The 56626-nt window shown below is 66.3% G+C and carries 51 protein-coding genes and 1 pseudogene (2 of these 52 cut by a window edge); 37 read left to right on the top strand and 15 right to left on the bottom strand.

Going from position 1 to position 56626, the window contains the following annotated elements; genetic code table 11:
- Window positions 1–295: the beginning of a threonine--tRNA ligase gene (thrS, locus tag K7G82_RS19770; protein WP_222991652.1), read on the bottom strand. Its footprint begins 1706 nt before the window's first position; the window shows 295 of its 2001 coding nt (coding positions 1–295); its start codon is at window positions 293–295; its stop codon lies beyond the left edge, outside the window.
- A gap of 361 nt (window positions 296–656) precedes the next feature.
- Here thrS and K7G82_RS19765 point away from each other — a divergent pair.
- The 11 genes and pseudogenes from K7G82_RS19765 (at window position 657) to K7G82_RS19715 (ending at window position 9323) form a co-directional block, all read left to right on the top strand.
- Window positions 657–1718 (top strand): annotated as a pseudogene (locus K7G82_RS19765) (YjgN family protein).
- Between the two features lie 163 nt (window positions 1719–1881).
- The gene (locus K7G82_RS19760) at window positions 1882–2136 is read left to right on the top strand and encodes a DUF6356 family protein (RefSeq protein WP_222991651.1); all 255 of its coding nucleotides are present in this window, start codon (window positions 1882–1884) and stop codon (window positions 2134–2136) included.
- A gap of 78 nt (window positions 2137–2214) precedes the next feature.
- Window positions 2215–3441 carry a YjgN family protein gene (locus tag K7G82_RS19755; RefSeq protein ID WP_222991650.1) on the top strand — a complete coding sequence of 409 codons (1227 nt, stop codon included), beginning with the start codon at window positions 2215–2217 and terminating at the stop codon, window positions 3439–3441.
- Window positions 3425–4516 carry a M48 family metallopeptidase gene (locus K7G82_RS19750; RefSeq protein WP_246623710.1) on the top strand — a complete coding sequence of 364 codons (1092 nt, stop codon included), beginning with the start codon at window positions 3425–3427 and terminating at the stop codon, window positions 4514–4516. Before K7G82_RS19755 ends, K7G82_RS19750 begins: the two co-directional genes overlap by 17 nt.
- Window positions 4517–4571: 55 nt before the next feature.
- Window positions 4572–5309, top strand: coding sequence for an alpha/beta fold hydrolase (locus K7G82_RS19745; protein ID WP_222991649.1), 738 nt, complete (start codon window positions 4572–4574; stop codon window positions 5307–5309).
- Window positions 5306–6076, top strand: coding sequence for a tetratricopeptide repeat protein (locus K7G82_RS19740; RefSeq protein WP_222991648.1), 771 nt, complete (start codon window positions 5306–5308; stop codon window positions 6074–6076). Before K7G82_RS19745 ends, K7G82_RS19740 begins: the two co-directional genes overlap by 4 nt.
- 90 nt (window positions 6077–6166) lie before the next feature.
- Window positions 6167–6580, top strand: a complete 414-nt coding sequence (locus K7G82_RS19735; protein WP_343228614.1) for a VOC family protein — start codon at window positions 6167–6169, stop codon at window positions 6578–6580.
- Window positions 6574–7635 (top strand): NAD(P)H-dependent flavin oxidoreductase, encoded by a 1062-nt coding sequence (locus tag K7G82_RS19730; RefSeq protein WP_222991647.1) that lies wholly within the window; start codon window positions 6574–6576, stop codon window positions 7633–7635. The genes K7G82_RS19735 and K7G82_RS19730 overlap by 7 nt, the downstream gene beginning before the upstream one ends.
- Window positions 7629–8357 carry a hydroxyacylglutathione hydrolase gene (gene gloB / locus K7G82_RS19725; protein WP_222991646.1) on the top strand — a complete coding sequence of 243 codons (729 nt, stop codon included), beginning with the start codon at window positions 7629–7631 and terminating at the stop codon, window positions 8355–8357. The genes K7G82_RS19730 and gloB overlap by 7 nt, the downstream gene beginning before the upstream one ends.
- Window positions 8358–8403: 46 nt before the next feature.
- Window positions 8404–8823 (top strand): hypothetical protein, encoded by a 420-nt coding sequence (locus K7G82_RS19720; protein WP_222991645.1) that lies wholly within the window; start codon window positions 8404–8406, stop codon window positions 8821–8823.
- Window positions 8824–8924: 101 nt separating this feature from the next.
- Window positions 8925–9323, top strand: coding sequence for a hypothetical protein (locus K7G82_RS19715; RefSeq protein WP_222991644.1), 399 nt, complete (start codon window positions 8925–8927; stop codon window positions 9321–9323).
- A gap of 119 nt (window positions 9324–9442) precedes the next feature.
- On the opposite strand, the gene K7G82_RS19710 is transcribed toward K7G82_RS19715, so the two are convergent.
- Together K7G82_RS19710 and K7G82_RS19705 are read right to left on the bottom strand one after the other, a co-directional pair.
- A complete protein-coding gene (locus tag K7G82_RS19710) occupies window positions 9443–11236 on the bottom strand; it encodes an AMP-dependent synthetase/ligase (protein ID WP_222991643.1) in 1794 nt (597 codons plus the stop codon).
- Between the two features lie 79 nt (window positions 11237–11315).
- Window positions 11316–12350: a quinone-dependent dihydroorotate dehydrogenase gene (locus tag K7G82_RS19705; RefSeq protein ID WP_222991642.1), complete on the bottom strand. Its 1035-nt coding sequence runs from the start codon at window positions 12348–12350 to the stop codon at window positions 11316–11318.
- A 365-nt stretch (window positions 12351–12715) separates the two neighbouring features.
- On the opposite strand from K7G82_RS19705, the gene K7G82_RS19700 reads away from it, so the two are divergent.
- The 13 genes from K7G82_RS19700 (at window position 12716) to K7G82_RS19640 (ending at window position 23221) form a co-directional block, all read left to right on the top strand.
- Window positions 12716–13591 (top strand): helix-turn-helix transcriptional regulator, encoded by an 876-nt coding sequence (locus K7G82_RS19700; protein WP_222991641.1) that lies wholly within the window; start codon window positions 12716–12718, stop codon window positions 13589–13591.
- 93 nt (window positions 13592–13684) lie between these two features.
- Window positions 13685–14092 carry an RrF2 family transcriptional regulator gene (locus tag K7G82_RS19695; RefSeq protein ID WP_222991640.1) on the top strand — a complete coding sequence of 136 codons (408 nt, stop codon included), beginning with the start codon at window positions 13685–13687 and terminating at the stop codon, window positions 14090–14092.
- The gene (gene sufB / locus K7G82_RS19690) at window positions 14092–15561 is read left to right on the top strand and encodes a Fe-S cluster assembly protein SufB (protein ID WP_222991639.1); all 1470 of its coding nucleotides are present in this window, start codon (window positions 14092–14094) and stop codon (window positions 15559–15561) included. Before K7G82_RS19695 ends, sufB begins: the two co-directional genes overlap by 1 nt.
- Window positions 15558–15860, top strand: a complete 303-nt coding sequence (locus K7G82_RS19685) for a hypothetical protein (RefSeq protein WP_222991638.1) — start codon at window positions 15558–15560, stop codon at window positions 15858–15860. Before sufB ends, K7G82_RS19685 begins: the two co-directional genes overlap by 4 nt.
- A 1-nt stretch (window position 15861) precedes the next feature.
- Window positions 15862–16605 carry a Fe-S cluster assembly ATPase SufC gene (sufC, locus tag K7G82_RS19680; protein WP_222991637.1) on the top strand — a complete coding sequence of 248 codons (744 nt, stop codon included), beginning with the start codon at window positions 15862–15864 and terminating at the stop codon, window positions 16603–16605.
- On the top strand, window positions 16602–17708 hold the full coding sequence (locus tag K7G82_RS19675; RefSeq protein ID WP_222991636.1) for a SufB/SufD family protein: 1107 nt from the start codon (window positions 16602–16604) through the stop codon (window positions 17706–17708). The genes sufC and K7G82_RS19675 overlap by 4 nt, the downstream gene beginning before the upstream one ends.
- A gap of 59 nt (window positions 17709–17767) precedes the next feature.
- On the top strand, window positions 17768–18967 hold the full coding sequence (locus K7G82_RS19670) for a cysteine desulfurase (RefSeq protein ID WP_222991635.1): 1200 nt from the start codon (window positions 17768–17770) through the stop codon (window positions 18965–18967).
- Entirely contained in the window at window positions 18964–19437 is a 474-nt protein-coding gene (locus K7G82_RS19665) for an SUF system Fe-S cluster assembly protein (RefSeq protein ID WP_222991634.1), read from the top strand. The genes K7G82_RS19670 and K7G82_RS19665 overlap by 4 nt, the downstream gene beginning before the upstream one ends.
- A 132-nt stretch (window positions 19438–19569) precedes the next feature.
- Complete coding sequence (locus K7G82_RS19660; RefSeq protein ID WP_222991633.1) at window positions 19570–19923, top strand: HesB/IscA family protein; 354 nt, start codon at window positions 19570–19572, stop codon at window positions 19921–19923.
- 283 nt (window positions 19924–20206) lie between these two features.
- Window positions 20207–20878: a pyrimidine 5'-nucleotidase gene (locus K7G82_RS19655; RefSeq protein WP_222991632.1), complete on the top strand. Its 672-nt coding sequence runs from the start codon at window positions 20207–20209 to the stop codon at window positions 20876–20878.
- The gene (gene dapD, locus K7G82_RS19650) at window positions 20879–21715 is read left to right on the top strand and encodes a 2,3,4,5-tetrahydropyridine-2,6-dicarboxylate N-succinyltransferase (RefSeq protein ID WP_222991631.1); all 837 of its coding nucleotides are present in this window, start codon (window positions 20879–20881) and stop codon (window positions 21713–21715) included. It begins immediately after the preceding gene.
- 34 nt (window positions 21716–21749) lie between these two features.
- Window positions 21750–22217: a MarR family winged helix-turn-helix transcriptional regulator gene (locus tag K7G82_RS19645; protein WP_222991630.1), complete on the top strand. Its 468-nt coding sequence runs from the start codon at window positions 21750–21752 to the stop codon at window positions 22215–22217.
- Window positions 22214–23221: a LacI family DNA-binding transcriptional regulator gene (locus K7G82_RS19640; protein ID WP_222991629.1), complete on the top strand. Its 1008-nt coding sequence runs from the start codon at window positions 22214–22216 to the stop codon at window positions 23219–23221. The genes K7G82_RS19645 and K7G82_RS19640 overlap by 4 nt, the downstream gene beginning before the upstream one ends.
- Window positions 23222–23274: 53 nt before the next feature.
- Here K7G82_RS19640 and K7G82_RS19635 read toward each other — a convergent pair whose 3' ends face one another.
- A complete protein-coding gene (locus tag K7G82_RS19635; RefSeq protein ID WP_425517299.1) occupies window positions 23275–24315 on the bottom strand; it encodes a YeiH family protein in 1041 nt (346 codons plus the stop codon).
- A gap of 117 nt (window positions 24316–24432) precedes the next feature.
- On the opposite strand from K7G82_RS19635, the gene K7G82_RS19630 reads away from it, so the two are divergent.
- Genes K7G82_RS19630 through K7G82_RS19620 form a run of 3 tightly spaced genes read left to right on the top strand, consistent with a single transcriptional unit; the run spans window position 24433 to window position 27720 of the window.
- Entirely contained in the window at window positions 24433–25689 is a 1257-nt protein-coding gene (locus tag K7G82_RS19630; protein ID WP_246623709.1) for an MFS transporter, read from the top strand.
- A 58-nt stretch (window positions 25690–25747) separates the two neighbouring features.
- A complete protein-coding gene (locus K7G82_RS19625; protein WP_246623749.1) occupies window positions 25748–26659 on the top strand; it encodes an aldo/keto reductase in 912 nt (303 codons plus the stop codon).
- On the top strand, window positions 26656–27720 hold the full coding sequence (locus K7G82_RS19620; protein ID WP_222991628.1) for an LLM class flavin-dependent oxidoreductase: 1065 nt from the start codon (window positions 26656–26658) through the stop codon (window positions 27718–27720). Before K7G82_RS19625 ends, K7G82_RS19620 begins: the two co-directional genes overlap by 4 nt.
- A 160-nt stretch (window positions 27721–27880) precedes the next feature.
- Here the strand turns inward: K7G82_RS19620 and K7G82_RS19615 are convergent, their stop codons facing one another.
- Window positions 27881–29044, bottom strand: coding sequence for an iron-containing alcohol dehydrogenase (locus tag K7G82_RS19615; RefSeq protein WP_222991627.1), 1164 nt, complete (start codon window positions 29042–29044; stop codon window positions 27881–27883).
- Window positions 29041–30375, bottom strand: coding sequence for a spinster family MFS transporter (locus K7G82_RS19610; protein WP_222991626.1), 1335 nt, complete (start codon window positions 30373–30375; stop codon window positions 29041–29043). Before K7G82_RS19610 ends, K7G82_RS19615 begins: the two co-directional genes overlap by 4 nt.
- Before the next feature lie 73 nt (window positions 30376–30448).
- On the opposite strand from K7G82_RS19610, the gene K7G82_RS19605 reads away from it, so the two are divergent.
- Window positions 30449–31288, top strand: a complete 840-nt coding sequence (locus K7G82_RS19605) for a sugar phosphate isomerase/epimerase family protein (protein ID WP_222991625.1) — start codon at window positions 30449–30451, stop codon at window positions 31286–31288.
- Between the two features lie 110 nt (window positions 31289–31398).
- On the opposite strand, the gene K7G82_RS19600 is transcribed toward K7G82_RS19605, so the two are convergent.
- The 3 genes from K7G82_RS19600 to K7G82_RS19590 are packed head-to-tail and all read right to left on the bottom strand — an operon-like array spanning window position 31399 to window position 35835.
- The gene (locus K7G82_RS19600; protein WP_222991624.1) at window positions 31399–32835 is read right to left on the bottom strand and encodes an FGGY family carbohydrate kinase; all 1437 of its coding nucleotides are present in this window, start codon (window positions 32833–32835) and stop codon (window positions 31399–31401) included.
- Complete coding sequence (locus K7G82_RS19595; protein WP_222991623.1) at window positions 32828–34231, bottom strand: FAD-binding oxidoreductase; 1404 nt, start codon at window positions 34229–34231, stop codon at window positions 32828–32830. The genes K7G82_RS19600 and K7G82_RS19595 overlap by 8 nt, the downstream gene beginning before the upstream one ends.
- Window positions 34232–34242: 11 nt before the next feature.
- A complete protein-coding gene (locus tag K7G82_RS19590) occupies window positions 34243–35835 on the bottom strand; it encodes a glycerol-3-phosphate dehydrogenase/oxidase (protein WP_222991622.1) in 1593 nt (530 codons plus the stop codon).
- Window positions 35836–35903: 68 nt separating this feature from the next.
- On the opposite strand from K7G82_RS19590, the gene K7G82_RS19585 reads away from it, so the two are divergent.
- Complete coding sequence (locus K7G82_RS19585) at window positions 35904–36818, top strand: LysR family transcriptional regulator (RefSeq protein WP_222991621.1); 915 nt, start codon at window positions 35904–35906, stop codon at window positions 36816–36818.
- Between the two features lie 43 nt (window positions 36819–36861).
- Here K7G82_RS19585 and K7G82_RS19580 read toward each other — a convergent pair whose 3' ends face one another.
- From K7G82_RS19580 to K7G82_RS19565, 4 genes are all read right to left on the bottom strand, one after another.
- On the bottom strand, window positions 36862–38868 hold the full coding sequence (locus K7G82_RS19580) for an alpha-glucosidase (protein ID WP_222991620.1): 2007 nt from the start codon (window positions 38866–38868) through the stop codon (window positions 36862–36864).
- A complete protein-coding gene (locus tag K7G82_RS19575) occupies window positions 38858–40504 on the bottom strand; it encodes a long-chain-fatty-acid--CoA ligase (protein WP_222991619.1) in 1647 nt (548 codons plus the stop codon). The genes K7G82_RS19580 and K7G82_RS19575 overlap by 11 nt, the downstream gene beginning before the upstream one ends.
- A gap of 62 nt (window positions 40505–40566) precedes the next feature.
- Window positions 40567–42885, bottom strand: coding sequence for a TonB-dependent receptor (locus K7G82_RS19570; protein ID WP_222991618.1), 2319 nt, complete (start codon window positions 42883–42885; stop codon window positions 40567–40569).
- Between the two features lie 185 nt (window positions 42886–43070).
- Window positions 43071–43988, bottom strand: coding sequence for a LysR substrate-binding domain-containing protein (locus tag K7G82_RS19565; RefSeq protein ID WP_222991617.1), 918 nt, complete (start codon window positions 43986–43988; stop codon window positions 43071–43073).
- Between the two features lie 118 nt (window positions 43989–44106).
- Between K7G82_RS19565 and K7G82_RS19560 the strand changes: the two genes are divergently transcribed.
- The gene (locus K7G82_RS19560; protein ID WP_222991616.1) at window positions 44107–44871 is read left to right on the top strand and encodes a phytanoyl-CoA dioxygenase family protein; all 765 of its coding nucleotides are present in this window, start codon (window positions 44107–44109) and stop codon (window positions 44869–44871) included.
- A gap of 73 nt (window positions 44872–44944) precedes the next feature.
- Window positions 44945–45571 carry an NADPH-dependent FMN reductase gene (locus K7G82_RS19555; protein ID WP_222991615.1) on the top strand — a complete coding sequence of 209 codons (627 nt, stop codon included), beginning with the start codon at window positions 44945–44947 and terminating at the stop codon, window positions 45569–45571.
- A 57-nt stretch (window positions 45572–45628) separates the two neighbouring features.
- Here the strand turns inward: K7G82_RS19555 and K7G82_RS19550 are convergent, their stop codons facing one another.
- Entirely contained in the window at window positions 45629–46027 is a 399-nt protein-coding gene (locus K7G82_RS19550) for a hypothetical protein (protein WP_222991614.1), read from the bottom strand.
- Between K7G82_RS19550 and K7G82_RS19545 the strand changes: the two genes are divergently transcribed.
- From K7G82_RS19545 to K7G82_RS19530, 4 genes are all read left to right on the top strand, one after another.
- On the top strand, window positions 45989–46513 hold the full coding sequence (locus tag K7G82_RS19545) for a hypothetical protein (protein ID WP_222991613.1): 525 nt from the start codon (window positions 45989–45991) through the stop codon (window positions 46511–46513). The genes K7G82_RS19550 and K7G82_RS19545 overlap by 39 nt on opposite strands.
- Window positions 46431–48080 carry a Y-family DNA polymerase gene (locus tag K7G82_RS19540; protein WP_222991612.1) on the top strand — a complete coding sequence of 550 codons (1650 nt, stop codon included), beginning with the start codon at window positions 46431–46433 and terminating at the stop codon, window positions 48078–48080. The genes K7G82_RS19545 and K7G82_RS19540 overlap by 83 nt, the downstream gene beginning before the upstream one ends.
- Window positions 48080–51517 (top strand): error-prone DNA polymerase, encoded by a 3438-nt coding sequence (locus K7G82_RS19535; protein WP_222991611.1) that lies wholly within the window; start codon window positions 48080–48082, stop codon window positions 51515–51517. Before K7G82_RS19540 ends, K7G82_RS19535 begins: the two co-directional genes overlap by 1 nt.
- Before the next feature lie 78 nt (window positions 51518–51595).
- Entirely contained in the window at window positions 51596–52981 is a 1386-nt protein-coding gene (locus K7G82_RS19530; protein WP_246623708.1) for a M20/M25/M40 family metallo-hydrolase, read from the top strand.
- Window positions 52982–53128: 147 nt separating this feature from the next.
- Here K7G82_RS19530 and betI read toward each other — a convergent pair whose 3' ends face one another.
- Entirely contained in the window at window positions 53129–53737 is a 609-nt protein-coding gene (gene betI, locus K7G82_RS19525) for a transcriptional regulator BetI (protein WP_222991609.1), read from the bottom strand.
- An 84-nt stretch (window positions 53738–53821) separates the two neighbouring features.
- Here betI and K7G82_RS19520 point away from each other — a divergent pair, with 84 nt between their 5' ends.
- Window positions 53822–55012 carry an aromatic ring-hydroxylating oxygenase subunit alpha gene (locus K7G82_RS19520; RefSeq protein WP_222991608.1) on the top strand — a complete coding sequence of 397 codons (1191 nt, stop codon included), beginning with the start codon at window positions 53822–53824 and terminating at the stop codon, window positions 55010–55012.
- Window positions 55013–55090: 78 nt separating this feature from the next.
- Window positions 55091–56626, top strand: the 5' portion of a protein-coding gene (locus K7G82_RS19515) for a phytoene desaturase family protein (protein ID WP_222991607.1). The gene runs 72 nt beyond the window's last position; the window shows 1536 of its 1608 coding nt (coding positions 1–1536); it begins with the start codon at window positions 55091–55093; its stop codon lies beyond the right edge, outside the window.

The raw sequence follows: 56626 nt of genomic DNA, 5'->3' as shown, positions 1-56626 counted from the left end.
CGAAGGTGATCTGCGTGCCGGGGAAAAGCTGCTGCACCGCTTCGGCCAGCACATGCGCGAAATCGTGGCGCGCCAGTTCGAGCGCGTCGGCTTCGTCGCGCGCCGTCACCAGTGCGAGCTGGGCGTCGCCGTCCAGCGGCCGCATGATGTCGCGCAATTCGCCGTCGACGCGCGCGGCGATCGCCGCCTTGGCCAATCCCGGCCCGATCGCCGCGGCGATGTCCGCGGGGGTAGTCCCCGGCGCAACCTCTCGGACGGATCCGTCGGGCAGCGTGATCTGGAACATCTCGGACATGGGAATGGGTTTGCCTTTGCTTCTTTGCGCGGAATTGCGCGCGCGGCTTATGCCTCTGGCGACGCGCGATGCCAAGGGCGGCTTGGAGAAAGCGGCGCGAGGCTGGCAGATGGGTGGTCTCGCTCGCCGAATGAAGGGGTTTTCCAGAGGCGCGCGTCATCGCTGCGATGATCTTCTTCCGGCCATCCTCCAGGTCGAGGCAGCCGCACGGTCAGGCGATTTTACGAAATGACGGGCGTCGAGCGCGGGACCAATATCGAAATGATCTCGTCGAACGGACAATCTGATCCATTTACGAGCTAATCCGTTGACGCTCGATCGAGTTTAGGGCCTGTTGCCGCCAGAGTTGGCGGGGGTCACAATGCAAAATTCAGGCGCTCATGACAGCGCATTCACGTTCGACGGCACGTGGCGAGAATTTGCGCCAATTGCATTCACCAATTTGTTGCTGACGATCGTCACGCTGGGCGTCTACCGTTTCTGGGCAACGACACGCGAGCGCCGCTATCTGTAGGAGAGCACGCGCTTTATCGACGATCGGCTGGAATGGTCGGGAACGGGATTTGAACTCTTTATCGGCTTCATCATGGTGGTGGGGCTTATATTATTGCCGTTCCTCTTCCTGCAGTTCGGCCTTCAGGCCCTGGTGATGCAGGGATATGCGGCGCTGGCCGGTTTCGCCGTGCTCGGCATCTATCTTTTCTTCCTGTTTCTCTATGGTCTCGCGCGTTTCCGTGCATTGCGTTACCGGCTCAGTCGAACCTTGTGGCGCGGGATTCGCGGCGGGAGCGACGATCAGGGCTTCGGCTATGGCATTTCCGCGGTGTGGAAGACCATCGCCGGCGGACTGGCGCTGACCTTGCTCATCCCTTGGTCGATGACGAGCCTGTGGAATGAACGCTGGAACAAGATGAGCTTCGGCTCGCTCGATTTTGCGGCGAGTGCCGAATATGGCCCGCTCTTCGGGCGCTATCTGCTATGCCTGGGCGGCATGTTCATCATCATGCTCGTCGGATCGGGGCTGGCCCAAACACTCACCCTTTCGAGCGATCCGGAGGATCTGGGCTTCTTCTTCGTTCTTTTCGCGCTGTTGGCGATCTATATTGCGATACCCTTGGCCGCGCTCGTCTTTTATGCCGGCTTTTTCCGCGAAGCGGTCGGCGCGCTGTCGCTGGGCGACCTGCAGTTCGAATTCACCGCGCGCACCAACGATTGGCTAAAGCTGTTCCTCGGCAATGTCGCATTGGTGGTTTTCACCTTGGGAATCGGCGCGATCTTCGTGCGCTATCGCAACTGGAGCTTCTTTATCCGCCATATGGAAGCCTGGGGTGTCGTCGATGCCGAGGCGCTTGTTCAATCTCATACGAAAATGGCCGGTCATGGCGAGGGGCTGCTCGACGCTTTCGATGTCGGCGCGATCTGAGCGCGATCGATCAGGTTCGAAGGGGATCGGATCCGGCATCGCGATGGCGTGATCGCGCGCGACTTGCGCATTTGGCGATGCGTGGCGTCACGGGCGGCTTGGAGAAAGCGGCGCGAGGCTGGTAGATGGGTGGGTCTCGCTCGCCAAATGAAGGGGTTTTCCCGTGTTCAACAAACTGTTCCGTGCCCATCCGGCCGACCTCGGCGAAAGCTATGGTGAGCATTTCCGCGCCGCTTTCGGCTTCGGTGTCGCGATGATCGTCGGTGGAATCGCCTGCATCATCCATGCGATTGTGCCCGGCATCTTTCAGACCACAGGCAGTGGCGCGGTCCGGCGGCTTTACGAATTGATGGTCGCCAAGCGCGCTGCCAAGCGCGAGGCCAATATCGAAATGACCTCCATCGAATGGGTCATCTGATCCGTTTGCGAGCCAATCCGTTGACGCGGCACGGAATTTGATGCCTCCTGCCGGCAGGGCATCACTGGGGGAGCCGCAATGGACGATCACGCCGTAACGCATGATCAAGGTGCTGGCGAAAGCGCATTCGCCTTCGACGGATCATGGCGCGAATTCGCGCCGATCGCGATCACGAATCTTCTGCTGACGATCGTCACGCTCGGCATCTACCGTTTCTGGGCGACGACGCGGGAGCGCCGTTATCTGTGGAGCCGCACGCGCTTCATCGACGATCGTTTCGAGTGGACGGGCACCGGACTGGAACTGTTCATCGGCTTCGTCCTCGTGCTGCTGCTGGTCTTCGTGCCGCTGTTCGTGCTCCAGTTCGTCGCGCAGGGCATGATCCTGCGCGGGCATGTCGTGGCCGTCGGCATCCTGTTCTTCCTGCTCTACATGTTCTTCTTCTATCTGTTCGGCATCGCCCGTTTCCGCGCACTGCGTTATCGGCTCAGCCGAAGCTGGTGGCGCGGCATACGTGGCGGCAGCGACGATCAGGGCTGGCGCTATGGCTGGTCGTTCCTCTGGAAAACCGTGGTCAGCTACCTCGCGCTCGCGCTGATGATTCCCTGGTCGATGGCCAGCCTGTGGAACGAACGCTGGAACGCGATGAGCTTCGGTGCGCAGCCGTTCGAGTCGGACGCACGCTGGGGCAACCTCTTCCTGCGCTATCTCCTCTGCTGGGCCCTGCCCTGGGTGATGGCGGTCGGGCTGATGTTCGCGATGATCCCGGTCGTCATGATCGCGGCGGGCAGCGGTGAACCGCCCGGGCCGGGCATCATGATCGCGATCTTCGCGCTCGTCCTCGCCTTCTACGTGCTGATACCGCTGGCCGCGCTGGTCTATTACGCGGCCTTCATGCGCGAAGCGGTCGGCGCGCTGCGTCTCGGCACGATCGAATTCGCGTTCACGGCACGCACCAAGCACTGGCTGCTGCTGTTCCTCGGCAACTTCGGCCTGTGGCTGCTGGCGCTCGCCGTCGCGATCATCCCGCTCATGGCATTGGGCCTGCTCGCGAATTTCACGAATCTGCAGCCGGGCGAAACGCCTTTCTCGGAAAACAGTCTGGGCTTCGTCGTCACGCTCGTCGTGCTGGTGATTCCCTTCGCGCTGGTCGGCCCCTTCATCCGCTATCGCACCTGGCGGTTCGGCGTGACGTGGCTCGAAGCCTATGGCGAGATCGACGCGGACGTGCTCACCCAGTCGACCACCCGCACGCCCACCCAAGGCGAAGGGCTGCTCGATGCTTTCGATGTGGGCGCGATCTGAGGTGAGTGACGGCGTTCCAGTCTGGCATTATGACGGAGTCACCGCGCGCCGGCGCCATCCGCTGCTGGTGACGGACGCGGCGGGATTCCGGTTGATCGAGGATGAGGTGGAGTCCGGCCCGTTCGGCTGGGATGCGCTTGTCGCGCAGGCCGGCGCTGCGAATGAACGCGTCTATGGTCTCAAGTCTCAACCCGGCTGGCGGATCGGTTTCACCGGGGGCGTGCCGGCGGAGATCGATGTGCTGCTGCCGCACCCTGAACGCTACGGCCGGCTGATCGATCGATTCGGGCTTGTTCGCGCGTCCGCGGTGCTGGCGGTCATTGCCGGTTTCGTCGTCTTTATCGGCGTCACCGCGCCGGGCTGGATAGCGCCCTATGTGCCGTCGAGCTGGGAGAAGCGGCTGGGTGACGCCATGGTCGGCGATTTCGGCGGGCGTTTCTGCAAGGGGGCCGGTGGCCAGCAGGCGCTCGACGCTCTTGCCCGCCAGCTCGATCATGGCGGCGATCCGATCGAGGTGCGTGTCGCCAATATCAAGATGGTCAATGCAGTGGCCTTGCCCGGCGGCAAGGTCGTTATCTTCCGCGAACTTCTGTCCGATGCCAAATCGCCCGACGAGGTGGCCGGTGTGCTGGGGCATGAGATCGGCCATGTCCGCAATCGCGATGTGATGGCCGCGCTGTTGCGGCAAATGGGGCTCAGCGTTCTGCTCGGCGGATTCAGCGGCGATGTCGGCGGCACGTTCAATGCGCTGTTGTCCGCCACCTATTCGCGCGAGGCGGAGGCGAATGCCGACAATTATGCGATCTCCGCCCTGTCGCGCGCGGGCATTTCGCCCGCCGCGACCGCCGGCTTCTTCGCCAGGCTCGCGCGCGACGAGGCCAAGCTCGGCCCGGCGCGCGCGGCGCTCGGTTATATGTCCAGCCATCCGCTGTCGGAGTCGCGTGAACGCAAGTTCAAGGCGGGCGTGGCCGCGTCCGCGCGCTACCGGCCCGCGCTCGATGCCGCGCAATGGCGGGCGCTCTCCGATATCTGCAAGAACGATCCCGAGGCCGAGGAAGGCTGGTTTCCGGGCTGAGCGGCCAGCCGGAAAGCGGGTGCCGCTTTTGCGGGTGATGGGGTAGGAACATCCCATGGCAACCGATTTCCTCGCCCGGCCCGACGGGCTTCGCCTCGCTTACGCGCATCGTCCCGGCAGCGGACCCACCATCGTTTTCCTGCCCGGCTATATGTCGGACATGGAAGGATCGAAGGCGCTCGCGCTCGATGCCTGGGCCGCAGAAACGGGGCGCGCGATGCTGCGGCTCGACTATGCCGGGTGCGGCGCGAGCGAGGGGGCGTTCGAGGACGGAACGCTGCTCTCGTGGCGCGACGATGTGCTGCATTTGATCGACGGCGTGACCGAGGGGCCATTGCTGCTCGTCGGATCGTCGATGGGCGGCTGGCTGATGCTGCTCGTCGCGCTTGCGCGGCCGGATCGCGTCACCGGCCTGGTCGGCATCGCCGCCGCGCCGGACTTCACGCAATGGGGGTTCACCGATGCGCAGAAGATCGAGATCGTCGAACGCGGCCGGATCGAGGAGCCGAGCGATTATGCCGATTCGCCCTATGCGACGACGCGCGGCTTCTTCGAGGCGGGGCAGGCGAGCCTGTTGCTGGATGCGCCGATCGCGATCGATTGTCCGGTGCGGCTGCTCCACGGCCAGGCCGATCCCGATGTGCCGTGGAGCGTTTCGCTCCGTCTTGCCGAACGGCTTCGTTCAGCCGATGTGCAGGTGGCGCTGGTCAAGGACGGCGACCATCGCCTGTCGCGTCCACAGGATATCGCCCTGCTTCGCGCGACTGTCGCCAGCCTGCCGGAGACCGGATGACCCCGATCCTTCTGATGCTTGCCGCCCAGACGGCCGCCCCTGCCGGTGGGGAGGCGCGGTTCGACGCCTGTGTCGCGCTGATCGCCGAGGATCCGAACAAGGCGATCGCCGATGCGGATCAGTGGCGGATCGGCGGCGGCGGTGTGCCGGCGCGCCACTGCCTCGCGCTCGCTTATGCCGCGCAGCAGCGTTTCGCGCCGGCGGCGGTCGCGTTCGAACAGGCGGCGCGCGATGCGGAGATGGCGCGCGACGCGCGTGCCGCCAATCTCTGGGTGCAATCGGGCAATGCGCGGCTGGCGGCGAAACAGGCCGAACAGGCACGCGCCGCCTTCGACGCCGCGTTGGCGCATGGTACGCTCGAGGGGGAGCAACTGGGCGAGGCGCATCTCGATCGCGCCAGGGCGCGTGTCGCGCTCGGCGACAATCCGGGCGCGCGGACGGATCTCGATGCGGCGCTGAAACTGGTGGCCGCAGATCCGCTGGCCTGGCTGCTCTCGGCGACGCTCGCGCGGCGGAGCAGCGATCTTGCGCGCGCGCAGACCGATATCGCTGAGGCCGCGAAGCTGTCGCCCGACGATCCGTCGGTCGCGCTGGAGGCGGGCAATATCGCGATCCTCTCCGGCGCGCCCGAGGCCGCGAAGGCGGCGTGGCAGGGGGCGGTACGCAATCGGCCGGACAGCGATGCCGGCAAGGCGGCGGCGGCGGCGCTCGCCGCGCTGGAAGCTGATATGGCGAAGGCGACACCGCAACCGGCGAAGCCGCAATAGGACTGGACGCGAGGCTGCAATGCGTCGCGGGATCGCCTATATCGTCCTGGCCCGGCCCTGACCGGGCGGCAATCGAGGCAGGCCTTTCCCGTGAAATATCTCCACACCATGATCCGCGTCACCGATCCGGACGAGACCATCCGCTTTTTCGAACTGCTGGGCCTCAGGGAAGTCGGGCGGATGGACAGCGAACAGGGCCGTTTCACGCTGATCTTCATGGCCGCGCCGGGCGATGAGGACGCGCAGGTCGAGCTGACCCATAACTGGGATCCGGAACCCTATGCGGGCGGGCGGAATTTCGGCCATCTCGCCTATCGCGTCGACGATATCTACGAGACCTGCCAGCGGTTGATGGATGCGGGCATCACGATCAACCGTCCCCCGCGCGACGGCCATATGGCGTTCGTGCGCACACCCGATGGCATCTCGATCGAACTGCTTCAGGACGGCCGTCTCGAACCTGCCGAGCCCTGGGCGTCCATGCCCAATACCGGCCAATGGTGAAACCGGTCGCGGACCTGCTGCGCGCCCATCCGGTCATTCAGGCGCCGATGGCGGGGGCGGGCGGCGTCGTGCTGGCGGCCGCCGCGATTCGCGGCGGCGGGATCGGTTCGCTGCCCTGCGCGCTGCTGGGCGCGCCGCAGGCGATCGAACAGGCCGCCGCCGTTCGGGCCGAGGCGCGGGGTCCGCTCAATCTCAATTTCTTCTGCCATGATCTGACGGCGCCGGGCGATGATTCGGCATGGCGCGCGCTGCTCGCGCCCTATTATGCCGAATATGGCGTCGGCCCGCCCGAGGTTCCGCCGCCGCTGCGCCGGCCCTTCGACGCGGCGATGTGCGACGCCGTCGAGGCGATCGCGCCCGAGATCGTCAGTTTCCATTTCGGCTTGCCGTCACGGGCCTTGCTCGATCGCGTCGCCGCGACGGGCGCACGCATCCTGGCGTCCGCGACCAGCGTGGCCGAAGCGCGCTGGCTGGCGGCGCATGGCATCGACGCCGTCATCGCTCAGGGGTTCGAGGCCGGCGGACACACCGCGCGCTTCCTGCCCGTGGCGCCCGGCACCGAAATGGGTCTGTTCGCGTTGCTGCCGCAGATCGTCGATGCCATCGACCTGCCGGTGATCGCGGCGGGCGGCATCGCCGATGCGCGCGGCGTCACCGCGGCTTTCGCGTTGGGCGCGAGCGCGGTGCAACTGGGCACCGCTTATCTTCACTGCCCCGAAAGCCTGGCGTCCGCCGCGCATCGGGCATTGTTGCGGAGCGAGGCGGCGGAGACCACGCGTTTCACCAATCTGATCTCGGGCGGGCTGGCGCGCGGCCTGCCCAACCGGTTGGTCGAGGAACTGGGCCCCGTCAATCCGGCGGCGCCACCCTTTCCCCATGCATCGGCCGCGCTCGCCGCGCTGCGCACCGCCGCCGAAGCGCAGGGGCGGACCGATTTCTCGACGATCTGGAGCGGACAGTCGGCGCGGCTCGGCGGCCCCGAATCCGCCGAAGCGCTGACCCGCCGCCTGACCGAGGCGGCGCACGCGCATATCAAGGGAGAGGGATCATGCTAGAGATCGTCCGCATTCCGGTCCTCAGCGACAATTATGTCTGGCTCGTCCATGAACCCGTCTCGGGTGAAACCATGGTCGTCGATCCCGCCGTCGCGCAGCCGGTGCTCGACGAGGCCGAACGGCGCGGCTGGCGCATCACCCAGATCTGGAACACGCACTGGCATCCCGATCACACCGGCGGCAATGCGGAGATCAAGGCGGCGACCGGCTGTGTCGTGACCGGCCCGGCCGCCGAAGCCGAACGCATTCCCACGCTCGACCGGCTGGTGAGTGAAGGCGATCGGGTGGCGCTGGGCGATGTCATCGCCGACGTGCTGGACGTGCCGGCGCACACCGCCGGGCATATCGCCTATCACATCGCCGACGAGGCGCTGGCGTTCGTCGGCGATACATTGTTCGCCATGGGGTGCGGGCGGCTGTTCGAGGGGACGGCGGAGCAGATGTTCGGCAATATGCGGCGGCTGGCCGCGTTGCCCGATGAAACCCGCATCTATTGCGCGCACGAATATACGCAGTCGAACGGCCGTTATGCGCTGGTCGCCGAGCCTGACAATGCGGCGCTGCGCGATCGCATGGCTGCGGTCGATGCCGCGCGCGCGGTCGGGGAGGCGACGGTGCCGACCACCATCGCGCTGGAGCGCGCGACGAATCCGTTCATGCGCGCCGCCGATGTCGCCGAACTCGCGCGTCGCCGCGCGGAAAAAGATGCGTTTCGCGGGTGATTGTCGTATAGGTTGAAGGAGATAGAAACGCATGATGGAGATTTCGATGCGTGTTCTGATCCCCTTCGCCGCTCTTGCCGCGCTGTCCGGCTGTACCGGTACGCCTTCGCCATCGGAGGAGGCGGCCGCCGCTCGCCGCGCCGCGAGGGCTGAAACCGAGCTGGCGGACGCGCTGAAGGGCAAGACCGCCGGCAAGCCGGTGAGCTGCGTGAATCTGCGCGACATCCGCTCGACCAAGACGATCGGCGATCGCACGCTGATCTACGAGGTCAGCGCGCGCCTCGCCTATCGCAACGATCCGGCGGGCGGTTGCCCGGCGAGTGCCGCCGGCCGCACGCTCATCACGCGCACGCCCAGCACGCAATTGTGCCGTGGCGACATCGTGCGTGTCGTCGACCTGACTGCCGGGTTCGATGTCGGCACCTGCCTGCTCGGCGATTTCACGCCTTATACCAGGTCTCGATGAGCGTGACTCATCGAGACCTGGTATCAGCCTGCGCGGCGCTTGAGCGAACCGATCGAGGATGCGTGAGCATCTTCGAGATCGCATAATAGGAAATGACTGGAATGCGTTTGCCTCTGCTGATCGCCGGCGTCGCGGCCTTGCTCGGCGCCGCCCCGGCGCCCGATGACGAGCGCAGCCCGCGCGCGCAGGCGAAGCTCGACAAGGCCCTGGCCGGGCGCGTCGCCGGCGCCACCGTCGATTGCGTGGACGTCGCGCGGTTGAGCGGGCCGAGCATCATCGACAGCCGCACGATCCTCTATCGCGACATGAGCCGGCGGGTCTGGCGCAACGACCTGCCCGAACAATGCGGCATATTACGGCCGGAGCGGATCGTCGTGCTCCAGCTCCAGGGCAGTCAGCTTTGCCGTGGCGACGCGATCGACATTCTCGATCGCGGGCTCAACGTGCCGATGGGAAGCTGCCGCCTGGGCGGCTTCACGCCTTACGAAAAGGGGCAATAGGGGCTCATCATGAGCCCGTCCGGACTGAACTCGTCGAAGTCCTGCTCTCCTTCAGCGCCAGCCGGCAAGAACATGGCTTCGACAGGCTCGGCCCGGACGGATCTTTACTGGCCAGCGCATCACCCCTTGTAGAGCGCGTCCATCCTCGGCCCATAGACTTCGCGCAGCACATGGCGGCGGATCTTGAGCGACGGCGTCATCTGCTTGTTCTCGATCGAGAAGGCCTCATCGGCGAAGACGAAGCGTCGCACCTTCTCGGTTGTCGAAAGGTCGCGGTTGACGCGGTCGACCGCGGCGGAAACGGCGGCGCGGAAGGGTTCATGCTCGCGCAGCAGCGCGATGTCCCCCGGCAGGCCGTGGGTCTTGGCGAATTCGCGCGCCCATTCGGCGTCGGGCACGATCAGCCCGACCAGATAGGGGCGGCGATCGCCCGCCACCATCGCCTGGGCGATTTCCGGCTGCAGCGTCAATATGCCCTCCACCTTCTGCGGAGAGACATTGTCGCCCTTGTCGAGGACGATCAGGTCCTTCTTGCGATCGGTGATGACGATCCGGCCCTTCTCGTCGATATGGCCGATATCCCCGGTATGGAGCCAGCCATCGACGAGCGCGCGTTCGGTCTCGGCCTCGTTGCGCCAATAGCCTTTCATCACCAGTTCGCCGCGTACCAGGATTTCGCCATCCTCGGCGATGGCGACCTCGGTATCGGGCAGCGGCGGGCCGACCGTGTCCATCTTGATACCGGCCTTGGGCCGGTTGCACGAGATGACCGGCGCCGCCTCGGTCTGGCCGTAGCCCTGCAACAGGGTGAGGCCGAGCGAATGGAAGAACACGCCGATATCGGGATTGAGCGGGGCGCCGCCGGAGACGAGCGCCTTCATCCGGCCGCCGAAGCGCGCCTGGATCTTCGGGCGCAGCGTGCGATCGAGGATCATGTCCATCGGCTTGTCCCAGAAGGGCAGGCCGCCCTTCAGTTCCTTGGCGCCGATGCCCAGCGCGCGCCGGAGCAGCGCCTGGGGCAGCGTACCCTGCTTCTCGATGGTTTTCACCATACGCTGGCGCAGCACTTCGAACAGGCGCGGCACGACCACCATGATCGTCGGGCGTACCTCCTCGATATTGGCGGCCAGCTTGTCGAGCCCTTCGGAATAATAGATCTCGGCGCCCAGCCCGATCGGGAAAAACTGCCCGCCGCTATGCTCATAGGCGTGGGAGAGCGGCAGGAACGACAGGAACACCTCGTCGTCCCAGCCGAAATCCTCGGAGATGACGGCGGTGCAGCCGGCGGCATTGTGCAGGATCGCGCCATGATGCTGCATCACGCCGCGCGGGGCGCCGCCCGTGCCGCTGGTGTAGATGATGCAGGCCAGGTCGTCGCGGCCGATGCCTTCGGCGGCGCTGGCGATCGCGGCGATGTCGGGCGTCTCGCTGTCGATCAGCGCGCGCCAGTCGTGAAAGGCGGTGTCGCCGGTCTGGCCGATCCGCATTTTCTCGATGCCGATCACCGCGCGCACGCGCGACGAGCGGATCACCGACGGCATCACCACGCGGGCGAGCTTGTCGGTGGAGACGATCACAGCGCGCGCCTCGCTATCCTCCAGGATGTGATGATGGTCGCGTTCGGTGTTGGTGATGTAGGTGGGCACGGTCACGCAGCCCGCCGCCATGATCGCAAGGTCCGCGATGCACCATTCGGGCCGGTTCTCGGATACGAGCATGACATGTTCGCCCGGCCGCAGCCCGATGCGTTTCAGCCCGGCGGCGAGCGCCGCCACCTGCTCCGCCACCTGACGCCAGCTTTGCGAAACCCAGCGTCCGCCCTCCTTGTGCCACAGGAACGGCGCGTCGCCCTTCTCCGCGGCGCGCGTGAAGAACATGGTGACGAGATTGGGGAAATGTTCGAGTCTGCGCATGGCCTCTCCCACAAGGCACGGTGCCCCCCGTGTCGCTTGATTCAGGCCGATAGTAGAGCGGTTTGTTGCAGCGGCAAGCTTATGGTTCGCCCACCGCCTCGATCACCCTGGAAAAGCCGTCGCGTTCCAGCAGGGCCTTGAGTTCGCTGGCGATCCGCCGCGCGAGTCCGGGCCCGTGATAGACGAGCGCCGAGTAAAGCTGGATCAGGCTCGCGCCCGCGCGAATCCGGCGATAGGCGTCCTCGCCGCTCGCGATCCCGCCCGCGCCGATCAATGGCAAGGCGGAGCCGGTCGCGGTGCGGAAATCGCGGATGCGCTGGAGCGCGACGTCCCTGAGCGGCGCGCCGGAAAGACCACCGGTCTCGCCGGCATGCCGGTTACGGAGCGGCGGACGCGCGATGGTGGTGTTGGAAACGATCAGCCCCTCGATCCGCGCATCGATCGCGATCCGGGCGATATCGTCGATATCGGCGGTCTCCAGATCGGGCGCGACCTTCAGGAACAGCGGCGGGCCGTCCATGCCGCGCATGTTCATCACAGCGTCGAGCAGCGCGGTCAGCGCGCCGGCATCCTGCAACGCGCGCAAACCCGGCGTGTTGGGGGAGGAGATGTTGACCGTCAGATAATCGGCCACGGGCACCATCGTCCGCACGCCATGAACATAATCGGCGATACGATCCGCGCTGTCCTTGTTCGCGCCGATATTGACGCCGACGATCCCGCCCTGTCCGGCGCGGCGGCTGAGCCGTTCAAGTGCCGCCGCCTGCCCGCCATTGTTGAAGCCCATGCGGTTGATCACCGCCTCATCCTCCGTCAGGCGGAACAGGCGGGGTTTGGGATTGCCGTCCTGGGGCAGCGGGGTGATCGTGCCGATCTCGACAAAGCCGAAGCCGAGCCCCAGCATCGCGTCGGGCACTTCGCCATTCTTGTCGAAGCCTGCGGCCAGCCCGATCGGATTGGGAAAGTCCATCCCCGCGATTCGCGTCGCCAGCACCGGATCGGGCGCCGGCGGCGCTGCGCCCGGCTTCAGCTTCAATGCCGCAAGAGTCAGTTCATGGGCACGCTCGGCGTCGAGCGTGAAGACCATCGGACGGACGATCGAATAGAGCCCCATGGCGCGCCTATGCCAGCGCGCCGCGACCGGGTCAAAGCTTCGCTTCCCCGATATGCTGCCGGAAAGAGCAGGCGACCGGAACGCGCTCGCGAATTTTCGGCCCGAAAGAATCCGGGGAGGCCAGCAATTCCGCCGAACCTGTCGATTCCGTACAATACCGAAAGTGTTGGATCGCCTATACCCATTGGGCGACCCGAAGGGCTCCCGATCGGGAGTTCTTTCACTTATCGGGCCTGGCCGGCTTGTCCGGCCGGGCCTTTTTTTGTGCGAATCCAGCTTGACCTTGGTCCCAAACGCGTTTCGTGCGTTTGAGGGGGAAGACCGCGCATCGGCGTCGGTGAACTGGGGGCGAAACTGGGGACGCCATGACCGATATTGCAGACCAGGCCGCGCCTTCGCCGGTCTCGCTCGATTATGCCGCCCCATGCCCAGAACTGCGCGACTATCTTTCGGTCTTCTACGATTTTCGGGCGGATCTGCCGGTCTTCGAGGATCAGGAGCGCGCCGATTTCGCGCAGTTCCGTTTCATGCTCGCGGGCGAGGGCGCCTATCGCTTCGCCGACGGCCATGAACAGGCGGCGCCCCCGATCGCGATCGTCGGGCCGACCACGGGCAACACGCATATCCGCGTCACCGGGCCGGTGCATGTGTTCGGCGCTGGGCTGCTCCCCGCCGGCTGGGGCGCGCTGATGGGGATCGAGGCATCGACTCTGGTCAATCGCGCGGTCGACGCGACGCATCTTTTCGGCCCCGGCCTGGTCGATGTGATGATGGAATTGCGCGCCGCGCCGACGCTGGAGGCGATGGTCGCGATCGGCAACCGCGTGACGCTCGAACTGGCGCGGCGGATCGACCGGGCGCCGCTCGCCTTCACCCGCATCGTCGATGACTGGCTTGCGGCATCGCTCTCGCCGCAGGTCGACGATCTCGTCGCGCGCCTCGGCCTGTCGCGCCGCCATGTCGAGCGTCAGTGCAAGAAACTCTACGGCGCGCCGCCCAAGCTGCTCGCGCGCAAATATCGCGCACTGCGAGCCGCGATCACGCTGGCGCGCGGCGAGGCCCAGATGGCGGACCTTATCGGCCAGGGTTTCTACGACCAGTCGCACTTCATCCGCGAGATCAAGGCGTTCACCGGCGTGACGCCCAGCCGTTTCCAAGACGATCTGCCGACCCTGGCGCGCCTGACGCTCAAGCGCGCCGAACTGGCGGGGCAGGTGGATCCGATCATCTATCAGACCTGAGGTGGAGTGAAGCGCGAAGGGTTGATTGTCACCCGGTCCGCCGCCATATGCCCAATCGGAACGAATCAATCCGATTGAGAGTCATTCGCAACAATGCGCCTGTCGAGCCTTGCCGATTATGCCGTCGTGATGATGGCCGCGGCCGCGCGCAATTGCGGGTGCCGCAAGATGAACGCGACCACGCTGAGCGCGGAGACCGGCATTCCGCTGCCCACCGCGCAGAAGCTGGTCAGCCGGCTGTCATCGGCCGGACTGCTCGAATCGAGCCGCGGCACCGGCGGCGGCGTCCGCCTTGCCCGGCCACCCGCGATGATCAGCCTGGCCGATGTGGTCGAGGCGGTCGAGGGGCCGATCGCGATGACCGCCTGCACCGAACATGGCAGCCATGATTGCGCCCGCGAGGCGGCGTGCCATGTGAAGCCGCATATGAATGTCGCCAATGCCGCGGTTCGCGGCGCGCTGGCCGGCGTAAGCCTTGCCAGCCTGTCGGGAGCCGCGTGATGGCCACCAGAAATGCCGAAGCCCAGGCCGCCGCTGACAAGCTCAGCCAGTATGAATGGGGTTTCTCCAGTGACGTCGAGCAGGATTTCGCGCCCAAGGGGTTGAGCGAGGATACCGTCCGCTTCATTTCGGCCAAGAAGAACGAGCCGGAATGGATGCTCGAATGGCGGCTGAAGGCCTATCGCCATTGGCTGACGATGGAATCGCCCGACTGGGCGAAGCTCGCCATCCCGCCGATCGATTATCAGGACGCCTATTATTACGCGGAGCCGCGCAAGAAACCGTCGCTGAAATCGCTCGACGAGCTCGATCCCGAGATTCTGGAAACCTATCGCAAGCTCGGCATTCCGATTGAGGAGCAGAAGGTGCTCGCGGGCGTCGAGGGCGCGCGCAAGGTCGCGGTCGACGCGGTGTTCGACAGCGTCTCGGTCGCCACCACTTTCCGCAAGGAACTGGAGGAGGCGGGCGTGATCTTCCGCTCGATCTCCGAAGCCATCCGCGAGTTCCCCGATCTGGTGAAGAAGTGGCTGGGCAAGGTCGTGCCCCAGCACGACAATTATTTCGCCGCGCTCAACTGCGCGGTCTTCTCCGACGGCACCTTCGTCTACATTCCCGAAGGCGTTCGCTGCCCGATGGAACTGAGCACCTATTTCCGCATCAACGCGGAGAATACCGGCCAGTTCGAGCGGACGCTGATCGTCGCCGACAAGGGCAGTTACGTCTCCTATCTCGAGGGCTGCACCGCGCCGATGCGTGACGAGAACCAGCTCCACGCCGCCGTGGTTGAGCTGGTCGCGCTCGACGATGCCGAGATCAAATATTCGACCGTTCAGAACTGGTATCCCGGCGATGCCGAGGGCAAGGGCGGCATCTATAATTTCGTGACCAAGCGCGCCCTGTGCCAGGGCCGCAACAGCAAGGTGAGCTGGACCCAAGTCGAGACCGGCTCCGCGATCACCTGGAAATATCCGTCCTGCGTGCTCGCGGGCGAGAACAGCGTCGGCGAATTCTATTCGGTCGCGGTCACCAACAATCGCCAGCAGGCGGATACCGGCACCAAGATGATCCATCTTGGCAAGGGCAGCCGCTCGACCATCGTGTCGAAGGGGATCAGCGCGGGCGGATCGAACAACACCTATCGCGGGCTCGTCCGCGTCGGGCCGACGGCGGAGGGCGTGCGCAACTTCACCCAGTGCGACAGTCTGCTGCTCGGCGACAAATGCGGCGCGCATACCGTGCCCTATATCGAGGTGCGCAATCCGAGCGCACAGATCGAGCATGAGGCGACGACCAGCAAGATCAGCGACGATCAGCTTTTCTATGCGATGCAGCGCGGTCTCGATCAGGAGGCGGCGGTGGCGCTGATCGTCAACGGCTTCGCGCGCGAAGTGCTGCAGCAACTGCCGATGGAATTCGCGGTGGAGGCGCAGAAGCTGCTCGGCATCAGCCTCGAAGGGAGCGTCGGGTGATCTGGATGCTTGCGGCGGCGCTGCTGCAGGCCGCGCCCGCCGACGATGAGATCGTAGTGATGGGCCGCCGCCTTCAGGCGCTGTCGGTGATCCTGAGCCGCGACGCGAAGGGCAAGTTCGCATGCGGGCTGAGCGAGTCCAGCGGCAACCCCGCGGTCGATGCGCAATTGTGCCGGACGGCCGCGAAATGCGCGAAACAGGGCAAGGTCGCCGCCGATGCGATGCGAAGCTGCATCGATGCGCGTAAGCCCGCGATACTCGAAGAATTCGCCGCGCGCGTGCGGTCGGGAAAAGGTTGAAATGCTCAAGATCGAGAATCTCCACGCCGAAGTCGACGGCAAGCCGATCCTCAAGGGACTGACGCTCGCGATCAATCCCGGTGAGATCCATGCGATCATGGGCCCGAACGGCGCCGGCAAGTCGACGCTCGCCTATACGCTTGGCGGCCGGCCGGGTTATGACGTGACTGGCGGTTCGGTCGATTTCGCCGGGCAGGATCTGCTCGAGATGGAGCCGCACGAGCGCGCCGCCGCCGGCCTGTTCCTCGGGTTCCAGTATCCGGTCGAGATCCCCGGCGTCTCCAACGTCCAGTTCCTGCGCGAAGCGCTCAACAGCCAGCGACGCAACCGTGGCGAGGCGCCGCTCTCCGGCGGCGAGTTCCTGAAGGTCGCGCGTGCCCAGGCCGATGCGATGGGCATGGATATGGACATGCTCAAGCGGCCGGTGAATGTCGGTTTCTCGGGTGGCGAGAAGAAGCGCAACGAGATGGTGCAGATGGGGATCATCGATCCCAGGCTCGCCATTCTCGACGAAACCGACAGCGGCCTGGATATCGACGCGCTGCGCGTGGTGGGCGAGGGCATCAACCGCATCATGCGCACCCCCGACAAGGCGGTGTTGCTGATCACCCATTATCAGCGTCTGCTCGATTATGTGCAGCCCGACTTCGTCCATGTGCTGAGCGCGGGCCGGATCGTGCGCTCGGGCGGCAAGGAACTCGCGCTCGAACTCGAACGCGAAGGCTATGGAGCGCTGGCGGCGTGAACCTCGCGCTTCCCTCGGTCCGCCAGGAGGCGTGGCGCTGGTCCGATCTGTCGGGCCTGGAGGCGATCGCCGACGCACCGCGCGGCGCGGTCGAGGCCCTGGATCCGTCAGCCTTCTTCCTCGATCTTGGCGGCCCCCGCCTGGTTTTCATCGACGGCGTGTTCGACGCGGCGTCGAGCGATCCGCAGGGCGTGACGATCGGCCCGGTCGATGCCGCGACCGATCATCCGCTCGGTCGCGCCGCGACGGGCACCGGCTGGACGCTGTCGCTGGGCACCGATCATGCGACATCCGGCCCGGTCGAGATCGTCCATGTCGCGACGGGCGGCGCCAATCACCTGCCCGGCCGGATCGCGCTGGCGGCGGATGCGCAGGCGAGCATCGTCGAAACTTTTCTGGGCATCGGCTGGACCAACCGGCTGACGCATATCGATCTGGCGCCGGCCGCGCGACTGATGCGCTCGGTCCGCCTGCTTCAGCGCGAGGGTTTCGTCTCGCTGCGCGACGAGGCCGAGATCGGGCAGGCGGCCAGCCTCGTCACCATCGTGCTTGGCGCCGGCGAAGCCGGCAGCCGCATCGACGCCGCGCTGAACCTGTCGGGCGAAAGCGCCTTCGCCGAAATGGGCGGGACGCTGCTGTGCCGTGGCGACCAGCGCCAGGAGGCGGCCGTCGTGCTGCGCCATGCGGCCGAGAACGGCGCCAGCCGCCAGACCTGGCGCGCTGTCGCCGCCGACCGCGCGACCGCCAGCTTGGCGGCGCGCGTCGAGGTTGCGCGTGGCGCGCAGAAGACCGATGGCGAGCAGTCGCTGCGCGGCCTGCTGCTCAAGCGCACCGCGACGGTCAATCTGAAGCCCGAGCTCGAGATCTTCGCCGACGACGTCAAATGCGCGCATGGCGCGACCGTGGGCGAACTGGACCGGAATGCGCTGTTCTATCTCCAGAGCCGGGGCATCCCGCCGGCGCAGGCAGAGGCGCTGCTGACCCGCGCTTTCGTCGCCGACGCGCTCGACCGGATCGGCGAGGAGAAGGTTCGCGAGGCGTTCGTGAAGGATGCGGACGCGTGGCTTGATGGCGAAGGGGTTAGCGGAGGGTCTGCGACATGAGCCCCGAGACCTCCACACACACCCTCCCCCGACCCCTCCCGCAAGCGGGAGGGCCGCAGATGCTTCGCCCACTCGATCATCTCGCCGATTTTCCGGCGATCCCGGCGGGCTGGGCCTATCTCGATACCGCCGCCACCGCGCAGAAGCCGGCGCCGGTGATCGCCGCGATCGATCGCGCCTATGCGGAGACCTATGCCACGGTCCATCGCGGCGTCTATCAGCGCTCGGCCGACATGACGATCGCGTACGAAGCCGCGCGCGAACGCGTGGCGCGCTTCATCGGCGCGGGATCGGCGTCTGAGATCGTGTTCACGCGCGGCGCGACCGAAAGCATCAATCTGGTCGCGCAAAGCTGGGGGCAGGCGCATCTCAAGCGCGGCGACCGTATCCTGCTTTCGATGCTGGAGCATCATTCCAACATCGTGCCATGGCAGTTGCTGCGCGATCGCATCGGCATCGAGATCGATGTCGCGCCGCTGACCGCCGATGGCCGCATCGATCTCGACGCTGCGCAGGCGATGCTGACCCCCGCGCACAAGCTGGTCGCGCTCGCCCATGTCTCGAACGTGCTGGGTTCGGTGCTCGATGTCCGCCGCGCCGCCGAACTGGCGCATGCGGTCGGCGCGAAACTGCTGCTCGACGGTTGCCAGGCGGTGCCGCGACTGCCGGTCGATGTCGCCGCGATCGGCGCCGATTTTTACGCCTTCTCGGCGCACAAGCTTTACGGGCCCACCGGTTTCGGCGTGCTCTGGGCGCGTCCGGACATCCTCGATGCGATGCCGCCCTGGCATGGCGGCGGCGCGATGATCGATCGGGTGACGTTCGAACGGACGACCTATGCGCCCCCGCCCGCGCGCTTCGAGGCGGGTACGCCGCACATCGTCGGCGCGCTCGGCCTGCATGCCGCGATCGACTATGTCGAAGGCATCGGGCTGGAGGCGATCCATGCGCACGAGACCGCGCTGGTCCGCGCGACGCGCGACGCGCTCTCCGCGATCAACAGCCTCACGCTGTTCGGGCCCGAGGATTCGGCGGGCATCGTCAGCTTCGGCATCGAGGGGGTTCATCCCCACGATATCGGCACCATATTGGATGAAGGGCATGTGGCGATCCGCGCCGGCCATCATTGCGCGCAGCCGCTGATGGCGCATCTGGGCGTCGATGCCACCGCGCGCGCCAGCTTCGGGGTCTATAATGGCGAGGCCGATGTCGCCGCGCTGGTGAAGGGTATCGAACGAGTGACGAGGATCTTCGGGTGAGCGACGAACGCAGGATCGAGATCGAGCAGGTCGATGCGGCCGAAAAGCCGCCCAGGGCGCGCGTCGAGGACGCGGAGGCGCCGCGTGATATCTTCGAGCGGAAGCGCGATTATCTGGAAGGTTTCCTGGCGCAGGCGCCCGTCGCGGATCCGGCGGGCCAGCCGGGCGGCGATCTCTACGAAGCGGTGATCGGATCGCTGAAGGAGATCTACGATCCGGAGATTCCGGTGAACATCTATGATCTCGGCCTGATCTACGGCGTCGACATCACCGATGACGGCCATGCCGTGGTGACGATGACGCTCACCACGCCGCATTGTCCGGTCGCCGAATCGATGCCCGGCGAGGTCGAACTGCGTGTCGGCTCCGTGCCCGGCGTTGGTTCGGCCGAGGTCAATCTGGTCTGGGATCCGCCATGGGATCCGCAGAAAATGTCCGACGAGGCCAAGCTCGAACTTGGGATGCTGTAGCAGTCGATCAAAGTGGTACTTTGATCGAGAAAGTTAATCCGTTTGTCCCGAGCGAAGTCGAGGGCCATGGGCATCGCGCGAGAGACGTGTCTCGACTTCGCTCGACACAAACGGGGACAGGATTGGAATGAGATGACCACGACCACCCGTACCCGTCCCGCCGCGCTGACGCTTACTCCGGGCGCTGAAAAGCGTATCGCGGAGCTGATGGCGAATGCGCCGGAAGGCGCGATCGGCGTCAAGCTTTCGACGCCGCGGCGCGGCTGCTCGGGGCTGGCCTATTCGGTCGACTATGTCAGCGAAGCCAATGGCTTCGACGAGCGGATCGAGACGCCCGGCGGCCTGTTCTTCGTCGACGGCGCGTCGATTCTCTATCTCATCGGATCGAAGATGGACTGGGTGGAGGATGATTTCACCGCGGGCTTCGTGTTCGAAAATCCCAATGCCAAGGGTGCTTGCGGCTGCGGGGAAAGCTTCACAGTTTGATACCGGGATGCGGAGTCCGCCGTTAGATCGACGGGAGCGCGTGGCATGCGACGTTTCCGAGGTCGGAGTAATCCTATCACCGTCATTCCGGCGAAAGCCGGAATCTCGTGCTCGATGCCGAAGAAGATTCCGGCTTTCGCCGGAATGACGCCCTTTTTTGATCACTTTAGAAGCGGCACCCCCGCTTACCCCACGGCTTCGTGAAATCCCGACTCTCGTTGGGATGGCCGGGTGAGGCACCATTGCCGCAGACCGGCCCCTCGGCTACAGGCCGGGTCCTGTCATGGTCCCCGCGCTCGCCCATATCCGTAACTGGATCTTCGATCTGGATAATACGCTTTATCCGTCGTCGGCCGATCTGTTCGCGCTGATCGATGCGCGGATGGGCGAATATATCGGCGGGCTGCTGGGCGTCGACCGGATCGCGGCGCGCAAGGTGCAGAAGGATTATTTCCACGCGCATGGCACCACGCTGGCCGGGCTGATGGCCGACCATCAGGTCGATCCGCACGAATTCCTCCGCTTCGTTCACGACGTGCCGATGGACCGGCTGGTGCCGGACCATCGCGTGATCGACGGTATCGCGCGGCTGCCCGGGCGGCGGATCGTCTTCACCAACGGCGACGCGAGCTATGCCGCGCGCGTGCTCGACAAGCTCGGGCTGGGCGATCTGTTCGAGACGATCTACGATATCCATCTGCTCGACTATCGGCCCAAGCCCTATGCGGAGGGCTATGAGCGGATGTGCGCGGCGCTCGGCATCGCCGCCCCCGAATCGCTGTTCGTCGAGGATATGGCGCGCAATCTGGTGCCGGCGAAGGCGCTGGGGATGACGACCGTCTGGGTGAACAACGGATCGGAACAGGCCGGCGCCGACGCGCGGAGCGACCTGATCGACTACATAACCGCCGATCTCGGCGATTGGCTGGACCATGTCCTTGCAAAGGGGGAATGAATGAATTCTGACGTGCAGACGGTGATCGAGGCGGCGTGGGACGCGCGCGACACCTTGGGTTTCGGCACCACCGGCGAGGTCCGCGACGCGGTCGGGCATGCGCTGGCCGCGCTCGACGCGGGTGAGGCGCGCGTCGCCGAGAAGGTGGATGGCGACTGGGTGGTCAACCAGTGGCTCAAGAAAGCCGTGCTGCTCTCCTTCCGGCTCAACGACAATGTCGTGATCGAGGGGCCGGGCGGCGCCAACTGGTTCGACAAGGTGCCGTCGAAATTCGCCGACTGGGGTGAGAATCGCTTCCGCGCCGCCGGCTTCCGCGCGGTGCCGGGCAGCGTCGTCCGTCGCGGGGCGTTCATCGACAAGGGCGTCGTGCTGATGCCCAGCTTCGTCAATATCGGCGCCTATGTGGGCGAGGGCACGATGGTGGACACCTGGGCGACCGTCGGCAGCTGCGCGCAGGTCGGCCGCAACGTCCACCTGTCGGGCGGCGTCGGGCTGGGCGGCGTGCTCGAACCGCTTCAGGCCAATCCGGTGATCATCGAGGATGACTGCTTCATCGGCGCGCGCTCCGAAGTCGTGGAGGGCGTGATCGTCGGCCAGGGGTCGGTGCTGTCGATGGGCGTGTTCATCACTTCGACCACCAAGATCGTCGATCGCAACACCGGCGAGATCTTCGTCGGGCAGGTGCCGCCTTATTCGGTGGTCGTGCCCGGCACGCTTCCGGGCAGGCCGCTCGCCGACGGTTCGCCGGGGCCGAGCCTTGCCTGCGCGGTGATCGTCAAGCGCGTCGATGCGCAGACGCGCGCCAAGACCGGCATCAACGAACTGTTGCGGGATTGACGGCGACGCATCGAAGGGAGGATCGTGCGCGGCCATGACGCACGCCTCCCTCGTTCTCGACGAATTCATTCCCTATCGGCTGTCGATCGCCTCCAATGTGGTGAGCGACATCATCGCCAGCGCCTATGAGGCGCTGTTCGGGCTCAGGATCCCCGAATGGCGCCTGGTCGCGGTGATCGCCGAGGAAGGGCAGGTGACGCAGCAGCGCATCTGCACGCGCACCCGGATGGACAAGGTGACGGTCAGTCGCGCCGCCATCGCGCTGGTCGATCGCGGGCTGATCGCGCGTAGCGCGCACAGCGGCGATCGCCGTTCGCACCTGCTGGCGCTCACCGATGAGGGGCGGGCGCTTTACGCCGATGTGTCGCCCAAGGCGCTCGAACTGGAAGCGCGGATCTTCAGGGATTTCGGCAGCGAGGAACTGGCCGGTTTCATGACGATGCTGCGCCGGATCGAGGTGGCGGCGCTCGATGTGCTGTCCCCCGAGGATGCAGGGGCATGACGCGGACGACGATCAAGGACGTGTCCGACGCCGCCGGCGTCTCGATCAAGACGGTCTCGCGCGTCCTCAACAAGGAAAAATATGTCAGCGAGGACACGCGCCTGCGTGTCGAGGCGGCGGTGGCGCGGCTCAACTATCATCCGAGCCTTGCGGCGCGCACGCTGGCTGGGCGACGATCGTTCCAGATCGGGCTGATCCACGACAATCCCAATCCCTATTATATCTACAACATGCAGGCCGGGGTCGGCGCGCGCTGCCGCGAGGCGGGTTTCCGCATGATCGTCCAGCCCTGCGACATCAATTCGCCTGCGCTGATCGACGATATCGGCAGCCTGATCGATCAGGCGCAGCTCGACGGCATCATCCTGACGCCTCCCGTCGCCGATGCCGCGCCCGCGCTGGAGGAACTGGAGCGCCGGCGCATTCCCTTCGTGCGCGTCCAGCCGGGAACCGACCTGACCGCGACGTCGTCGTCCTTCATCGACAACGTCCAGGCGGCGGACGACATGACCGCGCATCTGATCGCGCTCGGCCATCGCCGCATCGGCCTGGTGATGGGCCATGCCAATTATGTCGCGAGCGGCCAGCGGCTGACCGGCTATCGCCAGGCGCTGCAGCGCGCGGGCATCGGTTTCGATCCCGCGCTGGTCCAGGCCGGTCAGTTCGATCTCCAGTCGGGCTCGGCGGCGGCCGAGGCGCTGCTCGCGCTCGAGCGGCCCCCGACCGCGATCTTCGCGAGCAGCGACGAGATGGCGGCGGGCGTGCTCGCCACCGCGCATCGGCGCGGCATCGCGGTGCCCGGCCAATTGTCGGTCGCCGGCTTCGACGACACCGATCTGGCGCAGGTGGTCTGGCCGCCGCTGACGACGATCCGCCAGCCGATCCATGCGCTCGGCTATGCGGCGGCGGATCTGCTGCTGGCGTTCGACGAGCGTGTCGAGCGGCGGCGCCTGGATCATGAACTGATCGTCCGCGCATCGACCGCGCCGCCGGGCGGGGCATAGCCGTCTTCTGGACTGTTGCTCCAGCTTTCGCTGGAGCAAGAGTGAAGGGGTGCTTACCCGATCAGCGTGAAGGCCCCGAGCGCACTCAGCATCAGCGCGACCAGCGTAGCCGCCAGGATCACCAGCAGCGGCCGGGCGCCCGCGCGGAGCAGGCTGTCCATCGGCGAGCGGATGCCGGTCGCGGTCACGGCGCAAGCGAGCAACGCCGAAGCGCCGGTCTGCGCGACATTGCTCACCGAGGCGGGCACGGTGAGCAGCGAATTGACGGCGGCGAGCGCGAAGAAGCCGACGACGAACCAGGGAAGTGCCGCGATGCCCGCGCTGGCGCCCTTGTCGCGTGGGAAGAATATCGCGACGACGGCGAGCACGGGCGCGAGCAGTGCGACGCGCGTCAGCTTGACGATCGCGGCGGTTTCGCCGGCATGGTCCGAAAAGGAATAGCCCGCGCCCAGCGCCTGCGCGACGTCGTGGATCGACGCGCCGATCATGAAGCCGGCCGCCGTGTCGCCCAGCCCCGCCTGGTGCGCGATGATCGGATAGAGGAACATCGCGAACGAACTCATGGCGGACACGCCGACCAGAACGAGCGCGAGCTGGGCCTGGCTGATCCGCCTGTCGCCGAGCAGGGTCGCCAGCGCCATCGCGGCGGAGGCGCCGCAGATCGCGACCGCGCCACCCGCGAGCGTGCCGAAGGCGGCGCTGAAGCCGAAGGCGCGCGCGGCGAGGATGCCGGCGCCGAGCGTCAGCCCCACGATCACCAGGATCGCGGCGAGCGCGGCCGGGCCGAGTTCGCCCATCTGGCCGAAGGTGACGCGCAACCCGACAAGCACGATGCCCGCGCGCAGCAGCGTGCGCGACGCGAAGGCGAGGCCAGGGGCGAGCCGCTTGTCGGCATTGAGGAAATTGAGCGCCAGCCCGATGAGCAGCGCCATCAGCGTCAGCGGTGCGCCGTAGTGATCGGAGAGATAGGCGGCGGCGAGGGTCGCGAAGGCGGTGACGATCAGTCCGGGGATATGGTCGCGCAGGCTGGGCGCGCTCGCGGGCTCGTAAAGTTCGCCATAGAGATCGGCCACCGCCGGCATCGGCCGCTGCATCGCGCTGTCGTTCACGTCTGTCCCCTGATGCCTGTTGCGATGTGCTGTGATTAAGCATTGTCACTTTGTCTATGACAGCGCTATCCTATAGCGACAAGTCGAGAAGGGATGAGGGGCATGACCAAGGCGCAGATGGCCGATCGCAGGCGGTGGCTCGTCGTCGGCCTCGTATTCGTCGCGATCGTTCTCAACTATGTCGATCGCCAGATCCTGGCCTTGCTCAAGCCCACGCTCCAGGCGGAATTCGACTGGAGCGACCGCGACTATAGCCACATGGCCTCGGCCTTCCAGTTCGCGGCGGCACTCGCCTTTCTCGGCACCGGCTGGTTCATCGACAAGGTGGGGTTGCGCTGGGGTTTCGCGCTGGGCGTCGGCATCTGGAGCCTGGCGGGCATGGCGCATGCCTTCGCAACGACGGTGGCGGGCTTCGTCACCTCGCGCGCGGTGCTCGGCGCCGCCGAATCGATCGGCACGCCCGCCGCGGTCAAGACCGCCGCCACCTATTTCAACGCGCGCGAACGCTCGATCGCGCTCGGCATCGGCGGGATCGCGCCCAATGTCGGCGCGATCCTGACCCCGCTGCTGATCCCGCTGATGGCGCTGGCGATGGGCTGGCAGGCGACCTTCCTGATCGCGGGCGGGCTCGGCCTTGTCTGGGTGGTGGTGTGGCTCGCCGTCCGCCTGCCCGAACAGCCGGGCGCGGCGGCGGAGGCGGCGGCGCCCAAGGTGCCGTGGCGCTCGCTGCTGACCGACCGGCGCCAATGGGCGGTGATCCTCGCCAAGGCGCTGACCGATCAGGTCTGGTGGTTCCTGCTGTTCTTCATGCCCGATCTGTTCCACCGGCTGTTCGGGCTGAGCCAGGGTACGCTGGGCCTGCCTGTCGCGCTCGTCTATTTCATGGCCGCGCTCGGCGGGCTGACCGGCGGATACCTGCCCGCGCGGCTGATGGGGCGGGGCTGGACACTCAATGCCGCGCGCAAGACGACGATGCTCGTCTATGCGCTGCTGATCCTGCCCGTGCCCCTGCTCGTCCATGCCGAAAGCGCCTGGATCGCGGCGCTGATCCTGGGGCTGGCGTTGTTCGCGCATCAGGGCTTCTCGACCAATGTGTTCGGCCTGACCACCGATGTGTTCCCGGCGCGCATCGTCGGCTCGGCGATCGGCATCGGCGCCTTTGCCGGCAATCTCAGCGGCATGGGCATGATCGAGTTCGCGGGCTGGTCGCTCGATGCCGGCCATGGCTATCTGCCGATGCTGCTCGTCTGCGCGGTGACCTATCTGCTGGCGCTGGCGGCGGTCCAGCTCATTCTGCCCAGGATCGTCGCGGACGACGAGGATGTGCCTGGCGAAGCGCCGGCCATCATCGGCCACTAAACGCTGAAATGCATATCGCCCTCTTCCCAAACAATCAGGATTATGTCATATGACAGCGATGTCAGATCATCTTCCCCCGCCGCCATCCACGCTTCCGCTCGGCCGGAGCGGACTCTCCGTTTCGCCGATCGCCTGGGGCATGTGGCGCTTCGCCGGGGACGATGTCCCCGCGGCGCGCGCGCGCGTCGAAGCGGCGCTGGCAGCGGGCGTCACGCTGTTCGACACGGCGGATATCTATGGCCCCGACAACGGCGAGCCTTTCGGCGCGGCGGAGGCGCTGCTCGGGCGTGTATTCGCCGAGAGCCCGGGTCTGCGCGACACCATGGTGCTGGCGACCAAGGGTGGCATCGTCATGGGCGTGCCCTATGATTCCAGCGCCACCTATCTGGCGTCGGCGATCGATGCGTCGCTGGCGCGGCTGGGTGTCGATCGCATCGAACTGTGGCAGATCCATCGTCCGGACATGCTGACGCATCCGCAGGAAGCGGCGCGTGCGCTGGAGGATGCGCATCGCGCGGGCAAGATCGCCGCGATCGGCGTTTCGAACCACAGCGCCGCGCAGGCGGCGGCGCTCGCCAAATTCCTGCCTGTGCCGCTCGCGAGCCATCAGCCCGAATTCTCGGCGCTGGCGCTTGGTCCGTTGACCGACGGCGTGCTCGATCAGGCGATGGCGGAGGAGATGGCGGTGCTCGCGTGGTCGCCGCTCGGCGGTGGACGCCTCGCGCGCCCGATCGACGATCATGTCCATGCGGTGGCCGCGCTGCTCGATCTGAAGGCGGATGCCTATGGCGTGTCGCGCGCCGCCGCCGCTTATAGCTGGATCATGGCGCATCCGGCGCGGCCGATCCCGATCGTCGGCACGCAGAATCCGGAACGGATCGGCGAGATACCCCAGGCACTGGTCCCCCGCTGGACGCGTGCCGAATGGTACGCGGTTTTGCAGACATCGATGGGAGAGAAGCTGCCATGACCAAGGGCGCTTGCGAGATCAGCTGGTTCTCGGCTCTGTGCGACGACGATTACGAATTTCTCGGCGTTCCCGACGAGAAGCTCAAATCGAGCTGGGAGCATTGCCGCGACATCGTGCTTCAGGCCGAAAGCGGCGGGTTCGACAATATCCTGCTGCCGTCGGGCTATGCGCTGGGCATCGACACGACTGCCTTTGCCGCCGCGATCGCGACGCTCGTCAAGCGCATCCGCCTGTTGATGGCGGTGCGCATCGGCGAAACTTGGCCGCCCCAGCTTGCGCGCCAGATCGCGACGATCGATCGCATCCTGGGTGGCCGGCTGACCGTCAACATCATCTCGTCCGACATGCCCGGCGAGACTTTGGCCTCCGCGCCGCGCTATGCGCGCACCGTGGAGGCGATGCACATCCTCAAGACCTTGCTCAACGGCGAGGCGCTCGACCATGACGGCGAGTTCTGGAAGCTGAAGCTCGATCCGCCGCGCATCGGCACGGTTTCCGGCAAGGCGCCGCAGCTCTATTTCGGCGGCTTGTCGCCCGATGCCCGCGAGGCGGCGGCCAGGGGCTGCGACGTCTATCTGATGTGGCCCGACCGGCAGGAAGCCGTTCGCGAGATCATCGCGGACATGACGGCGCGCGCGGCGAAGCATGGCCGCACGCTGCGCTTCGGCTATCGTGCCCATGTCGTCGTGCGCGACACCGAGGCGGAGGCGCGGACCGCCGCCGACCGGCTGCTGTCGAAGCTCGACGCCCAGACCGGCGCCGCGATCAAGGCGAAGTCGCTCGATTCCACCTCGGCCGGCGTCAATGCGCAGGTCGCGCTGCGCGAGGCGGCCTCCGATGACGGCTATGCCGAGGAGAATCTGTGGACGGGTATCGGCCGGGCCCGCTCGGGCTGCGGCGCCGCGATCGTCGGCGACCCCGATCAGGTGCTGGCGAAGCTCGAAAGCTATCGCGCGATGGGGATCGAGGCGTTCATCCTGTCGGGTTACCCGCATGCGGCGGAAGCCGACCTGTTCGCGCGTCATGTGCTGCCCCGGATCGATCACGGGCCGTTGGTTTGAACGAAAGGTGGTCTAACCTCCGCTTTCCTCTCCGTCCCCGGTGTCATCCCCGCGAAAGCGGGGATCCAGCTTCTTCTTCCTTTTTCCTGAGGCTTCACGGAATAGCTGGATCCCCGCTTTCGCGGGGATGACAAGTTGGGGTAATGACGGGACGCAGCCCTCAGCCCCAGACCCGCGCGTAGAGTTCCGCGATCTCGGCCGCCTCCGGCACGCGCGGATTGTTGGCCGGCGATCCCGATGCCAGCGCCTGTGCGCACATCGTCGGCACCATCGCGTCCCAGCGCGCCGCATCGATGCCCCATGCCGCCGGGCCGGGCACGTCGAGCTCGTCGTTGAGCGCCGCCAATTCGTCGAGCAGCCGCGCGACCGCCGACTGATCGCCTTCGCGCTCGTCGGCGACGCCCATCGCGCGTGCGCAATCGGCATAGCGGGCAAGGGCGGCGGGCGCCGACCAGGCAGTGACGGCGGGCAGCAGCATCGCGTTGGACAGGCCGTGCGGCACATGGAAATGCGCGCCGATCGGCCGGCTCATGCCATGGACGAGCGCGACCGAGCTGTTGGAAAAGGCAATGCCCGCCTGGGTCGCGCCGAGCATCATCGCCTCACGCGCCGGCCGGTCCTCGGGATCAAGGCAGACGCGGCGGAGATTGGGCGCGATCGCGCGCATCGCCAGCAATGCCATGCCGTCGCTGAACGGATTGGCGCGCTTCGAGACATAGGCCTCGATCGCATGGGTCAGCGAATCGATGCCGGTATCGGCGGTCAGGCGGCGCGGCTTGGTGAGCGTCAGCTCGTAATCGACAAGTGCCGCGATCGGCAGATAGGCGAGGCCGGGACAGAGCATCTTCTCGTCGGTCGCTTCATCGGTGATGATCGTGAAGCGTGTCGCGTCCGAACCCGTGCCGGCGGTGGTGGGGATCGCGATCACCGGCAGGCCGGGCGCATCCTGGACATGCGGCGCCTTGTAGTCGGCCATCGCGCCGCCATGCATGCCGAGCATCGCGATCGCCTTGGCGCTGTCGAGCGGGCTGCCGCCGCCGAAGCCGATCACGCAATCGTGATTCCCGGCGGCGAGGAACGCGACGCCGGCATCGATCGACGAAACGGTCGGATCGGGCACGGTGTCGGCGAAGACCCGGGCCGCCATGCCGGCCGCCTTCAATTCATCCTCGATCCGCGTAACCCAGCCCTGGCCCAGCAGAAACGCATCGGTGACGATCAGCGGGCGCGTCAGGCCGAGCATCGCCAGCACCTGCGGCAGTTCGCGGCTGGCGCCGCCGCCGATGCGGAAAATCCGGGGCAGCGATATCTGGGCAACCGTCAACTCGTCATCTCCTCGCGAATCGTCTTGCGTGCCATCCAGAATAGGGCGGAGGCGAGCGCGCCGAACAGGATGAAGATCATCAGCGACCAGCGCACCCCCTCCGCCATGCCCAGGCCGAGCGGTCCGCTGATCAGATCGCTGACCGCGCCAACGCCGAGCGGCCCGAGCCCCAGGCCGATCAGATTGATCAGGAACAGCAGCACGGCGGACGCGGTGGCACGGTTCTGCGGTCGCACCAGCCCCTGCACCGCCGCATAGCCGGGCCCGTACCAGAGCGTGTTGAGGAGCGGCGGAAAGGCGAACATCACCAGCGCGAACACCGCCGACTCCGAAAGCAGCCCGGCGATGTAGAAGGGGATGCCCATCAGCGTCGAAATGGCGGGGATGGAGACATAGGCGCGCAGGTCTCGCGCGCCGTATTTGTCGGCGAGATAACCACCCATGAAGGTGCCGACCGCGCCGGTGAGCCCCAGCACGATGCCCAGCGTGATGCCGAGGAAACCGGTAAGGCCCAGCCCGAAATCCCCGGCGATCAGGGTGAGTTCGGCGGCATGGTTGCGGAAGAAGAAGGGCGCGAGAAAGGCGGCGGCGCCATAGCCGATGAACGCCTTGATCGCGGCGGCGAAGGCGATCAGCCAGAAGGTCCGCTTGGAACGGATCTCCGCCATTGCTTCCCCAAAGGGCGGCCGCGCCGCACGGCGCGCGGCGAGATCGGCGGCGAGCCGGCTGCGCGGTTCGACCAATGTCGTCGCTGCGATCAGCGCCATCAGGATGCCGGGAGCGCCGGCGACCAGAAAAGCGGTGCGCCAGCCATGGGCGTCGGCGATCACCCCGCCCAGTCCCATGCCGAACAGCCCGCCGAGCGGAATGCCCAATGAATAGAAGGCGAGTGCGGACGCACGTTTCTCACGCGGCGTGTAATCGGTGATCAGCGAATGCGCGGGCGGCGTGCAGCCGGCCTCGCCGATGCCGACGCCGATCCGGCAGAGCACGAGCTGGACGAAATTCTGCGCGAAGCCGCACGCGATGGTGAACAGGCTCCACGCGCCCGCTGCCGCCGCGATGATCCGCGGCCGGTTGCCGGTTTCGGCAACGCGCGCGATCGGAATACCGAGCACGGTGTAGAACAGCGCGAACGCCAGCCCGGTCATCAGGCCCAATTGCCAGTCGGCGAGATGGAGATCGTGCTTGATCGGCTCGGCCAGGATCGAGACGATCTGCCGGTCGAGGAAATTGAGGATGTAGATGACCAGCAATACGCACAGCGCGTAGCGGCGATAGCCGGGCGAGACCGGCGCGACGGCGGCTGCCGCGGCAGGGGCTTCAGTCATGGCATCCTCTCCGGGATCGATTGACACGCCGATCCGCACGCTTCTTATGGCAGCGTTGTCGGAAAGGGGCGATATGGCGAATCTGCTGGTGCTGCAGTCGGTCTGGGGCCTCGACAAATGCCCCGGTTTCGACATCGAGAATGATCTCGATGCCGCGCTCGAACGCGTCGTCGCGGCTGGCTTCGACGGCGTCGGCGTCAACATCGCGCGGGTTGCGCGCACCGCCGGTGTCGCGCGCGTGATGAATCCCCGGGGCCTGGCCTGGGAGGGGCAGGTGCTGGTCCATCATGCCGATCAGCTCGCCGCCTATATCGAAGAGGCGCACCGGCTGGGCGCGCATCACCTGAACGTCCAGGTCGCGGGGCCGGTCGCTTATCTCTCCGATGCGCTGGCGCTGGTCGACAGCCTGATCCCGCTCGCCGAAGCCGCGCCGCTGCCCGTCTGGTTCGAAACGCATCGCGGGCGGCTGACCAACGATCTGCTCTTCACCCTGCGCCTGCTCGAGGCGCGGCCCGATCTGCCGCTGACCGGCGACCTCTCCCACTATCCCGTCGCCGGGGAGATGGAGCTGCCGCTGCGCGCCGACCAGCTTGCCGCGATCGAGACGATCCTGAAGCGCTGCCGCAATTTCCACGGTCGCGTCTCGACCACGCATCAGGTACAGGTGGCGATGCGCGCGCCGCAACATGCCGGCTGGCTGGACCAGCATATCGCCTGGTGGCGGCGCGGCTTCGAATATTGGCTGGCGCAGGCCGGATCGGACGATGCGCTCACCTTCATGTGCGAACTCGGCCCGCCGCCCTATGCGATCACTGCGCCCGATGGGCGCGAACTCACCGATCGCTGGGAAGAGGCGCAGGACATGCGTGATATCGTGCGGGGGATTTGGCGCGAGGTGAACGGGGCACCTTAGTCTTCTCTTGTCATTCCCGCGAACGCGGGAATCCAGACGATGTCGAACGACCGCGCGGGCGACTCTGGATCCCCGCGTTCGCGGGGATGACATTGAGGGGGTGAGTGAGATCACGCCTCCACGCCGATCGCGGCCGACCATTTCGCATAGGCCGCATCCGCCTCGTCGCGGCCGATCGCCGGCATGAACTCCGCATCGTAGCGCGCGAACCTCGGCAACTCGCTTTCGCCGATCAGCCCCGCGCCGAGCCCGGCGGCGAGTGCCGCGCCATAGGCGGTGCCTTCGCGTACCGCATGGCGGCGCACCTGCCGTTGCAGCACATCGGCCTGAAGCTGGAGCAAGGTGCCGCTTTCGGCCAGTCCGCCGTCGACGGGCAGCGCCTCCGGCACGGCCAGCCCCGGCACCGCCGCGATCAGATCGGCGATGTCGCGGAAGCGGAAGGCGATGGCCTGGAGCGCGGCGCGCGCGATATGGGCGGGCGTCGTCGCGAAGCTCATGCCGCCGATCAGCCCGCGCGCGGCGAAGCGCCCATGCGGGGCGCCCATGCCCTGGAGCGAGGGGCGTATCACGACACCGCCGGTGTCGGGCACCGATCGCGCCGCCGCCTCGAGCGCGGCCGGCGATGCGAACAGCCCCAGCGGCCCGCACAGCCATTCGATCAGCGATCCGGTGGTGATCACCATGCCCTCTATGCAGAAGCGCCGCCGGCCGCCGGCAAAGGCCAGCGCCTCGGCGGGCATGCTGCTATGGGGAGAGAGCGGCGCTTCCCCGGTGCCCGCCATCAGCACGCCAGACGTGCCATAGGTCGCCTTCCACGCACCCCGCGCCAGCGCGCCATGTGCGACCATGCCCGCCTGCTGATCGGCGATCAGCGCGGTGATCGGCACCGCTGCGCCCATCGTCGCGGCATCGGTCATGGCGATCGGCCCCCAGCTTTCGACCAGCCGGGGAAACAGGCTTTCGGGCAGATTCTGGTGCGCGATCAATGCGCCATCCCAGCCATCGCCGCCGACATAATCGAAATAGCCCGTCATCCAGGCGCAGGATGCGTCGGTGACATGGGCGGTCCCGCCGCTCAGCCGGTGGATCAGATAGGAATCGAGCGTGCCCCAGCAGAGATCGCCCACGGGCCGGTGGGCCATGGCGATCGCCGCCGGCAGCTTGGCGGAGGGCACTTGCGGCCAGGATATGAAGCCGGCGGCGCGCAGCGCCTTGTAGGCTTCCATGCCGCGCAGATCGCTCCAGATCAGGATCGGCGCGACCGGCTCCCCTGTCCCGCGATCCCATAGTATGACGCTCGCGCGCTGGGTGGTGACGCCGATCGCCGCGACATCCGTCATCGTCCGCCCGGCATTCGCCAATGCCCCCGCGATCACCGCGCGGCAGACCTCCCACACCGCCGCGCCATCCTGTTCGACAAGGCCGGGGGCGGGATAGGCGGTCTCGAACGGCCGTTTGTCGAGCCCGACGACCAGGCCGGCCGGATCGACCAGCATGGCGCGGGCACCGGTGGTGCCCGCATCGAGCGCAAGCAGCAGCTCAGGCATCGGGGATGAGGTTGCCCGGATTCATGATCCCCTGCGGATCGACTGCGGATTTGAGCGTGCGCAGCAGCGACACCCCGGCATCGCCCAGATCGTGATGGAGATAGGGTTTGCGTAGCCGCCCGGCGCCGTGATGGTGGGCGATGCCACCGCCATGCTTCGCCGTCGCCTCCATGATCGCGCGCCAGCATGCGAAATAGGCGGGCTCCATCTTCGCGCTGTCCTCGAAGGTGGCGGCGAAGCTGAAATACAGGTTTATGCCCGATCGATAGACATGCGAGCTGTGCGCCGACGCGTTGATCACGCCCGGCACCGCATTGAGCGCCGCGATCGCGTCGTCGTAGATCGCGCCGATCTCGCTCCAGCGCCCGGAGATCTCGACCGTGTCGGCGACATAGCCGCGCTCGAACATGTCGCGCCAGCTCGGCACATGGTTGCGCCGCTCGATCCAGGCCCGGGCGGCGGCGGGATCGCCCGGCTCCAGCCCTGCCGAACCCGCGATTTCGGCGATCGCCGCCAGCTCCGCCTCGACGCGGGCTTGCGGGCCTTCATGGACCATCAGCAGCATCGCCTTGCCGCCGCGCTCATGCTCGCGGAACAGGCGGCGCACCTCGCGTCCGTCATATTGGCGCATCACCGGCGGGCGCCAGTCGGCGCGGACGATGCGGCGCTGCGCTTCGAACCCCGCGGCCATGTCGTCGGCGTAATAGATGCTGTAGCCGCGATGCGCGGCCTTTTCGCGCAACGACAGGGTGACGCCGGTGATCACGCCCATCGTGCCTTCGGCGCCCATCAGCAGATGGCGCAGATCGGGGCCGGCCGCCGCGCGCACCGCCTTGCCCAGTGTCACCAGTTCGCCATTGGGCATCACCGCCTCGATCGAATGGATGATATCCTCGATATTGCCATAAGCGGTCGAGAATTGCCCGGATGCGCGCGTCGCCACCCAGCCGCCGACGCTGCTGATCGCGATCGACTGCGGCCAATGGCCGATGGTGAGGCCTTGCGCCGCGACCGCCTGTTCGGCCTCCAGCCCGTTCAGCCCCGCGTCGAAACCCGCGAGCAGATCGCGATCGTCGATGAAGCGGACCGCGTTCATGCCGCTCATGTCGAGCAGGATCGCGTCCGCGCCCGGCTCGATCCCGCCGCAGACGCCGCTGCCCAGGCCGAAGGGGATCAGCGGCACGCGCTTTTCCGCGGCGAGCATGACCACGCGGCGGACATCGTCGACCGATCCGGGCCGCACCACCCAGCCGGGCGCGGTCACGCTCTCGCCGCGCCAGTCGCGCAGATGCTTGACCGCCCATTGGTCGAAGCGGCGCGCATTGCGCGCTTCCGCGTCGCTCGCCACCCTGTCCGGGCCGATCGCCTGGATCAGCGCCTCGCCGATATCGCTCATTCGGATCCTCCCTATCGCGCGCCGGTCAGGACCAGGCGGCTTTCCTGTTCGATGGTTTCGCAGGCGGCGATCTGGCCCGCGCGTTCGCTGGCGCTCCAGCCGAGCAGCGCGCCCATCGCGTCGGCCGCCGGCGCGAGCGCATCGAGCCCGGCGCAGCGGTCGAACCAGGCGCGCGCGCTGCGGCGGACCCAATAATCCTCCAGGGTCGCGGCGCCCTCATGCGTCACCGCGCGCGCGGCTTCGGCGGCGACGCCGCCGCCCGCCGCGACGATCGCGGCCGCTTCATCGCCGTACAGTCCGGCCAGCCGTTCGGCGTCGAGCGGATCGAGGGCGTCGAGCCCGCCCATCACCAGCGGCATCACCAGGCCGCCGCCGGGCAGCGCTGCTTCGGCGGTGAAGCATGGATGCGTGGTGGCGCCCAGCCGTTCCGCCGCCATGTCGACCACGCGTTCGGCCATGGCGCGATAGGCGCTCAACTTGCCGCCCGCGATCGAGACCAGACCCGAGGGCGATGTCCAGATCTCGTCCTTGCGCGAGATTTCATTGGCCTTTTTGCCGGGCTGTGCGATCAGCGGCCGCACGCCCGACCAGAGCGCCACGATCTCGTCATCGGCGATCGGTGCGATGTCGAGCGCGGCCTGGGTCGCGCGCAGCAGATAATCGACATCGTCGCGCGCGGGCGCCGGCCAATAATCCGCATCGGCATGAAACACGTCGGTGGTGCCGAGATAGGTGAAGGCGCCGCGCGGCACCGCGAAGATACTGCGCTTGTCGGGCGCGCGGATGATCAGCGTCGCATTCACAGGCAGGCGCGCGCGGGGCAGCACCAGATGGATGCCGCGGCTGAGCGACAGCCGGTCCGCATCCTCGCCGGCTTCCAGCGCACGGACACGATCGACCCAGGCGCCGGCGGCGTTGACGACCAGCCGCGCGCGTACCCGCGCACCGGTGTCTTCTCCGCCAAGCGACGACCGCACGACCACGCCGGAGACCCGCCCGTCCTCGACGATGAGCCGCGCCGCCTCCGCATGATTGAGCACCACCGCGCCGGCTGCCTGCGCCGAACGGATATTGGCGAGCACCAGCCGGGCATCGTCGGTCAGGAATTCGGGATAGAGGATCGCGCCGTTGAGGCCGGTGGTGCGCATCAGCGGCTCGCGCTGCCGCAGTTCGGCGAGGCCGATCACTTCGTGGCGCTCGGCATCGGGCACGCCGCCCAATTTCTCGAAGGTCCAGAGCCCGGTGCGCAGCTTGGCGGCCATCGCCATCGAAACGGTCGGGATCAGGAAGGGCGAAAGCCGGGTGAGATGCGGCGCGATGCGGCGCACCACCTGCCGCTCGGACGCGGCCTCGCGCACCAGCGCGATATCGCCCTGCGCCAGATAGCGCAGCCCGCCATGAATCATCTTCGAACTGCGGCTGCTGGTCCCGCTCGCATAGTCGCGCGCCTCGACCAGCGCGACCGAAAGCCCACGCATCGCCGCGTCGCGCGCGATGCCCGCGCCGGTGATGCCGCCGCCGATCACGGCGAGATCGAACACGCCGTCCTCCAGCCGGGCGAAGGTCGCGCGGCGCGTGCGTGCGTCGAGTGCGGTCGTCGTCATGTCATGCACGCTATGCGAATGATCATGGCGTTGGTAATGCAAAACAGGAATGAGATGGTGAGCATCGGATGAACCTGCGGCGCCTGCGCCACTTCGAGGCCCTGCATCGGCTGGGCAGCTATGCGCGCGCCGCCGACGAACTGGGGCTGACCCAGTCGGCGCTCACGCGGAGCATCCAGAAGCTGGAGGCGGAGCTTGGGGCGACATTGTTCGATCGCACCACCCATTATGTGCGCGCCACCGACGATGCCGAACGGCTGATCCGCGCCGCGCGCGACGTGATCGCGGCGGCCGCCAATCTGGAGCAGGAGGCGCGCGGGCTGAAACAGCCAAGCTCGGGCACCGTCCGCGTCGGCGCCGGCCCCTATCCGCTCGAGCCATTGCTGACCGACGCGATCTCGCGCTTCGCCCGCCTGCATCCCGCCGTGCGGGTTACGGTGACGGGCGGTCCCTCCGATCGCCTGCTCGAGACATTGGTCGATCGTGGCCTCGATCTTGTCGTCTGCGATCGCGCGAAATTCGCCGCTTCGGGCCATGCCGATGAAGTGCTCTGCATCCCGTTGCCGCCAGAGCCGCTGATGCTGGTGTTCGCGCGCGATCACCCGCTTGCCCAGGCGGAAGGGCGGCTCGATACCGCCGCCTGGCCCTGGGCGCTGCCGCGTCCCGCGCCCAACAGCAATTTCCCGCGCGCGCTCCGCGCCCGCGTCGCGGCGGGCGACTTTCCCGATTACGAACTCGATTCGACCGCCGCCTGCCTCGCCATGGTGCGCGGCGGGCGCGTCATCACCGTGGTGCCGCGCTCGCTGGCGCTGCCGGCCTGCGCCGATGGCGCGCTGGTCGCGGTGGCGCTGCCGGTATCCGAACAGACGCGCGACGCGATCCATCTGCTGCGCAACCGCAGCCGCAGCGCGCTCGTCTCCGCATTCGTCGCGGCGGTGCGCGCGGCGGCGCATGCGCGGGATCAGCAGAGCCCGGTCGTCTGAGGTAGAAGCGCTTGCGCTTCTGCCGAGGGCGTGAAACGGGCTCTCATCCCAGCGCGGAAAGTCCCGCGAACAGCGCGGCATCGGGCGATCCCGCACGGTAGAAGACCGGGGGCTGGCCGAACGGCGCGGGCACGGTCACGTCCTGCCCGCCCTTGTGGGTCTCGCCGCTCCACACATGCACCCAGTCCGCGCCGGCGGGCAGATAGGTCGACCAGTCGCTGCGCCCCGCTTCGATCACCGGCGCGACCAGCAGGTCGGCGCCATAGAGATAGGCGGTCTGGATCGCATAGGTGTGCGGATCATCCTCGAAATGCAGGAACAGCGGGCGCTGGACGGGCAGGCCGGTCGCGACCGCCTCGTCCGACAGCTTGCGCAGATAGGGTGCGAGATACGCATAGATCCGCGTCATCCGCGCGAAATGCGCGAGCACCTGCGGGTCGCTGTCCATCTGCGTGTTGAGGCGCGGGCGATTGCCCTCATGCGTGCGCATCATCGCGGTGAACGCCGCCATTTCGGACCAGCGCATCGCCAGTTCGGGCGTACGGATCGTATCGAACAGGCTGGTATAGCCGCCGATATCGCTGTGACTGTAGGCATTGCCGAGCAGCCCGGCCGACAGCGCGGCGCAGATCACCGTGCCGATGCCGTCATGCCGGCTGAAATCGACCGACTGGTCGCCCGCCCACAGCATCGGGCAATGGCGCTGCGCGCCGCTATAGCCCGATCGCATGAAGAACAGCGCCTCGCCGGTCTTGCCGCGCCCGGCCACGCCCTTCGCATTGACCTCGGCCCATAGAGCGGGCCAGGCATTGTGCGCGCGCATGCCGTCCATGCCGTTCGCCAGCCGGACGTCGATCGGCAGATATTCGCCGAAATCGGCCATCCAGCCCGACAGGCCGAAATCGATCAGGTTGCCGCCGATGATCGTATCGGCGAACCAGGCCGCCGCCCGGGGATTGGTGAAGTCGACATGGCCGCAGTCGAATTCGCCGAAATCGATCACATAGGGTTCGTCGGCATCGGGCCGCATCACCAGATAGCCGTTCGCCGCCGCCTCGGCATAAAGCGGCCCGTCGACCGCGAGATAGGGATTCACATAGCCCAGGAAACGGATGCCGCGCGCGTCGAGTTCGGCGATGCGCGCCGGCAGGTCGGGATAGCGATCGGCATTCCATTGCCAGTCCCAGAACAGGCGGTTGCCGAAGCTGGTGATGCGCAGCCCCACCCAATCCTCGCACCACAGGCCGGAAATCGCGACGCCGGCGGCTTCATAGGCCTTCAGCCGTTCGAAGCTTTCGGCGCCGTCCTTCAACCCGATCACCGCACCCTTGAGCAGCCATTCGGGTAGCGGCGGCTGGCGGCCGAACCGGTCCGACAGCGCGGTCACGATCCCGGTGAAACGCGGCCGCGCCCAGAGTTCGATCCGGGCCGGCACCTCCCAGACCTCGATTTCGTGGAAGCCGGGATGGCGGAAGTCGAAGGCGGCATAGGCGCTGGTGTCGACATGCAGCGCGTAGCGGCGCGAGCTGATCCAGGTCGGCTGGGGATAATTGGTGTGGTAATAATCGCCGCCCGCGCCCTTCTGGTCGCATTGCCAGGTGAGCAGCGTGGATTTGTCGCGGCCGACGCCCGGCTCGGAGGTCCAGAGCGGAAAATGGCGGCCGGCCATGTCGAAATAGGAGAATTGCTCGCCGCCGCCCCACACATGCTCGCCGGGTTGGGCCGGCACGCGCAGCCATAGCCGGTTGATCGCCGGATCGAGCGCCTCGAACGCGATTTCGGCATTGCCGCCTTCGGCCGCGATGCGGAGCGCGAGCACCCAGGGTGCGCCCTCATGTGGCGCCAGACGGATGGTGCCTCCGTCGATTTCGGCATGGCGCAACGCGATCCGCTCGACGACATAATCGTCGATCTCGTAATGGCCGCGCGCGCCTTCGATGTTCGGCACGCCGCGACCGACGAACAGGCAGGGCGCATCGGCGCCATGTTCCAGGATCGTCGTGTCCCCCAGCGTCAGCACGAAGCCGCCGCCTTGCGCCTCAAGCGCCATCAGCCATGTTCCTTTCGGTCTCGGGAAATGCGGCGAAGCGCACGCGCAACGCCTTTTTGTCGATCTTGCCGGTCGCGCCCAGCGGCATCGCCTCGATGAAGGCGACGGCATCGGGCATCCACCAGCGCGCGATCCGGCCGTCGAGCACCGCCAGGATCTCGTCTGCTTCGGCTTTCTCGCCGGGGTGAAGCGCGGCGACGAGCAGCGGCCGTTCGTCCCAGCGCGGATGCGGCACGCCGATCACCGCGCAATGCGCGACCTTGGGGTGGCCCGATGCGATATTTTCGATCTCGATCGAACTGATCCACTCGCCGCCCGATTTGATGACGTCCTTGGCGCGATCGACGATCGCCATATAGCCTTGGCCGTCGATCGTCGCGATATCGCCGGTGTCGAAATAGCCGTCGTCGTCGAGGATCGCGCCGGCCTCTCCACCCAGATAACCCGACGATACGGTTGGTCCGCGCACGTGCAGCCGGCCGGGCGTGGTCCCGTCATGCGGCAGCCGCGCGCCGGCATCGTCGGCGATCTTGAGTTCGATGCCGAACGGCGGACGCCCCTGTTTCAGGCGGAAGGGCAATTGATCGTCGAAGGGCATCGCGGCGATGGCGGGCGTCAGCTTGGCATGGGTGCCGATCGGCGAGGTCTCGGTCATGCCCCAGCCCTGCACCGTTTCCACGCCATGCTCGCGCAGGCGGCGGACGATGCTTTCGGGCAATGCCGCGCCGCCGATGATGACGCGCTTCAGGCTGGTCAGTCGCCCGCCCGTCTGGTCGAGATGATGCAGCAACCCCTGCCACACCGTCGGCACCGCCGCGGAGAAGGTGACGCCTTCGCTCTCGATCAGCGCATGGAGCGACGCGCCGTCGAGCTGCGCGCCGGGCAGCACCAGCTTGCAGCCGATCGCGGCGGTCGACAGCGGCATGCCCCAGCCATTGGCGTGGTACATCGGCACGATCGGCATCGCGACATCGGTGATCGACAGGCCGAAGACGTCGGGCTGCAACGTCATCAGCATATGGATCACGGTCGAACGGTGCGAATAGAGCACGCCCTTAGGATTGCCGGTCGTCCCGGACGTATAGCAAAGCGCGCAGGCGGTCTGTTCGTCGAACCCGCCCCAGCGCGCGTCCGTGGCCTCCGCCGCCGCGATCAGCGTCTCGACCGCGATCGCATCCGGCAGCAGCGCGGCGTCGATCTCGGCCTCGTCGCCCAGGATGATCACGATTCCGCGCCAGTCCATCGAACCCAGCAGTTCGGCGAGCAGCGGCTGGAAGCAGGGATCGACCAGGATCGCGCGATCGCCGGCATGGCCGATGATATAGCGGAGCTGCTCGGCGAACAGGCGCGGATTGAGCGTGTGGCAGATCGCGCCCATGCCCATGATCGCGAACCAGCCCTCGAGATGGCGGGCATTGTTCCACGCCATCGTCGCGACACGGTCGCCCCGGCCGATGCCGAGTGCCGCGAGCGCGGCGGACAGGCGTCGCGCCCTGATGCCGATCGCGGCATAGTCGGTGCGCAATATGTCGCCATTGCCGCCGCGGCAGATGACGGGACGGTCGCCGTCCCAGTCCGCCGCATGATCGATGATGCGATCGACCGTCAGCGGCCAATCCTGCATCAATCCGCGCATGGGGATTTCCTGGCAAGGGGGCAGGACGTGATGATCATGTCCCGCCCCCTGGGCCTGTCCGGTCAGAAGTTCACGCGGCCCGAGATGCCGAAATAGCGATCGGCGTCGCGCGGCGTGATCTGGCGCATGAACGACGTGCCGTTGGGGATGCGCTGGATCACGAAATGCTTGTCGGTGATGTTCTTGGCGAGCAGCGAGATGCTGTATTTCTCGTCCTTGGTGCGGAAGGTGATGCCGGCATCCCAGATCGCATAGCCGTTCTGGAAGGCATTGGGGTTCTGGTTGATGTCGAACTGCGTCCGGCTCTGATAGACCAGCGAGCTGTTCAGATCGACGTCGAACGCCTCCAGGCCCAGCGGCAGGCGCCAGTCCGCCGTCACCGTGCCCTTGTATTTGGGCGCGAAGGGCAGGGGCTTGCCGTTGATCGCCGCCGCGCAGGCGATGGCGGCGCCCGCCGGGCAGTTGAAGGTGTTGATGTGCGCGTCGGTATAGTTGAAGCCGCCGTTCAGCGAGAAGTCGCTGGTGACCTGCGCGTTGAAATCGACCTCGATGCCGCGCGTCGAGACCGTGCCGGCATTGGTCAGGCGGGTGACGACCTGGCCGGCGACCAGATCGAGGAAGTTCGCCTGGTAATTGTCGTATTTGGCATAGAAGGCCGCCAGGTTCAGCGTCAGGCGGCGATCGAACAGCCGGGTCTTCAGGCCGATTTCATAGGCGTTGGACTTTTCGGGATTGATCCGGCCGGTATCCTGCGCGCGCATGTTGAAGAACACGTTGAGCGCCGGGCCCTTGTAGCCGCGCGTGTACATGCCATAGGCCATCACGTCGTCCGACAGGTCGTATTGCAGGCCGGCATTGCCCGACCAGCCATTGTCGCTGATCGATCCCGCCGCTGCGAAGCCTGGATTCACGCCCGGAAAGGCGGCCGCCGAGGTGGAGGTGCGGACGAAATCATATGCGACCTTGTCATGGGTATAGCGTGCGCCGAGGATGCCGCGGAATGCATCGGTGAAGTTCGCGGTGAGCTGCCCGAACCCGGAATAGCTGGTCAGCTTGGTCGTGAAATCGGCATTGCCCTGATTGGTGACATAGGTGGACGATCCCGCTGCGCACGGCGTCAGGCCGTTGGCGGTGGGCAGGGTCGACGCGGTGCACGAGGTCACCGTGCGGTTGAAGAAGTCGACTTCCTTCGTCTTGTAGAAATAGACGCCTGCGACATATTCCAGGAATTGCGGGCTGTTCGATGCGATGCGCAGTTCCTGCGTGAACTGGTCGAAGCTCAGGTCTCCGCGATCGTGCGACAGCACGTCGCCCGACGCGGTGCCGGTGTTGACGTAGCGCGGCGCATCCGAACGGAAATCGCCGTCGCGCTGCTGATAGTTGAACCAGTGGCGATAGGCGGTGATCGAGGTCAGCGTGGCCGCGCCGAGATCGAGATCGATCTGCGCGGAGATGCCGCTGTTCTTGTCGCGCGTATAGGGATCGAGGTCGTTGTCGATATTCTTGTTGCGGCCGTCGAGCGTCAGCGGCGCGAGCGAGGGGATGAAGACGGCGTTGTTGAATGCGGAGCTGAAGACGGTGCCGATGCTGTCGGCATAGCCATTGTCGCTGTTCTTCGAATAGTCGCCGATGATCGCGATCTTCAGGTCGTCATTGGGTTCGAAGACCAGCTTGCCGCGCACGCCCCAATGTTCGTAGCCATTGACCTTGCGGTTGTTGAATACGTTGCGGCCATTGCCGTCATATTTGGCGTAGAAGCCGGTCAGCGAGGCGGCGATGCCGGTGCCGAGCCCGCCGGAGACGCTGCCGCGCACGCGGAACTCGTTGCCCTCATAATAGGACGCATCGATATAGCCGCCCAGCGTGTCGCCGGGCTCGCGCGTCACGATGTTGATCACGCCGGCCGACGCGTTCTTGCCGAACAGGCTGCCCTGCGGCCCGCGCAGCACCTCGATCCGCTCGACATCGAGGAAGTCGGAGGTCTGCTGGCCGGTACGGGCATAGACGACGCCGTCGATCACCGTGGAGACCGAAGGTTCGACGCCCGAGGAGAAGGAAATCGTGCCGACGCCGCGGATGGAGAGCGCCGAATCCTTGTTGGTGTTGCCCTTGCGGAAGGTCAGCGTGGGCACGCGCTGGAAAAGCTGTTCGGCCGAATTGACGTTGCCGCGCTCGAGCTGGGCGCCGCTGACGACGGAAATGGCGAGCGGCACGTCCTGCAGATTCTGTTCGCGCTTCTGCGCGGTGACGATGATGTCGGCGACGCCGCCATCCTGCGCTTCGGGTGCGGCCGCGTCCTGCGCATGGGCGGTGCCGCCCGCCAGTGCGACGGCGAGCACGCCGGTCAGAGCAGCGCCGAGTCTTGCCTTGGAATAGGTCATCGTCTTCCCCTCCTGCCGGGTCCATCCGGATCTTCGCCCGCTTGGACATGTGCCGGGGCGCCAGCGGCGCCGTTAATGTCAATTGGATCAGTTGACAATAAGGTCAACTCTAAATCCATCAGGGAGAGTGCCCTGACCGGTCATTGCAGTCCAATCGAGATTTATCGCTTGGTCATGTCCGAATACTATGACCTTCGCGCGACAAGCGCGCGGACATCGTCGAGGCAGGCGGTGGTGGCGCGCGCGACCTCATCGTGCAGCCAGCCGACGATCTCGGGTGTGGGCCCGATATCGGGTTCGAGCAGTGCGAAATCGAGATAGACGGCGGGCGCGATCGGCCGGATCACCACGCCCAGCCGGTTGAACAGGGGGGCACTGAACGGCTCCGCGATCGAGACGCCCAGGCCCGCTTCGACAAAGGCGTACAGGATCTGCGAATGCTGGGTCTCCAACCGGCGCGAAACCGGGATGCCCGCGGTTTCCAGCGCGACGTCGATGCCGTTCCACAGCGCGTCCGCCTCGTGCATCGGGCCGATGAATTCCTCGCCCGCCAGGTCGGAGACGGACAGGCGCTCGCGATGCGCCAGCGGATGGCCGGCGGGCAGCACGCAGACATATTCGGCGCGCGCGATCATCGTCGAGCGGATGCCCTCGCGCGGCGGGATCTCCACGCCGATGCCCAGATCGGCCTGGCCCAGGAATACCCGTTCCTCGATCGCGCGCTGGCCCAGCGATTCGACGGTGATCTTGATGTCGGGATACAGGATGCGGAAGCGCTGGATCACGGCAGGCAGGATCGACATCGCGATCGCCGCCAGCGCGGCGATCCGCACGGTGCCGACGGGGTGGGCGCGGATGCGCCGCGCCGCCTGATCGAGCAGGTCCAGGCCGGTATAGCTGCGCCGTACTGCTTCGAACAATGCATGCGCCTGCGGCGTCGGATGGACGCGCGCGCCGCGCCGGTCGAACAGACGGAAGCCCACGGCGCGTTCCAGATCGGCGATCAGGCGGCTGACTGACGGCTGACTGATATTGAGCATCGTGGCGGCGGCGGTGATGCCCCCGCTCATCATGACGGCGCGGAACGCCTCGACCTGTCGCATGCGCATAAGCCATAGTATGCACGTATGACGTTGCAGCGCAATTCGATTGGATGCGATGGATGCTCTGCGCGATGATGATGCGATCGATGGGCAGGCGCCCACACCATGGAGAGGCATCATGGACTATTCCGCACAACGTGCCCAATTCGCGGCCGAAGGCTATGCGGTGTTCGAACGCGTGCTCGAAGGGCCGCTGCTCGATCTGCTGCGCGACGAATGCGGCCGCGTGATCGAGCGCGAGGATGCGCGGCTCGACGCGCTGGGCGTCGAGGTCGACGGCATCAGCCACAAGGGCAAGCGCTATTTCGCCGGCGAATGCCAGCGCGTTCAGCCCGAATTGCGTGTCATGCTGTTCAGCGAGACGATGGCCGATATCTGCCGCGCGACCCTGGGTGACGACGCCTATTTCTTCTACGATCAATATGTCGTGAAGGGCGCGGACAAGGGCATGCCGTTCAGTTGGCACCAGGATTCGGGCTATGTCGTCGGCAATGGCGGCCCGCCCGATCACAAGCCCTATCTCACTTGCTGGTGCACGCTGGACGACACGACCGTCGCCAACGGCACGGTGCGGATCCTGCCTTTCTCGCAGGTGCCCGCCACGCGCGATGGCATCGTTCCCCATGAACGCCAGCCGGGCAGCAACGATCTGGTCGGCTATAGCGGCGACGCGGAAGGGGTGACGCTGGAGGTGCCGGCGGGCAGCGTGGTCGCCTTCTCCAGCCTGGCGCTCCACGCCACCGGATCGAACACCACGCCGAAGATGCGCCGCGTCTATCTGGCACAATATTCGCCCGAACCGATCCTCAATCCCGGCACCAACCATCTGCGCCGCAACGCGATCGCGTTCCTGCGCGGCGGGCGGCAGGTGACGATCAGCTGAATTCTTATCGCTTGCGCTCTGCGCGGCGATGTTCCACCGGCGTGCGGCGGACAGTCAGCAAGGGAGCCTGCGCATGGTCGATACACCGTTGATCGTCGGACTGGGCGGAACGGGAACGCCCAACAGCTCGTCGGAAAAGCTGCTGCGCCAGGCGCTGGAGCGTTGCGCCGCGCGCGGCGCGGAGACGCTGATGTTCGACGGCGCGGCGCTCGACATCCCGATGTACGCGCCCAGCGAAAGCGCGCGTGACGAGAAGACGCTGGCGCTGATCGCCGGTCTGCGCCGCGCGAACGGCATCATCATCGCCTCGCCCGGCTATCACGGCACCGTATCGGGCCTGATCAAGAACGCGCTCGATTATGTGCAGGACATGGCGGAGGATGAGGCCGTCTATTTCGAGGGCCGCGCCGTCGGCCTGATCGCCGCCGCCGCCGGCTGGCAGGCGACGGGCACCACGCTCGCCACCCTGCGTTCGATCACCCATGCGCTGCGCGGCTGGCCGACGCCGATGGCGGTCGCGGTCAATTCGATGGTGCCGATCTTCGGCCAGGACGGCACGATCACCGACACCGGCATCTGCAACCAGCTCGACATATTGGCGCAGCAGGTGGTGACCTTCGCCCGGATGCGCGCACTCCATGAATTGTCGTTGCAACAGGCGGACGGCGAACGCGAAGCGGACCGCGCCGGCGCCGAGTGATTTGGGCCATGGCGGACGGCGAACGGCACCGATCTGCTCTTGCATAAATTTCCTCTGTCATTCCCGCGCATGCGGGAATCCAGTGGCGTAGAGCGCGATGATCAACATCTCCTGGATTCCCGCGTTCGCGGGAATGACAAGGAGAGTTACCCCATGCAGCAAACTTGACTCTTCTCGCGTTCCGGCGAGAATGGAACAAATCATGAACAATTCGGACCTGCCGTGTCCACGCACCATGCCTTGCTGTCCGCTGAAATCGAGGAAGACTCGCCGGAAAACCGCGCTTCCGCGACGGAGGCATTTGCCGCAGCGACGGCGCTTCAGCCGCGACTCGTCGAGGTCTTCGCCGAGTCGCGCGATGCGGCCGGCTGCGGATTCGCGATGGCGCAGCTCGGTGCCCGACTGCGATCGGGAACCATGCTCTGGGTGCAGGATCGCGTCGCGCTGCGCGATCATGGCCGGCCCTATCCCCATTGGTGCCGCGCCCGGCCGAAGGCGGAGGGGCCGGGCATCCTCCATATCGTCGCACGCGATGCCGGCCAGGCGCTGTGGGCGATGGAGGAGGGGCTGAGATGTGCCGAACTCTCCGCCGTGATCGGCGAGGTGGCGGGCAATCCGCGCGCGCTCGATTTCACCGCGACCCGCCGGCTGGCGGTGGCGGCGGAGCGCTTCGGCGTGCCCGCCTTGCTGCTGCGGCTGGGATCTCAAGCCGATCTGAGCGGGGCGCGGATGCGCTGGCGTGCGCGCAGCCGGCCGTCGCTGGTGCCGCGCTGGAATGTCGCTGCGCCGGGCATGCCGATCTGGTCGCTGGAACTGTTCCGCGCGCGGGGCGCACGGCCCGGGCAATGGGATGCCGCGTATGACCGGGCGGCGGATCGCCTCGATCTGGTTTCCCCGCTTCGCGATCCAGCGCTGGGCGAGGGCGAACGGCGACGCGGCTAGAGCAGGGCCGGTCGCGCTCGTTTCCGAGGGCGCACACGGTATTCTGATCGATGCGGTCAACGCGCAGGCGCGTGACGGTGGCGCACGCCCCGGACAGAGACTGGCGGATGCGCGTGCCGCGTTGCCGGTACTTGCCGTCTGGCCATCGGACAAGCCCGGTGACTCCGCAGCGCTGGAGCGTCTCTGTCATTGGTCCGAACGCTGGTGCCCCTTTGTCGCGATCGATGGCGGCGACGGGCTGCTGCTCGACATCACCGGCGCGGCGCATCTCTTCGGCGGCGAAGCCCGGCTGGCGGTGGAGATGCGCGTACGTTTCCGCAGGATGGGACTGACGGCGCGCATCGCGATCGCACCCACGGTGGGCGCCGCCTGGGCGCTGGCGCGCTATGCTTCAACCTCACCGTTCGGACTGAGCCTGTCGAAGTCCTGTCCTTCTGGGGCATCGACGCCAAAAGAAAGGGCAAGACTTCGACAGGCTCAGTCCCAACGGAGTGAGGCGTCGACGCCGAACACGATCTGCCCGCCCGAAGCACTCGCCGCCACGCTCGGCCCGTTGCCCGTCTCCGCCCTCAGGCTCGATGACGACACCGTGCTGCTGCTCGGCCGGCTCGGCCTCAAGACCATAGCCGCGCTTGCCGAAATCCCGGCGCTTGGGCTCGCCCGCCGTTTCGCGCGCGCCGATGGCCCCTGGGCCGATCCGCCGCTGCGGCTGGCCCAGGCGTTCGGTCGCACCGAGGAGCCGGTCAATCCCGCGATCCGCGCGCCGGTGCCGCGCGTGGTGCGTCGCGTCGTCGAACCGGTGCTGCATGTGCCGATTCTCGAACCTTTGGTGGTCGAGATGGCGGAGGCTTTGTGCCGCCAACTCGCCGAACGCCATGCCGGTGCACGGCATCTCGGATTCCAGGCCTTTCGCGTCGACGGCGATGTCCAGGCGCTGGAGGCGCGCACCAGCCAGGCTATGCGCGATCCCCGCCATATGGTCCGCCTGTTCGCCGAACGGTTCGAGACGCTCGACGCCGGTTTCGGCTTCGATGCCTTCGCGCTCACCGCGCTCTGGCACGAACCGCTCGATCCCGCGCAGACGGGGCTGATCGAGGCCGAGCATGACGCGACTTCGCTCGCCCGGCTGATCGACCGGCTGAGCGTACGGCTGGGGGCGGGCAATGTGTGCGTCCCCTTGTTCCTCGAAAGCCATCTGCCCGAACGCGCGCTGCAATGGCGGCCGGCACTGGCGCATGAAGCGGGGGGCGAGGCACCGGCGCCGCTCACCCCCGAGCGCCCGATCCGCCTGTTCGATCGTCCGGAGCCGATCGGGGTCACCTATGCGACGCCGGAGGGTGAACCGCGCCGCTTCCAGTGGCGCCGCAAGCTGCACCGGATCGTCAAGGTCGAGGGGCCCGAACGGATCGCGCCCGAATGGTGGCGCGAACGATCGACGACGCGACTGCGTGACTATTACCGCGTCGAGGATGAGGATGGCGCGCGCTTCTGGATCTATCGCAACGGCTTGATCGATGATGGCCGGGGCGGAGCGCCCGACTGGTATCTCCACGGGCTGTTCGCCTGATGCCGGACAAGCCGCTCACGCCCGGCCTGCGCGTCCTCGCCATCGCCAAGCTGCCGGGCTTCGTGCCCAATCCGCCGACCCCTTATGTGGAGCTTGGCGTCACGACGCCATATTCCTTCCTGCGCGGCGCATCGCCGGCAGTGCAGCTTGCAGAACATGCCTATAATCTCGGTTATCACGCACTGGGCGTCGCCGATCGCAACACCATGGCGGGCGTGGTGCGGATGGATATGAACGTCTCGGGCGGGGGTATGAAACCGCTGATCGGCTGCCGGCTCGATCTGGTCGATGCGCCGTCCTTCCTCGCCTATCCCAGGGACCGCGCGGCTTATGGCCGGCTTTGCACCTTGCTGTCGCGCGGCAAGATGCGCGATCTGGATGGCGAATGGCAGGCCAAAGGCGAATGCCACCTGACATTGGCGATGCTGGCGGCACATTCGGAAGACGTGCAGCTCATCGTGATGCCGCCCGACGATCTCGACGGTTTCGGGGAGGAACTGGCGCGGTTGACCGCGATGTTGCCGACGCTGAAACATGTCGCCGCCGCCTATCTCTATCGCGGCGACGACAAGGCGCGGATCAACCGGCTCGACGCGATCGCACGCACCCACCGCCTGTCGATCCTGGCGACCAACGACGTCCATTATGCGACGCCCGATCGCCGCCCGTTGCAGGACGTGATGACCTGTATCCGCGAAAAGACCATAATCGCGCGTGCCGGCTTCCTGCTTCACGCCAATGCCGAACGGCATCTGAGATCGCCCGCCGAGATGATCGAACTGTTTCGCCGCTGGCCGCATGCCATCGCGGCGACGCGCGAGGTGGCGGATGCGTGCCGGTTTGCGCTGCAGGAGTTGCGCTACGAATATCCCGACGATCCGATCCCGGAGGGCCGAACGCCACAGCAGCATCTTGAGGCGCTGACATGGGAGGGGGCGAATTGGCGTTACCCCAAAGGCCTGCCGGAAAAGGTCGAAGTGGCGATTCGGAAAGAGCTCGACCTGATCCGTCGGCTCGACATCGCACGCTATTTCATCACGGTGTACGATATCGTCGCTTTTGCGCGAGGTCTGGACCCGCCGATCCTGTGCCAGGGGCGCGGCTCTGCGGCGAACAGCGCGGTCTGCTATTGCCTCGCCATCACCAATGTCGATCCTGAGCATGTCTCGCTGCTCTTCGAGCGGTTCATCTCTGTCGTGACGCGTGACGATGGCAGCATCACTTGCGATGCGCCCGATATCGACGTCGATTTCGAGCATGAGCGCCGTGAGGAAGTCATCCAGCATATCTATAGCCGCTATGGCCGCGACCATGCGGGGTTGTGCGCGACGGTGATCCATTATCGCCCGCGCAGCGCAGTGCGCGAAGTGGGCAAGGCGATGGGCCTGAGCGAGGATATCACCTCCGCCATGGCGCGCACCGTCTGGGGAAGCTGGGGCAGCGAGGTCGACGAGGCCAAGGTGAGGGAGGCGGGGCTCGACCTGTCCGATCCCATGCTTCGGCGGGTCATCGCGATCACCAACCAACTCATGGAGCTGCCGCGACATCTGTCCCAGCATGTCGGCGGGTTCATCCTGACGCGCAACCCGCTGATCGAGAATGTGCCTATCGGCAACGGCGCGATGGCCGATCGCAGCTTCATCGAATGGGACAAGGACGATATCGATTATCTGGAATTGCTGAAGGTCGATGTGCTCGCGCTCGGCATGCTCACCTGCATCCGCAAGGCCTTTGACCTGATCGAGACGAAGCATGGCGAGCACTGTGACCTCGCCAATATCCCGCCTGATGACGAGACGGTCTACGACATGCTCTGCGCGGGGGAATCGCTCGGCGTATTCCAGGTCGAGAGCCGCGCGCAGATGAACATGCTGCCACGGCTCAAGCCGCGGACATATTATGATCTGGTCGTCGAGGTTGCGATCGTCCGTCCCGGTCCGATCCAGGGCGACATGGTGCATCCCTATCTCAGGCGACGGAACGGTATCGAGACGGTGGAATATCCTTCGCCATCACCCGACAAAGGACCGCCGGACGAACTGAGGAAGATTCTGGCACGCACGCTTGGCGTGCCGATCTTCCAGGAACAGGCGATGCAGATCGCGATGGATGCAGCCGAATTCTCGCCCGAGGAAGCGACCGAGCTTCGCCGCGCCATGGCGACCTTCCGCTCGCGCGGCACCATCGGCAAGCTTGAGGAGAAGATGGTCGGCCGCATGATCGGGCGTGGCTATGATCCCGAATTCGCGCGGCGCTGCTTCGATCAGATCAAGGGGTTCGGCGATTACGGCTTTCCCGAAAGCCATGCCGCCAGTTTTGCGCACCTCGTCTATGTGTCGAGCTGGATCAAATGCTATTATCCGGAGGTCTTCGCGGCCGCCTTGCTCAACTCGCAGCCCATGGGCTTCTATGCCCCCGCCCAGATCGTCCGCGACGCGCGCGAAAACGGCGTGGAGGTGCTACCCCCTGACGTGAACATGAGCGAATGGGATAACACACTCGAACCCATTGGCCGGCTGCACGATCATTGGCCGCATTATCCCCCGCCGACATCGATCTTTGGGAGATGGAAAACGGCCCGGGACGCGCGGATGCGTAAGGACAGGCTTGGCATGCGCTACGCCCTGCGCCTCGGCTTCCGCCAGATCGACGGCATCGGCGAGGATGTCGCCCAGGCGATCATGCAAGCGCGCGATACGCCTTTCGCCGACGTCGAGGACTTGAAGGCGCGATCGCGCATCCATGTCGCCGCGATCCGCAAGCTGGCGGCGGCCGATGCCTTTCGTTCGATGGGGCTCGATCGCCGTCAGGCGCTTTGGGACAGCCGCGCGCTTCGTCAGGCGCCGGACTTGCCGCTTTTCGCCTTCGCCGACGCCCGCGACGAAGGCGTGGAGGCGCAGCCCGTCATGCTGCCCCAGACGCCGCTTTCCGAACATGTCGTCTCGGATTACCAGACGTTGCGCCTGTCGCTGAAGGCGCATCCGCTCGAATTCCTGCGCGGTCATTACGATCATCGCCGTTTCATACGGAACGACCGGTTGGCGATGATGAAATCGGGCAACAAGGTCGCGGTCTCCGGCCTCGTGCTCGTCCGCCAGCGGCCCGGCACCGCGAGCGGCGTGTGCTTCGTCACGCTCGAGGACGAGACGGGGATCGCCAATCTCGTCGTCTGGCCCAAGGTCTTCGAGCAATATCGCAAGGTGGTGATGACCGCACGGCTGATGGAGGCGCGCGGCTATGTGCAGACCGACGAGACTGTCGTCCATGTCGTGGTGCAGGAACTGGTCGACGCCACCGGCACGCTGGCCGCGCTGTCCGACGATCTGCTCCGTGCGGAGGTCGCGCGCGCCGACCATGTCGTGAAGCCCTTGCCCGTGGGGCTGCACCGCCATCCCCGCAATGTCAGCATCATCCCCAAGTCGCGCGATTTCCATTGAGCGCTCTCCCACAAAGCACTGGCAATCGCCCGCATCAGCCGACACAAGATAACGCATGAAATGATTTGGGAGATCGGCATGCGACGGATCATCGGGGGAACGGCACTGGCATTGGCGCTGGCCTGGAGCGCCGCCGCATCGGCCAAGCCGCCAACGCCCGCGCAGGTCGATCAGGCGAAGGACATCCTCAAGAAATCGATCGGCTACCAGACGGTCGAGGGGCGCGGGCAGACCGTCGCCTATGCCGAATATCTCGCCTCGGTGCTCAAGACGGCGGGCTATGCCGACAGTGACATCGTCATCACCCCGATCGGCAACACCGCGACGCTGGAAGTGACGCTGAAGGGTACGACCGATGCCAAGCCGATCCTGATCTCGGTCCATATGGATGTGGTGGAGGCCAAGCCCGCCGACTGGCAGCGTGATCCCTTCACCGCGGTGGAGGAGAATGGCTATATCTTCGGGCGCGGCGCCGAGGACAATAAATACGATCTCTCGATGGTCGTAGCGACGCTCGCCCGGCTGAAGCAGGAAGGGTACAAACCCAAACGCTCGATCATCCTCGCCGCTTCGGGCGACGAGGAGACCGCGATGATCACCACCCGCGCGCTCGCCAAGAAGCTGGTGGGCGCGGAGATGGTGCTCAATGGCGATGGCGGCGGCGGCATGCTCGGGCCGGACAACAAGCCGATCGTCTACACGCTCCAGGCCGGCGAAAAGACCTATGCCGATTTCCAGGTGACCATCACCGATCCCGGCGGCCATTCGAGCGCGCCGACCCCCGGCAACCCGATCTATCGCCTGTCGCGCGCGCTGGTGCGGCTGGGAGATTATAAATTCCCCAACATGATCAACGAACTCACCCGCGCCTCGCTGGCGGCCGCGAGCAAGCAGGTCGGCGGAGAGGTGGGGGCGGCCATGGCGCGCTATGCCGCCGATCCGCACGACACTGCGGCGGCAGAAGTGATCGCATCCAAGCCCGAATATGTCGGGCAGATCCGCACCACCTGCACCGCCACCATGGCGAGCGCAGGCCATGCCGAGAATGCGCTGCCGCAACGCGCGATCGCCAACGTCAATTGCCGCATCTTCCCCGGCATCTCGATCGATGCGGTGAAGGCGGAACTGACCAAGGTCATCGCCGATCCCACCGCCGTGATCACCGTCGATCCCGACACCACGGCGAGCGACGCCTCGCCGCTGCGCAAGGATGTGGTCGATGCGGTCACCAAGGCCGTGCGCGCGCGCTATCCGGGGCTGGCGGTGACGCCCAGCATGTCGGCGGGCGCTACCGACAGCCTTCACTTCCGCGCGGCCGGTATTCCCAGCTACGGCGTTGCCTCGCTGTTCATGCGATCGGAGGACGGCTTCGCCCATGGCCTCAACGAACGCGTGCCCGTCGCGGGCATCGGCGGTGCGCTCGACCAATGGCATTCGGTGCTGACGGAACTGGGAAGCAAATAGACGGGCGACCCTATATCTGTTCGTTTCGAGCGCAGGTTCGAGCCTGTCGAGAACCGCAGTCGAGAAGTCCGGCGCAAGGCTTCTCGACGGGCGCGTCTCGACACGCTCGACGCTGCTCGAAGCCAACGGGTGAGTGCTTTCTCATCCTCAATCGAGGCTATTGCCCTCCAGCAGCGAATCGAGCCAGCGTACCGCCATCGCGCTCGCCTGTTCGGCGGTGAAGGTCGTCGGGTCGAGCGTGAGCTCGAGCCAGAGGCCGTCGACGAGCGCGGTCAGCGCGATCGCGGCGGAGCGGCACTGCGCCTGCTCCAGTCCGCATGAGGAAAGCAGCCCTTCCAGTTCCCCGCGATAGCCACGATAGGTGTCGGCATGGATCGCGGCGATCGCGGCGTCGGTCTTGACCAGGCTCCAGAAGGCGAGCCAGGTCGCGAGCAGCGCCGGATCCGCCACCGGCGGGCGGAAGCTGGCGGTGACATAGGCGATCAGGCGCGCGCGCGGGTCGGCGCCCGCCGCCGCGACCGCCGCGGCATGCGCCTCTCCCACCGTCGCGGTCGTCGCGCGATAGGTCTCCGCGATCAGCGCATCGACGCCGTCGAAATAATGGCGCAAAAGTCCGGCGGAGACACCGGCGCGCATGCAGATCGCGCGCACCGACGTGCCGGCGATTCCCGCTTCCGCGAGCGATGCCGCCGTTGCCTCGATCAACGCCTGTCGGCGGGTATCGGCATCTTCGCGGGTAAAGACTGCTCTCGTCATCCGATCTCCGAAGGGCGGCCACAGGGCAAAAGGAGTTGACGTGGAACCGGGTTAATTTTACAAGTGTATAACAAGGAGCCGCCCATGCACAGTGTTTCGCCAGCACCATTGCACAATTCCGATCCCGATGCAGACTGGAGCCTGCCGGCCTGGACCTATTCGGATCCGGAATTCTTCTCGCTGGAGATGCGGCGCGTGATGCGGCCGAGCTGGCAGGTGGTCTGCCATGTCAGCGACATGCCCAATGCGGGCGACTATCACACGCTCGAATATCTCGGCGAAAGCGTGGTGGCGATTCGCGGGCAGGACGATGTCGTGCGCGCCTTCACCAATGTCTGCCGCCATCGCGGCGCGCGGCTGGTCGATGGGCCGGTGGGCTGCGCGAAGAAGCTGGTCTGCCCCTATCACGCCTGGACCTATGATCTGGACGGCCGGCTCACCGGCGTGCCGATGAAGGCGAGCTATCCCGCGCTCGATCAGGACACGCTCGGGCTGGTGCGGCTCGACCTCGAGATCTGGCATGGCTTCATCTTCGTCCGGCTGGAGGACGATGGCGGCCCCAGCGTCGCGGAGATGATGGCGCCCTATGCCCATGAGGTGGAGCCCTATCGATTCGAGGATTTGCGCGCCTTCGGCCGGGTCACCCTGCGTCCGCGCCGCGTGAACTGGAAGAATGTGGGGGACAATTATTCCGACGGGCTCCACATCGCGGTCGCGCATCCCGGGCTCAAGCGGCTGATGGGCAATGGCTATGGCGTCGAGGCGCAGGCGCATGTCGACAAGATGTGGGGGCCGATCGTCGATCGCGACTCCGCGAATCCGTCGGAGCGCGCCTATCAGAAATATCTGCCGCACGTGCCGCATCTGCCGGAGGATCGGCAGCGGCTCTGGACCTATTTCAAGCTTTGGCCGAACGTCGCGTTCGACATCTATCCCGATCAGGTCGATTTCATGCAATGGCTGCCCGTCTCCCCCACCGAGACGCTGATCCGTGAGATCGCCTATGCCGTGCCCGACGCTCGCCGCGAGATGCAGGCGGTCCGCTATCTCAACTGGCGGATCAACCGGCAGGTCAATGCCGAGGACACCTGGCTGATCGAACGCGTGCAGGACGGCATGGAGTCCGAAAGCTTCACCGTCGGCCCGCTGGGCGAAAGCGAGGTCGCGCTCCGCAATTTCTGCGGACGTATCCGCAACCTCATCCCGGAGGCGCGCATGCATCGCAGGCCCGCTCAGGGATGGAGCCAGCGGGCGGCCGTAAGCCCGGTCAACTGATCGAACCAGACATAGCGATCGAAAAGCATCCCTCAAGCGCGCTCCACATGCGCGGGGAGGGGGAGCCGGAGGGATGGAATGAGCAGGAAATACGACGCCGTCATCATCGGGGCCGGGCATAACGGGCTGGTCTGCGCCTTTTACCTCGCGCGTGCGGGGCTCAACGTGCGGCTGGTCGAGGCGCGCGACGTCGTCGGCGGCGCCGCCGTCACCGAGGAATTCGCGCCCGGCTTCCGCAACTCGGTCGCCAGCTACACCGTCAGCCTGCTCCAGCCCAAGGTGATCGCGGACATGAAGCTCGCCGATCACGGCTATCGCGTGATCGAACGGCCGATCTCCAATTTCCTGCCGCAGGACGATGGTGGCTATCTGAAGCTGGGCGGCGGGCTGGAAAAGACCCAGGCCGAATTCCGCAAGTTCAGCGATCATGATGCCGCGGCGTTGCCGGCCTATTACGAATCGCTCGAGAATGTGGCCGAGGTGCTGCGCGACCTGGCGCTCAAGTCTCCGCCCAATATCGGCGACGGCATGAAGACGCTGATCGACGGCGCGCGCCAGGGCAAGCGGCTGGCGAAGATGCCGATCGAGCAGCAGCGCGACGTGCTCGACCTGTTCGTGAAATCGGCGCGGACCTTCCTCGATTCATGGTTCGAGAGCGAGGCGGTGAAGGCCGCGTTCGGCTTCGACGCCGTGGTCGGCAACTATGCCAGCCCTGATACACCGGGCTCCGCCTATGTGCTGCTCCACCACGTCTTCGGCGAAGTGAATGGCAAGAAGGGCGCCTGGGGCCACAGCATCGGCGGCATGGGCGCGATCACCCAGATCATGGCCAAGGTCTGTGAGGCGCTGGGTGTCGAGATCAGCCTGGAATCGCCGGTCGCGCGCGTGCTCGTCGACGGTGGCCGCGCGGTGGGCGTGAAGCTGGTCGGCGGCGAGGAGGTGATGGCGGACAGCGTCATCGCCAATGTCGGGCCCAAGCTGCTCTACGAGCGGCTGATGGATCCGTCGGATATCGGCCCCGAATTCCTCAAGCGCTCCAAGGCGTTCAAGGCGGGATCGGGCACCTTCCGCATGAATGTCGCGCTCAGCGTGCTGCCGCGCTTCTCCAGTCTGCCCGAGCCCGGCGAGCATCTCCAGAGCGGCATCATCCTGGCGCCGACGCTCGATTATATGGATCAGGCCTTCATCGACGCGAAGGCGCATGGCTGGTCGAAGAAGCCGATCGTCGAGATGCTGATCCCCTCGATCGTCGACGACAGCCTGGCGCCCGAAGGGTGCCATGTCGCCAGCCTGTTCTGCCAGCAATTCGCGCCCGTCCTGCCCGACGGCCGCGACTGGGACGATGAGGAGGATGCTGCAGCCGACGTGATCCTCGACACCGTCGAGCGTTATGCGCCGGGCTTCCGCGCATCGGTGGTCGGCATGACCAAGCTCTCGCCCAAGGGGCTTGAGCGCAAGTTCGGCCTGATCGGCGGCGACATCATGCACGGCCATATGTCGCTCGATCAGCTCTGGTCCGCGCGCCCCGTGCTTGGCAACGCCGCGTATCGTGGTCCGCTCAAGGGCCTCTATATGTGCGGCGCCGGCACGCATCCCGGTGGTGGCGTCACCGGC

Origin of the sequence: Sphingomonas colocasiae (assembly GCF_019880585.1) — a bacterium.
GTDB lineage: Bacteria > Pseudomonadota > Alphaproteobacteria > Sphingomonadales > Sphingomonadaceae > Sphingobium_A > Sphingobium_A colocasiae.
The sequence above is the reverse complement of the archived record's forward strand: the minus strand, read 5'-3'. Positions and strand labels throughout refer to the sequence as shown.

What these genes read in the sequence shown, in the direction of transcription:
- K7G82_RS19625 (WP_246623749.1), top strand. Translation starts at nt 25,748, where the DNA reads ATGTCAGATCATCTTCCCCCGCCGCCATCCACGCTTCCGCTCGGCCGG.
- K7G82_RS19595 (WP_222991623.1), bottom strand. Translation starts at nt 34,231, where the DNA reads ATGAGCGATATCGGCGAGGCGCTGATCCAGGCGATCGGCCCGGACAGG.
- K7G82_RS19670 (WP_222991635.1), top strand. Translation starts at nt 17,768, where the DNA reads ATGCTTCGCCCACTCGATCATCTCGCCGATTTTCCGGCGATCCCGGCG.
- K7G82_RS19600 (WP_222991624.1), bottom strand. Translation starts at nt 32,835, where the DNA reads ATGCCTGAGCTGCTGCTTGCGCTCGATGCGGGCACCACCGGTGCCCGC.
- K7G82_RS19585 (WP_222991621.1), top strand. Translation starts at nt 35,904, where the DNA reads ATGAACCTGCGGCGCCTGCGCCACTTCGAGGCCCTGCATCGGCTGGGC.
- K7G82_RS19550 (WP_222991614.1), bottom strand. Translation starts at nt 46,027, where the DNA reads ATGATCGCGCAGCGCGACGCGATCCTGCACCCAGAGCATGGTTCCCGA.
- K7G82_RS19605 (WP_222991625.1), top strand. Translation starts at nt 30,449, where the DNA reads ATGGCGAATCTGCTGGTGCTGCAGTCGGTCTGGGGCCTCGACAAATGC.
- K7G82_RS19695 (WP_222991640.1), top strand. Translation starts at nt 13,685, where the DNA reads ATGCGCCTGTCGAGCCTTGCCGATTATGCCGTCGTGATGATGGCCGCG.
- K7G82_RS19645 (WP_222991630.1), top strand. Translation starts at nt 21,750, where the DNA reads ATGACGCACGCCTCCCTCGTTCTCGACGAATTCATTCCCTATCGGCTG.
- K7G82_RS19555 (WP_222991615.1), top strand. Translation starts at nt 44,945, where the DNA reads ATGGTCGATACACCGTTGATCGTCGGACTGGGCGGAACGGGAACGCCC.
- betI (WP_222991609.1), bottom strand. Translation starts at nt 53,737, where the DNA reads ATGACGAGAGCAGTCTTTACCCGCGAAGATGCCGATACCCGCCGACAG.
- K7G82_RS19730 (WP_222991647.1), top strand. Translation starts at nt 6,574, where the DNA reads ATGGTGAAACCGGTCGCGGACCTGCTGCGCGCCCATCCGGTCATTCAG.
- K7G82_RS19590 (WP_222991622.1), bottom strand. Translation starts at nt 35,835, where the DNA reads ATGACGACGACCGCACTCGACGCACGCACGCGCCGCGCGACCTTCGCC.
- dapD (WP_222991631.1), top strand. Translation starts at nt 20,879, where the DNA reads ATGAATTCTGACGTGCAGACGGTGATCGAGGCGGCGTGGGACGCGCGC.
- K7G82_RS19655 (WP_222991632.1), top strand. Translation starts at nt 20,207, where the DNA reads ATGGTCCCCGCGCTCGCCCATATCCGTAACTGGATCTTCGATCTGGAT.
- K7G82_RS19720 (WP_222991645.1), top strand. Translation starts at nt 8,404, where the DNA reads ATGCGTGTTCTGATCCCCTTCGCCGCTCTTGCCGCGCTGTCCGGCTGT.
- K7G82_RS19750 (WP_246623710.1), top strand. Translation starts at nt 3,425, where the DNA reads ATGTGGGCGCGATCTGAGGTGAGTGACGGCGTTCCAGTCTGGCATTAT.
- K7G82_RS19545 (WP_222991613.1), top strand. Translation starts at nt 45,989, where the DNA reads ATGCTCTGGGTGCAGGATCGCGTCGCGCTGCGCGATCATGGCCGGCCC.
- K7G82_RS19700 (WP_222991641.1), top strand. Translation starts at nt 12,716, where the DNA reads ATGACCGATATTGCAGACCAGGCCGCGCCTTCGCCGGTCTCGCTCGAT.
- K7G82_RS19660 (WP_222991633.1), top strand. Translation starts at nt 19,570, where the DNA reads ATGACCACGACCACCCGTACCCGTCCCGCCGCGCTGACGCTTACTCCG.
- K7G82_RS19565 (WP_222991617.1), bottom strand. Translation starts at nt 43,988, where the DNA reads ATGCGACAGGTCGAGGCGTTCCGCGCCGTCATGATGAGCGGGGGCATC.
- K7G82_RS19580 (WP_222991620.1), bottom strand. Translation starts at nt 38,868, where the DNA reads ATGGCGCTTGAGGCGCAAGGCGGCGGCTTCGTGCTGACGCTGGGGGAC.
- K7G82_RS19745 (WP_222991649.1), top strand. Translation starts at nt 4,572, where the DNA reads ATGGCAACCGATTTCCTCGCCCGGCCCGACGGGCTTCGCCTCGCTTAC.
- K7G82_RS19575 (WP_222991619.1), bottom strand. Translation starts at nt 40,504, where the DNA reads ATGCGCGGATTGATGCAGGATTGGCCGCTGACGGTCGATCGCATCATC.
- K7G82_RS19620 (WP_222991628.1), top strand. Translation starts at nt 26,656, where the DNA reads ATGACCAAGGGCGCTTGCGAGATCAGCTGGTTCTCGGCTCTGTGCGAC.
- K7G82_RS19530 (WP_246623708.1), top strand. Translation starts at nt 51,596, where the DNA reads ATGCGACGGATCATCGGGGGAACGGCACTGGCATTGGCGCTGGCCTGG.
- K7G82_RS19705 (WP_222991642.1), bottom strand. Translation starts at nt 12,350, where the DNA reads ATGGGGCTCTATTCGATCGTCCGTCCGATGGTCTTCACGCTCGACGCC.
- K7G82_RS19710 (WP_222991643.1), bottom strand. Translation starts at nt 11,236, where the DNA reads ATGCGCAGACTCGAACATTTCCCCAATCTCGTCACCATGTTCTTCACG.
- K7G82_RS19570 (WP_222991618.1), bottom strand. Translation starts at nt 42,885, where the DNA reads ATGACCTATTCCAAGGCAAGACTCGGCGCTGCTCTGACCGGCGTGCTC.
- K7G82_RS19755 (WP_222991650.1), top strand. Translation starts at nt 2,215, where the DNA reads ATGGACGATCACGCCGTAACGCATGATCAAGGTGCTGGCGAAAGCGCA.
- K7G82_RS19560 (WP_222991616.1), top strand. Translation starts at nt 44,107, where the DNA reads ATGGACTATTCCGCACAACGTGCCCAATTCGCGGCCGAAGGCTATGCG.
- K7G82_RS19715 (WP_222991644.1), top strand. Translation starts at nt 8,925, where the DNA reads ATGCGTTTGCCTCTGCTGATCGCCGGCGTCGCGGCCTTGCTCGGCGCC.
- K7G82_RS19635 (WP_425517299.1), bottom strand. Translation starts at nt 24,315, where the DNA reads ATGCAGCGGCCGATGCCGGCGGTGGCCGATCTCTATGGCGAACTTTAC.
- gloB (WP_222991646.1), top strand. Translation starts at nt 7,629, where the DNA reads ATGCTAGAGATCGTCCGCATTCCGGTCCTCAGCGACAATTATGTCTGG.
- sufB (WP_222991639.1), top strand. Translation starts at nt 14,092, where the DNA reads ATGGCCACCAGAAATGCCGAAGCCCAGGCCGCCGCTGACAAGCTCAGC.
- K7G82_RS19640 (WP_222991629.1), top strand. Translation starts at nt 22,214, where the DNA reads ATGACGCGGACGACGATCAAGGACGTGTCCGACGCCGCCGGCGTCTCG.
- sufC (WP_222991637.1), top strand. Translation starts at nt 15,862, where the DNA reads ATGCTCAAGATCGAGAATCTCCACGCCGAAGTCGACGGCAAGCCGATC.
- K7G82_RS19610 (WP_222991626.1), bottom strand. Translation starts at nt 30,375, where the DNA reads ATGACTGAAGCCCCTGCCGCGGCAGCCGCCGTCGCGCCGGTCTCGCCC.
- K7G82_RS19740 (WP_222991648.1), top strand. Translation starts at nt 5,306, where the DNA reads ATGACCCCGATCCTTCTGATGCTTGCCGCCCAGACGGCCGCCCCTGCC.
- K7G82_RS19520 (WP_222991608.1), top strand. Translation starts at nt 53,822, where the DNA reads ATGCACAGTGTTTCGCCAGCACCATTGCACAATTCCGATCCCGATGCA.
- K7G82_RS19535 (WP_222991611.1), top strand. Translation starts at nt 48,080, where the DNA reads ATGCCGGACAAGCCGCTCACGCCCGGCCTGCGCGTCCTCGCCATCGCC.
- K7G82_RS19540 (WP_222991612.1), top strand. Translation starts at nt 46,431, where the DNA reads ATGACCGGGCGGCGGATCGCCTCGATCTGGTTTCCCCGCTTCGCGATC.
- K7G82_RS19630 (WP_246623709.1), top strand. Translation starts at nt 24,433, where the DNA reads ATGACCAAGGCGCAGATGGCCGATCGCAGGCGGTGGCTCGTCGTCGGC.